This is a genomic window from Streptococcus cristatus, from assembly GCF_003943815.1.
GTDB classification, from domain to species: Bacteria; Bacillota; Bacilli; order Lactobacillales; family Streptococcaceae; genus Streptococcus; species Streptococcus cristatus_F.
Genome location: NZ_RJNA01000015.1, coordinates 1 through 56,097, shown reverse-complemented (window position 1 = coordinate 56,097; position 56,097 = coordinate 1). Strand labels below are relative to the sequence as shown.

Annotated in this window: 54 protein-coding genes, 2 pseudogenes and 1 riboswitch; of the genes and pseudogenes, 11 read left to right on the top strand and 45 right to left on the bottom strand. The window is 42.9% G+C overall.

Annotated features, from left to right (window positions below; translation table 11 throughout):
- Positions 1-44 precede the first annotated feature (44 nt).
- The 20 genes and pseudogenes from D8872_RS09275 to D8872_RS09175 all read right to left on the bottom strand — a co-directional run bounded on the left by D8872_RS09275 (position 45) and on the right by D8872_RS09175 (position 17,218).
- The gene (locus tag D8872_RS09275) at positions 45-371 is read right to left on the bottom strand and encodes a hypothetical protein (protein WP_037617959.1); all 327 of its coding nucleotides are present in this window, start codon (positions 369-371) and stop codon (positions 45-47) included.
- Positions 372-379: 8 nt separating this feature from the next.
- Positions 380-676 (bottom strand): hypothetical protein, encoded by a 297-nt coding sequence (locus D8872_RS09270; RefSeq protein WP_037617957.1) that lies wholly within the window; start codon positions 674-676, stop codon positions 380-382.
- 10 nt (positions 677-686) lie between these two features.
- Complete coding sequence (locus D8872_RS09265) at positions 687-2,027, bottom strand: hypothetical protein (protein WP_125390726.1); 1,341 nt, start codon at positions 2,025-2,027, stop codon at positions 687-689.
- On the bottom strand, positions 2,018-2,647 hold the full coding sequence (locus tag D8872_RS09260; protein WP_125390725.1) for a hypothetical protein: 630 nt from the start codon (positions 2,645-2,647) through the stop codon (positions 2,018-2,020). Before D8872_RS09260 ends, D8872_RS09265 begins: the two co-directional genes overlap by 10 nt.
- A 268-nt stretch (positions 2,648-2,915) precedes the next feature.
- Positions 2,916-3,545, bottom strand: a complete 630-nt coding sequence (locus tag D8872_RS09250; protein ID WP_185761412.1) for a hypothetical protein — start codon at positions 3,543-3,545, stop codon at positions 2,916-2,918.
- Between the two features lie 297 nt (positions 3,546-3,842).
- Positions 3,843-4,496, bottom strand: coding sequence for a phosphate signaling complex protein PhoU (gene phoU, locus D8872_RS09245; RefSeq protein ID WP_005591940.1), 654 nt, complete (start codon positions 4,494-4,496; stop codon positions 3,843-3,845).
- Between the two features lie 11 nt (positions 4,497-4,507).
- Positions 4,508-5,266 (bottom strand): phosphate ABC transporter ATP-binding protein PstB, encoded by a 759-nt coding sequence (pstB, locus tag D8872_RS09240; protein ID WP_125390724.1) that lies wholly within the window; start codon positions 5,264-5,266, stop codon positions 4,508-4,510.
- Between the two features lie 27 nt (positions 5,267-5,293).
- Positions 5,294-6,097, bottom strand: coding sequence for a phosphate ABC transporter ATP-binding protein PstB (pstB, locus tag D8872_RS09235; RefSeq protein ID WP_045497247.1), 804 nt, complete (start codon positions 6,095-6,097; stop codon positions 5,294-5,296).
- A gap of 10 nt (positions 6,098-6,107) precedes the next feature.
- Complete coding sequence (gene pstA, locus D8872_RS09230; RefSeq protein ID WP_125390723.1) at positions 6,108-6,992, bottom strand: phosphate ABC transporter permease PstA; 885 nt, start codon at positions 6,990-6,992, stop codon at positions 6,108-6,110.
- Complete coding sequence (gene pstC, locus D8872_RS09225) at positions 6,982-7,899, bottom strand: phosphate ABC transporter permease subunit PstC (RefSeq protein ID WP_125390722.1); 918 nt, start codon at positions 7,897-7,899, stop codon at positions 6,982-6,984. The genes pstA and pstC overlap by 11 nt, the downstream gene beginning before the upstream one ends.
- Positions 7,896-8,780, bottom strand: coding sequence for a phosphate ABC transporter substrate-binding protein PstS family protein (locus D8872_RS09220; protein WP_125390721.1), 885 nt, complete (start codon positions 8,778-8,780; stop codon positions 7,896-7,898). Before D8872_RS09220 ends, pstC begins: the two co-directional genes overlap by 4 nt.
- A gap of 97 nt (positions 8,781-8,877) precedes the next feature.
- Entirely contained in the window at positions 8,878-10,191 is a 1,314-nt protein-coding gene (locus D8872_RS09215; protein ID WP_125390720.1) for an RsmF rRNA methyltransferase first C-terminal domain-containing protein, read from the bottom strand.
- Between the two features lies 1 nt (position 10,192).
- Positions 10,193-10,963: an inositol monophosphatase family protein gene (locus D8872_RS09210; protein ID WP_125390719.1), complete on the bottom strand. Its 771-nt coding sequence runs from the start codon at positions 10,961-10,963 to the stop codon at positions 10,193-10,195.
- Entirely contained in the window at positions 10,953-11,231 is a 279-nt protein-coding gene (locus D8872_RS09205) for a UPF0223 family protein (RefSeq protein ID WP_005590249.1), read from the bottom strand. Before D8872_RS09205 ends, D8872_RS09210 begins: the two co-directional genes overlap by 11 nt.
- A 3-nt stretch (positions 11,232-11,234) precedes the next feature.
- Entirely contained in the window at positions 11,235-11,633 is a 399-nt protein-coding gene (locus D8872_RS09200; protein WP_005590248.1) for a Spx/MgsR family RNA polymerase-binding regulatory protein, read from the bottom strand.
- Between the two features lie 119 nt (positions 11,634-11,752).
- Entirely contained in the window at positions 11,753-12,676 is a 924-nt protein-coding gene (locus D8872_RS09195) for a bifunctional riboflavin kinase/FAD synthetase (RefSeq protein ID WP_311164830.1), read from the bottom strand.
- Positions 12,677-12,809: 133 nt separating this feature from the next.
- The gene (gene galE, locus D8872_RS09190) at positions 12,810-13,811 is read right to left on the bottom strand and encodes a UDP-glucose 4-epimerase GalE (RefSeq protein WP_125390717.1); all 1,002 of its coding nucleotides are present in this window, start codon (positions 13,809-13,811) and stop codon (positions 12,810-12,812) included.
- A gap of 76 nt (positions 13,812-13,887) precedes the next feature.
- Entirely contained in the window at positions 13,888-15,372 is a 1,485-nt protein-coding gene (galT, locus tag D8872_RS09185; protein WP_125390716.1) for a UDP-glucose--hexose-1-phosphate uridylyltransferase, read from the bottom strand.
- Positions 15,369-16,028 (bottom strand): annotated as a pseudogene (locus D8872_RS09180) (HAD family hydrolase). Before D8872_RS09180 ends, galT begins: the two are co-directional and overlap by 4 nt.
- A gap of 11 nt (positions 16,029-16,039) precedes the next feature.
- Entirely contained in the window at positions 16,040-17,218 is a 1,179-nt protein-coding gene (locus D8872_RS09175) for a galactokinase (RefSeq protein WP_125390715.1), read from the bottom strand.
- Positions 17,219-17,415: 197 nt separating this feature from the next.
- Between D8872_RS09175 and D8872_RS09170 the strand changes: the two genes are divergently transcribed.
- Positions 17,416-18,417 (top strand): LacI family DNA-binding transcriptional regulator, encoded by a 1,002-nt coding sequence (locus D8872_RS09170; protein ID WP_125390714.1) that lies wholly within the window; start codon positions 17,416-17,418, stop codon positions 18,415-18,417.
- A 14-nt stretch (positions 18,418-18,431) separates the two neighbouring features.
- On the top strand, positions 18,432-19,367 hold the full coding sequence (gene birA / locus D8872_RS09165; protein WP_125381819.1) for a bifunctional biotin--[acetyl-CoA-carboxylase] ligase/biotin operon repressor BirA: 936 nt from the start codon (positions 18,432-18,434) through the stop codon (positions 19,365-19,367).
- 82 nt (positions 19,368-19,449) lie between these two features.
- Here the strand turns inward: birA and D8872_RS09160 are convergent, their stop codons facing one another.
- The 3 genes from D8872_RS09160 to dnaG form a co-directional block, all read right to left on the bottom strand.
- Positions 19,450-19,788, bottom strand: a complete 339-nt coding sequence (locus tag D8872_RS09160; RefSeq protein ID WP_125381817.1) for a metal-sulfur cluster assembly factor — start codon at positions 19,786-19,788, stop codon at positions 19,450-19,452.
- A 125-nt stretch (positions 19,789-19,913) separates the two neighbouring features.
- Positions 19,914-21,026, bottom strand: coding sequence for an RNA polymerase sigma factor RpoD (gene rpoD / locus D8872_RS09155; RefSeq protein ID WP_005590235.1), 1,113 nt, complete (start codon positions 21,024-21,026; stop codon positions 19,914-19,916).
- Between the two features lie 2 nt (positions 21,027-21,028).
- Positions 21,029-22,831, bottom strand: coding sequence for a DNA primase (dnaG, locus tag D8872_RS09150; RefSeq protein WP_312023925.1), 1,803 nt, complete (start codon positions 22,829-22,831; stop codon positions 21,029-21,031).
- A 137-nt stretch (positions 22,832-22,968) separates the two neighbouring features.
- Between dnaG and mscL the strand changes: the two genes are divergently transcribed.
- A complete protein-coding gene (gene mscL / locus D8872_RS09145; RefSeq protein ID WP_125381811.1) occupies positions 22,969-23,355 on the top strand; it encodes a large conductance mechanosensitive channel protein MscL in 387 nt (128 codons plus the stop codon).
- Positions 23,356-23,608: 253 nt separating this feature from the next.
- Here mscL and rpsU read toward each other — a convergent pair whose 3' ends face one another.
- From rpsU to D8872_RS09105, 7 genes and pseudogenes are all read right to left on the bottom strand, one after another.
- Positions 23,609-23,785 (bottom strand): 30S ribosomal protein S21, encoded by a 177-nt coding sequence (gene rpsU / locus D8872_RS09135; protein WP_125390712.1) that lies wholly within the window; start codon positions 23,783-23,785, stop codon positions 23,609-23,611.
- Between the two features lie 159 nt (positions 23,786-23,944).
- Positions 23,945-24,568: a Type 1 glutamine amidotransferase-like domain-containing protein gene (locus D8872_RS09130; RefSeq protein ID WP_125381808.1), complete on the bottom strand. Its 624-nt coding sequence runs from the start codon at positions 24,566-24,568 to the stop codon at positions 23,945-23,947.
- 13 nt (positions 24,569-24,581) lie between these two features.
- Positions 24,582-25,154, bottom strand: coding sequence for a class I SAM-dependent methyltransferase (locus tag D8872_RS09125; protein ID WP_282188046.1), 573 nt, complete (start codon positions 25,152-25,154; stop codon positions 24,582-24,584).
- A 179-nt stretch (positions 25,155-25,333) separates the two neighbouring features.
- Positions 25,334-25,546: pseudogene (locus D8872_RS11050) on the bottom strand (DUF4956 domain-containing protein); the annotation flags it as partial.
- A 100-nt stretch (positions 25,547-25,646) separates the two neighbouring features.
- Positions 25,647-27,152: a M56 family metallopeptidase gene (locus D8872_RS09115; RefSeq protein ID WP_125390711.1), complete on the bottom strand. Its 1,506-nt coding sequence runs from the start codon at positions 27,150-27,152 to the stop codon at positions 25,647-25,649.
- 15 nt (positions 27,153-27,167) lie between these two features.
- Entirely contained in the window at positions 27,168-27,545 is a 378-nt protein-coding gene (locus D8872_RS09110; protein ID WP_005592027.1) for a BlaI/MecI/CopY family transcriptional regulator, read from the bottom strand.
- A 110-nt stretch (positions 27,546-27,655) separates the two neighbouring features.
- The gene (locus tag D8872_RS09105) at positions 27,656-28,012 is read right to left on the bottom strand and encodes a DUF1304 domain-containing protein (RefSeq protein ID WP_061422917.1); all 357 of its coding nucleotides are present in this window, start codon (positions 28,010-28,012) and stop codon (positions 27,656-27,658) included.
- Between the two features lie 193 nt (positions 28,013-28,205).
- On the opposite strand from D8872_RS09105, the gene D8872_RS09100 reads away from it, so the two are divergent.
- A complete protein-coding gene (locus tag D8872_RS09100) occupies positions 28,206-29,522 on the top strand; it encodes an FAD-containing oxidoreductase (protein ID WP_125390710.1) in 1,317 nt (438 codons plus the stop codon).
- Positions 29,523-29,632: 110 nt separating this feature from the next.
- Positions 29,633-30,601 (top strand): NAD(P)/FAD-dependent oxidoreductase, encoded by a 969-nt coding sequence (locus D8872_RS09095; protein WP_125390709.1) that lies wholly within the window; start codon positions 29,633-29,635, stop codon positions 30,599-30,601.
- Positions 30,602-30,632: 31 nt separating this feature from the next.
- Here D8872_RS09095 and whiA read toward each other — a convergent pair whose 3' ends face one another.
- The 4 genes from whiA to D8872_RS09075 form a co-directional block, all read right to left on the bottom strand.
- Positions 30,633-31,544, bottom strand: coding sequence for a DNA-binding protein WhiA (whiA, locus tag D8872_RS09090; protein WP_125390708.1), 912 nt, complete (start codon positions 31,542-31,544; stop codon positions 30,633-30,635).
- Positions 31,541-32,518 (bottom strand): YvcK family protein, encoded by a 978-nt coding sequence (locus tag D8872_RS09085; protein ID WP_125390707.1) that lies wholly within the window; start codon positions 32,516-32,518, stop codon positions 31,541-31,543. The genes whiA and D8872_RS09085 overlap by 4 nt, the downstream gene beginning before the upstream one ends.
- Complete coding sequence (rapZ, locus tag D8872_RS09080) at positions 32,515-33,405, bottom strand: RNase adapter RapZ (protein WP_125390706.1); 891 nt, start codon at positions 33,403-33,405, stop codon at positions 32,515-32,517. The genes D8872_RS09085 and rapZ overlap by 4 nt, the downstream gene beginning before the upstream one ends.
- A 67-nt stretch (positions 33,406-33,472) precedes the next feature.
- Positions 33,473-33,856, bottom strand: coding sequence for a RidA family protein (locus tag D8872_RS09075; RefSeq protein ID WP_048766658.1), 384 nt, complete (start codon positions 33,854-33,856; stop codon positions 33,473-33,475).
- A gap of 133 nt (positions 33,857-33,989) precedes the next feature.
- Positions 33,990-34,034, top strand: a riboswitch (PreQ1 riboswitch).
- 121 nt (positions 34,035-34,155) lie between these two features.
- Between D8872_RS09075 and D8872_RS09070 the strand changes: the two genes are divergently transcribed.
- Together D8872_RS09070 and D8872_RS09065 are read left to right on the top strand one after the other, a co-directional pair.
- Entirely contained in the window at positions 34,156-35,133 is a 978-nt protein-coding gene (locus tag D8872_RS09070) for a nucleoside hydrolase (protein ID WP_125390705.1), read from the top strand.
- Positions 35,134-35,137: 4 nt separating this feature from the next.
- Positions 35,138-35,704 (top strand): LytS/YhcK type 5TM receptor domain-containing protein, encoded by a 567-nt coding sequence (locus tag D8872_RS09065; protein WP_125390704.1) that lies wholly within the window; start codon positions 35,138-35,140, stop codon positions 35,702-35,704.
- 146 nt (positions 35,705-35,850) lie between these two features.
- Here D8872_RS09065 and D8872_RS09060 read toward each other — a convergent pair whose 3' ends face one another.
- From D8872_RS09060 to D8872_RS09040, 5 genes are all read right to left on the bottom strand, one after another.
- Positions 35,851-36,768, bottom strand: coding sequence for an aspartate carbamoyltransferase catalytic subunit (locus D8872_RS09060; protein ID WP_061422925.1), 918 nt, complete (start codon positions 36,766-36,768; stop codon positions 35,851-35,853).
- A 56-nt stretch (positions 36,769-36,824) separates the two neighbouring features.
- Entirely contained in the window at positions 36,825-38,105 is a 1,281-nt protein-coding gene (locus D8872_RS09055; RefSeq protein WP_045497156.1) for a uracil-xanthine permease family protein, read from the bottom strand.
- Positions 38,102-38,629, bottom strand: coding sequence for a bifunctional pyr operon transcriptional regulator/uracil phosphoribosyltransferase PyrR (pyrR, locus tag D8872_RS09050; protein WP_005590199.1), 528 nt, complete (start codon positions 38,627-38,629; stop codon positions 38,102-38,104). Before pyrR ends, D8872_RS09055 begins: the two co-directional genes overlap by 4 nt.
- Before the next feature lie 286 nt (positions 38,630-38,915).
- The gene (locus tag D8872_RS09045; protein WP_125390703.1) at positions 38,916-39,542 is read right to left on the bottom strand and encodes a Pr6Pr family membrane protein; all 627 of its coding nucleotides are present in this window, start codon (positions 39,540-39,542) and stop codon (positions 38,916-38,918) included.
- An 8-nt stretch (positions 39,543-39,550) separates the two neighbouring features.
- Positions 39,551-39,889: a zinc ribbon domain-containing protein YjdM gene (locus tag D8872_RS09040; protein ID WP_061911530.1), complete on the bottom strand. Its 339-nt coding sequence runs from the start codon at positions 39,887-39,889 to the stop codon at positions 39,551-39,553.
- Positions 39,890-40,096: 207 nt separating this feature from the next.
- Between D8872_RS09040 and D8872_RS09035 the strand changes: the two genes are divergently transcribed.
- The 3 genes from D8872_RS09035 to D8872_RS09025 all read left to right on the top strand — a co-directional run bounded on the left by D8872_RS09035 (position 40,097) and on the right by D8872_RS09025 (position 42,594).
- Positions 40,097-40,621, top strand: coding sequence for an ECF transporter S component (locus D8872_RS09035; RefSeq protein WP_125390702.1), 525 nt, complete (start codon positions 40,097-40,099; stop codon positions 40,619-40,621).
- A 38-nt stretch (positions 40,622-40,659) separates the two neighbouring features.
- Complete coding sequence (locus tag D8872_RS09030; RefSeq protein WP_125390701.1) at positions 40,660-41,172, top strand: transcription repressor NadR; 513 nt, start codon at positions 40,660-40,662, stop codon at positions 41,170-41,172.
- 138 nt (positions 41,173-41,310) lie between these two features.
- Entirely contained in the window at positions 41,311-42,594 is a 1,284-nt protein-coding gene (locus D8872_RS09025; protein ID WP_125390700.1) for an aminotransferase-like domain-containing protein, read from the top strand.
- Between the two features lie 39 nt (positions 42,595-42,633).
- Here the strand turns inward: D8872_RS09025 and D8872_RS09020 are convergent, their stop codons facing one another.
- From D8872_RS09020 to D8872_RS09005, 4 genes are all read right to left on the bottom strand, one after another.
- Positions 42,634-44,373, bottom strand: a complete 1,740-nt coding sequence (locus D8872_RS09020; RefSeq protein ID WP_125390699.1) for an ABC transporter ATP-binding protein — start codon at positions 44,371-44,373, stop codon at positions 42,634-42,636.
- Positions 44,370-46,118 carry an ABC transporter ATP-binding protein gene (locus D8872_RS09015; RefSeq protein WP_125390698.1) on the bottom strand — a complete coding sequence of 583 codons (1,749 nt, stop codon included), beginning with the start codon at positions 46,116-46,118 and terminating at the stop codon, positions 44,370-44,372. Before D8872_RS09015 ends, D8872_RS09020 begins: the two co-directional genes overlap by 4 nt.
- A 112-nt stretch (positions 46,119-46,230) precedes the next feature.
- Entirely contained in the window at positions 46,231-46,902 is a 672-nt protein-coding gene (locus D8872_RS09010) for an MmcQ/YjbR family DNA-binding protein (protein ID WP_125390697.1), read from the bottom strand.
- 11 nt (positions 46,903-46,913) lie between these two features.
- Positions 46,914-47,546, bottom strand: coding sequence for a copper homeostasis protein CutC (locus tag D8872_RS09005; RefSeq protein ID WP_125390696.1), 633 nt, complete (start codon positions 47,544-47,546; stop codon positions 46,914-46,916).
- A gap of 281 nt (positions 47,547-47,827) precedes the next feature.
- On the opposite strand from D8872_RS09005, the gene pepT reads away from it, so the two are divergent.
- Positions 47,828-49,051 carry a peptidase T gene (pepT, locus tag D8872_RS09000; protein ID WP_125390695.1) on the top strand — a complete coding sequence of 408 codons (1,224 nt, stop codon included), beginning with the start codon at positions 47,828-47,830 and terminating at the stop codon, positions 49,049-49,051.
- Positions 49,052-49,226: 175 nt separating this feature from the next.
- Here the strand turns inward: pepT and D8872_RS08995 are convergent, their stop codons facing one another.
- Positions 49,227-50,375, bottom strand: a complete 1,149-nt coding sequence (locus tag D8872_RS08995) for a glycosyltransferase (RefSeq protein WP_125390694.1) — start codon at positions 50,373-50,375, stop codon at positions 49,227-49,229.
- Between the two features lie 117 nt (positions 50,376-50,492).
- Positions 50,493-56,097, bottom strand: a 5,605-nt coding sequence (locus D8872_RS10860; protein WP_185761411.1) for a collagen-flanked surface repeat-containing protein, incomplete at its 5' end; no start/stop codon positions are given.

The following is a 56,097-nucleotide window of genomic DNA, read 5'->3' as shown; positions in this document are numbered from 1 at the left end:
AGCTTAGCCTGCCTGATAGATTCGTCTCAAAGGAAAAGTGAAGTTCATCTTTGCTTTGTTTCTTTCTTCAGTGCGTCCAATTTTTTATTGTACAAGCGATTTTCTTCTTGACAGACTTCATTCAGTCGATCTTCGTAACGCCTCATTTTCCGCTCAAAATCTTCTCGATTTTCCTCGATTTGATTTAATATATAAGATGAATCAACAGGCGAACTGTGACGACAAAATGATAGAACCCAATTACTCATTTCCTCCGAAAAATTTCTAGCCTCCCGTTTCATATCGTGATAATCCCATTCCAATTCACTGGCTTTTCTTCGAAATGCTATATGTTCATCGTCTAATTGTGCCATCCGTTTTTTTGTATCCATAACCCCTCCTATAGAATTGGACTCATCAAATGAGGTGTTGAGATTTCAGTTAAAACATTCTTGACCGAATCGGCTGCTAATCCGGAAAAAGCACCTTCCAAATCGGCAGGAACTTGAACTGATGAGAATGATTTCATCGTCTCAGCCTGATTGGTAAGCCATTCTTGCAATAGACGACTTTCTTCAAGGAGAGTGGCTCTTTTGGCTGAGATTAATCCTCGAATAGCCAGACGTTCCTGTATCCTCAGATACTCTTTTTTGATACGCTCTGCTTCTGCTCGATCTTCTATAATTGGTTCAATCATACGCTTCCTCCTATAATTCCCCAAAAATCTGGCTACCTTTTTGGTCAATTTCTACAATTCTATCAGCTGCCTTGTTTAATTTACCTGATATACTTGTCATTTTCGTTTGATATGAGTTGGCCGAGGAAAGAGTTGCTGCTTCTATTCCAACATTCCAAGCTATCTCAAAGCTCAGCTCGGATAGTAAATCCTCTATCTCTCCACCAGAAAGGTTATGAGCCAGCGTATACGCTGCTGATCGTAGTTCTGTTATGTGCTGAGTGACACTTTCCTTGGCATTTGCAAGTTTATCTTTGATCGCCTGCTCATATTCCTCAGCTTGTAGCTGAGCAGTTTGCGCGCTTGTACGAACTAATTCTTCTCTCAAACTAATCGTTTGACTGCCTGAACTAGTCTTCAAGGAAGCGTGCAGTTCACCAATGCGTTGTCTATTTAAAGTGAGTAATTCTTGCTTAGAAGGCTCAGGAGCAAAAGAACCATATTTTTCTAAATATTCTTTAACATAAGATTCTGGATCTGTACTATCAAACCATGTCTCTAGCTTAGACAAGTCAAATTTTTCAGCAGCTTTAGCTTTTCTCTTAGCAATCTCCCTCACTTGCTTTTCAGTCATGCCGGAACAGAAAAGACTATTTTTTACATACCATTTAATATCTAGACTATTACCTTTAATCTTGGGTAAGCCAGCATTATGATGTTTTCCCTCTACAGTAAATACTTTTCCATACGGAATGATCCCTCCATGACCATCCCAACTTGTTAAATCTTTCCCTTGATCACTGTATGAATGTAAGTGTTTATTAAGATATGCTAATTCTTCATCACTAATCCCTCTATAATCGGCTGTATTTTTTGTCAACGAATTCCACGCACCCCAGTCCATGAAATTTGTAATCTTCTGGACTTTCATTTCCGCAGCTACTTTAGCAACAGCTGGTCCCGCTTGACTAAATCCCGACATATTACTGATATCAACTTCTTGTCCCTTGCCAGCCATTTTTTTAGCCTTAGATAATGATTGGTTATAAAACTCCCGAACGTCCTTTGTCTGTTCTGTTAATTGATTTCTTGCCATTACTGCATTAAATCCAGATTCTATAACATGATTATTAATATCTCCGTTAGGTGACTGAGTTCCGGCAACAACAATAGTAGTTTGACTATAATCTGGCTTACCTTCCTTATCAAGAGGCGCAACAGCAATAGCTTGGGTGGTTTCGTTGACTTCGTTGATTAATTGATATTTCTTTCCGCTTCTTTCAAGACCAAATTGTTCATTAACATTTTTTTCTTTTATTATTTTTAACACATCAACTTGTAATTCCTGTACCTGTTCATCATTTAATGCCATTCCCAATGATATCCTTTCTTGATTTCTGTATTATAAATAACCTCTGCACTTGGACTGCCTTCCTCACTTTTAACCACGTCCTTCAGCTGTCCATCTTTAACAAGCGCTTCAATGTTTTCATCCATCTTGGGTTTAGATGATAGTTTGACTTCCTCAGGGAGTTTTTTATTGCCTGCAATATCAATAAAATCATCTCCTACTCTTAGCTCAATTATTTCTTCATCAAATCCATTAAAATCCAATCTGACATCACCATAATCTCCATAACTAGCATAACCGAAATTTTGAACTGTTCGACCTAAATAGACTTTATTACCATGAGTATCATAAATGACAGGAACAACATTGGCATGAAACATATACTGCCCATCTCCACCTTGAACAAAAATTGGTGAAAACTCTATTTTACTAACTCCTGAATAGTGCTCTTTGATGTAAGTCGCTAGTTGTTCTTCCAACAAACGAAATCCGCGTTTGTAAAGTTTTACTCCTTTATCGTCTAAAACATCACTAACATTATACGGCGAGTTTTGATGTTCAATCCATTTTGTCATACAGTATCCCCCTCCTAAAACTAAGGTAATTAATACAGCTATAATTGCAAGTTGTTTTTTCTTCATTAACTGTCACCTCTATATCTAAATGAAAACGAATCCATTTTTTCTGTTTATAGTATATCACAATATTGTATTTTTTGCCGAGTACTTCTGCCATATTATCCATAAACAGAAACCTCCCCATTTAATCAAAGATTATCCCCATTCTGAATAACTCCCTCTTTTAATTTATAAGTTGTAGTCTAATTTCGGCATTCGGACTTCCTACATCTGATTCCTTAACATCTTTTAGCCTTACTAAGTGTTATTTAATATAAACAATGCCATTCTGTCAACGCCAATCCAAATAGTCTCCTTTCTTAATTTCTGTATTATAGACAATTTCCGCTTTTTGACTACCTTTTTCACTTTTAACCACATCTTTTAGTTGACCAGCATTGACAAGCGCTTCTATATTTTCATCCATTTCTTTAACAGAATTAAGTTTTACATTTTCAGGTAAACATTTACTATCAGATATATCAATAAATTCACTATCAACTCTTATTTCAATGATTTCTTCATCCAATCCATCAAAATCGAGTCTGATACTACTAAAATCATCATAATGAGCAAATGTTCGATTTCCAATTTTTTTACCTAAATACGCCTTATCTCCATATTCATCATAAACTATAGGAACAATATTGGCATGAAACATATATCGTCCGTCACCTCCTCGAACTAGTATAGGTGAAAACTCTATTCTACTTATTCCTGAATAGTGCTCCTTAATATAAGTTGCCAGTTGTTCTTCCAACAAACGAAATCCTCGTTTGTAAAGTTTTACTCCTTTATCGTCTAAAACGTCACTAACATTATACGGCGAGTTTTGATATTCAATCCATTTTGTCATACAGTATCCCCCTCCTGAAACTAGAACGAACAAAATTGCCAGAACGACAATAATCTTTTTTCTCATAATTATACCTCCATTACAGTATTCTATAAAACAAGGTTTTCAGCTATCACTTTCCTACATTGTAGCATAATTTTTAGCGTTATCCTCCATTTCTTTTTCAATCACTTCAACCAAAAGGAAAGTACTTGGGTCATATCGATAAATTATCTTTTTGTTTTAGACCTTTTAATCCATTGAAATCCAATTTGTCTGTTATCTACATGAAGTCCAAGTATCTATCTTTTAAATTCGTCTCATATCACCTTTTCTCCTCCTCAAAACAAAAAAGACAAGCTTAGCCTGTCTCTTTAACATATATTATAATTCAATAATTTTACCCGTTTCAAAGTAAACGACCCATTCGCAGATGTTTTTGGCATAATCGCCGATACGTTCCAAGAAAGAAATAACCTGGAAATAATCACGGCCTGTAACGATGGCTTCAGGATTTTTCTTGATTTCTTCCGTAGCCAGATCACGAATGCTATCAAAATAATGGTTGATTTTTTCATCCATGGCTGCTACTTCATAGGCTTGATCTACAGAACCATTCAGGTAGAGATCAAGGGCAGCTTCAACGAAATTTTTCACATCGCGGCCCATCTTTTTAATTTCGTCCTCGACAGCTGGAATACGCTGCTCCCCCTTCATACGAATAGCTGCTTTTGCAATGGATACCGCATGGTCTCCCATACGCTCTAAGTCTGAAACGGCCTTGAGAACGGTTAGGACAGTGCGAAGATCTTGAGAAACGGGTTGTTGGAGGGCAATCATTTCAAATGATTTCTTTTCCAATTTCACTTCATATTCATTTACTTCTGCATCATCTTCGATGACTTCCTTTGCCAAGTCACGGTCATGTGTGACAAAAGCACGCACCGTGCGGTTGATTTGTGAGAGCACTTCTTGTCCCATTGCGTAGAACTGATTGTGCAATTTCTCCAAATCTTCTTCAAATTGAGATCGTAACATCATTCAACTCCTTATCCAAATTTTCCTGTAATATAATCTTCTGTTTCCTTATTTTGTGGGTTGAGGAACATCTCCTTAGTATCATTAAACTCCATCAAATCACCACCCAAGAAGAAGCCTGTTTTATCCGAAAGCCGAGAAGCCTGTTGCATGGAGCGCGTCACCAAGAGCATGGTATAGGTGTCCTTAAGTCCATAGAGAGTTTCCTCAATTTTACCCGCAGAGATTGGATCTAGCGCTGACGTTGGCTCATCCAAGAGGATGATTTTCGGACTAGTAGCCAAAACGCGTGCTACACAAATCCGCTGTTGCTGACCACCCGAGAGTCCGATAGCCGAATCATGTAAACGGTCTTTCACTTCGTCCCAGATAGAAGCCCCAATCAAGGAACGCTCCACCGCTTCATCTAAAACTTGTTTATCCTTGACGCCGTTAATGCGCAGTCCGTAGACAACATTTTCATAAATGGTCATTGGGAAGGGATTAGGCTGCTGGAAAACCATGCCAATCTCCTTGCGCAACTCCACCGTATCTGTCCGAGGACTGTAAATATTGTGTCCGTTATAGATGACCGTGCCTGTCGTTGTTACTTCTGGATTCAAATCACCCATACGGTTGATAGCCTTGAGCAAGGTAGATTTCCCTGAACCTGATGGTCCAATCAAGGCAGTGATTTCATTAGTCATAAAGTCCAAGGAGACACTATTGAGTGCTTTCTTTTTATTATAATAGACCGACAAGTCCTTGACTTGCAAAATAGGTTCTGTCATAAGTTCATTCCTTTAGTTTCTTCACCTTTAACCAAAATGACCAGAAACATAGTCATTGGTCGACTGCAGTTTGGCATTTTGGAAAATATTGGCAGTTTTGTCATACTCAATCAAATCCCCCAGATAAAAGAAGCCGGTGTAGTCACTGGCCCGGGCAGCCTGCTGCATATTGTGAGTCACGATGATGATCGTATAGTCCTTTTTGAGCTCAAACATGGTCTCTTCCAGCTGCATGGTCGCAATCGGATCCAGCGCAGAAGCCGGCTCGTCCATAAGCAAGATATCTGGCTTGACCGAGATAGCTCGGGCAATACAGAGGCGTTGCTGCTGACCGCCTGACAAGGTCAAGGCTGATTTATGAAGATCATCCTTGACTTGGTCCCAAAGCGCAGCTTGCTTGAGCGAAGTTTCAACAAGCTCATCCAAAATCTTTTTATCTTTTACACCAGCACGTTCATGAGCAAAGGTAATGTTGCGATAAATAGACTTGGCGAATGGATTAGGCCGTTGAAAGACCATGCCGATGTGCTTACGCATTTCGTAAACGTTGATATCAGACCGATTGACGTCTATTCCTTGGTAAAGAATTTGCCCTGTTACCTTGGCAATATCAATCGTATCATTCATACGATTGAGACTGCGGAGGTAGGTTGATTTCCCTGAACCTGAAGGTCCAATCAAAGCTGTGATTTTATTCTTTTCAAATTGCATATCAATGCCCTTGATGGATTCTTTTTTACCGTAGTAAACATGCAAATCCTTGGTCGAAAGGGCTACTTTTTCTTCAGGAAAAGTAATGATATGCTTTTCATTCCAATTATATTCTGTCATTGCTTCTCCTTTATGCAGAGGTTAATTTCTTGTGCAAGTAAGAACCGAGTTTGCGGGCTCCAAAGTTGAAAATCAAGATGAAAATCAGAAGCACCGCTGCTGATCCTGCTGACACCACAGTTCCATCAGGAATGGTTCCTTCACTATTGACCTTCCAGATATGGACGGCTAGCGTCTCCGCTTGCCGAAAAATCGAAATCGGGCTGGTAATGCTAAAAATGTTCCAGTTAGACCAATCCAGAGCCGGCGCAGATTGACCTGCAGTATAGATCAAGGCAGCTGCTTCACCGAAAATCCGACCAGAAGCAAGGACAATCCCTGTCACAATCCCTGGCAGAGCTTCAGGAATGACCACATGAAGCACCGTTTCCCAGCGGGATATTCCCAAAGCTAGTCCTGCTTCACGCTGTGTATGGTGAACGTGACGTAAGCTGTCCTCGACATTGCGAGTCATCTGAGGCAGATTGAAGACAGTCAGCGCCAAAGCACCAGAAATGATTGAGAAGCCATACTCAAACTGGACAACGAAAATCAAATAGCCAAAGAGTCCGACTACCACGGATGGCAGCGAGGACAGGATTTCAATACAGGTACGGACAAAGTTGGTCACCGGACCTTTTTTAGCATACTCAGCTAGATAGACTCCCGCTCCCATCGAAAGGGGAACAGAGATAATCAGAGTAATCACCAGCAGGAAGAAGGAATTATAAAGCTGAATCCCAATACCACCGCCAGCTTGGTAAGAAGAGGATTTCCCTGTCAAGAAAGACCAGGAAACATGTGGCAGACCTCTAACTAAGATATAGAGGATGAGAGAGGCAAGGATGGCAACAATGATACTCGCTATTGTGTAGAGAACACCAGTCGCCAATTTATCTAATTTCTTAGCGTGCATAGTTTTTCTTACCTCTTTCTTTTGTAATTAGTTTAATCACACTGTTAAAGGCTAAGCTCATCATCAAGAGCACCAGAGCCAGAGACCAGAGAACGTTATTGTCCACCGTTCCCATAACGGTATTTCCGATTCCCATGGTCAAGACAGAGGTCAGTGTGGCTGCTGGTGTTGTCAAAGAGGTTGGAATCACCGCAGAGTTACCAACAACCATCTGGATAGCTAGGGCTTCACCGAAAGCACGCGCCATTCCAAAGACCACCGCTGTAAAAATACCTGAGCGAGCAGCCTTGAGTGTTACCCGCCAAATAGTCTGCCAGCGCGTTGCGCCCATAGCCAGACTTGCTTCACGGTAGTGACGCGGCACAGCACGCAGACTGTCCGTCGTCATAAAGGTTACTGTCGGCAAAATCATAACAAAGAGCACAAAAATACCAGACAAAATCCCAAAACCAGTACCGCCAAAGACTGTACGGACAAAAGGCACCACGATTTGCAGACCGATAAATCCATAAACAACAGACGGAATACCAACTAAAAGTTCAATAGCCGGTTGCAGTATCTTTGCTCCTTTTGGAGAAACTTCTGTCATAAAGACAGCTGCACCAATCGCAAAGGGAGTTGCTATCAGAGCAGACAGAATGGTAACGATAAAGGAGCCTAAAATCATTGGCAGGGCACCGAATTCCTTACCTGACGGATTCCAAGTGGAGCCAAATAAAAATTCAAATACATTAACTCCGTTGACAAAGAAGGTCGACAGCCCTTTTTGTGCTACGAAGATTAAAATCATGGCTACAATCAAAACGATTAAAGCCAGACAAGCAAAGGTGATATATTTCCCAAATTTTTCCAGACGAGAGTTTTTCGAAGGGGATAGTAATTTTTTCGCTAATTCTTCATTTCTCATTTGCTATCTCCTTTTAAGCTTGTAACGTTTCCATCAGCATCCTTGCTGACCTGCATTTCCTTGATGGAAATATAGCCCATTCCTGAGACGATTCCATCCTGAACTTCATCGGACAACATGTAATCCAGAAACTCTGCTGCCAGACCAGTCGGCTTGCCTAATGTATACATATGCTCATAAGACCATAGTGGCCAAGCATTGGTTGCAACATTCTTGGCAGTTGGCTCGTAGCCATTGAGCTTCAAAGTCTTGACAGAATCATCCACATAAGCAAAGGCCAAATAAGAAATGGCTCCCGGTGTTTGAGAAACAATGGACTTAACCATCCCATTTGAATCCTGCTCCTGACTTTGAACGGCTGATTTACCGTCCATGATGACACTGTCAAACGTAGCCCGGGAACCAGAGCTTGCCGCACGGTTGATGATAGAAATCTCTAGATTTTTCCCGCCCAGCTGCTTCCAGTTGGTCACTTCACCAGTAAAAATCTTCTGCAGCTGCTCCGCTGTTAAATTATCGACGGATACTTCTTTATTGACAATCACCGCAATCCCGGCAACTGCTACTTTGTGGTCAACAAGGGCTGAAGCATCAATCCCTTCTTTTTCCTCAGCAAAGACATCTGAGTTGCCAATTTCAACCGCACCAGACTGAACCTGAGACAAGCCCGTACCTGATCCACCACCTTGAACATTGACCGTTTTTCCAATATTGGCCGAACCAAACTCATCCGCTGCTGCTTCAACGAGCGGCTGAAGGGCTGTCGAACCAACGGCAGTCATGGACTCGCCTCGGTCAATCCAGCTGGAGCAAGCAGAGAGGCTAACCGCAACTAGAACTAGAATCGCTGACAAAATCAGCTTATATTTTTTCTTTACCATTTTTCTCCTCGAAATCTTGAGAATGATAGTGGAATGTCTATTTGAAAGAAACTGAAAATCCCACTATATCCACTATAACATAGAAAGAGGGCTTTGCCTAGTCTTTTGAACGAAAGCGAAGCCCCTTGGGGAAATAATTTTTCAAGGTATTTCCAGTAATTTTTGAAAAACCCAAACCGTTGCCTTGGGCAAGCACTTGATACCAGCCATTTGGATAGTTTTGTGAGAGTTGAACCGTCTCGCCTGCTACATATTTGCTAAAGGCCTCATCATCAATCTCAAGGACTGAGACGACTTCACTAGGCCTCAAAGCTAGGCCTAAAGCAAAGCTCGGTTCAAAGCGATTTTTCTTAAATACACCCAGATGCAGGCCATTGCGAGCAATTTTCAGCTTGGAGACATCTGGCAGTCCAGCTGGCAGCAGATAAAGATTGTCCCCAAAAGTATCTAAATGTCCTTCTAGCTCAATTTTCAGATGCTTTTTCTGGAAATCTTGCCAGAGTTTTCTCTGCTCGGCCGTTAATTTATTTTTGGCTGCCTTGATTTTTTTAGCAGACTGACTGCCTGTAAAACGAAATTTGGCTACAAATTGCCCTTCACCTTTGAAATGGTGAGGATACATACGAGCTGTTTCTGGGAAATCAATCCCTGCCATCATGCCATTGATTTTTGGTATTTCCAGCAATTCCAAAGAAAAATTCTCTAAAAGCCAAGCGACAATTTCTTCATTTTCTTCTGGTGCCCAAGTGCAAGTCGAATAGACTAGCTGCCCGCCTGTCGCCAACATCTTGACAGCGTCCTCTAGAATTTCTCGCTGGAGACGCGCACACTGGGCAGGATATTCCGGACTCCAATACTGGGTGGCATCCGGCTGCTTGCGAAACATTCCTTCGCCAGAGCAAGGAGCATCCAGAACAATGAGGTCGAAATAACCCTGAAAAACCTTAGCCAATCGATCCGAAGATTCGTTGGTGACAAGGACATTTCGCGCTCCAAACCGCTCAATGTTTTCTACCAAAATTTTACTGCGTTTGGCATTGATTTCGTTAGAAACCAGCAAGCCTGTATTTCCCAGATAAGAGAGTAAATGAGTAGATTTTCCACCTGGTGCAGCCGCTAAATCCAAAACTTTCATGCCCTTTTGTGGTGCTGCAACCTGAGCGACCATTTGCGCAGCTGGCTCCTGAGAATAAACTAGTCCCGTGACATGTTCTACCGACTTCCCAGACGCTTTTCCGTAATGTCCCCAGTCTGTGTTCGGGATAGCATTCACAAAATCTTTCTGATTTTCTTTTAAAGGATTGCTGCGAAAGGCTGAAATCGGATCTTGTTCAAAAGTCGCAAAAAAAGCCTCTGCTTCCTTCCCCAAGAGCTCCTCATACTTTTCCTTAAAACCTACTGGAAAGTCCATACTAGCCTTTTCCCTTTCGTAAATACTCTTGTAATTCGTCTAACTTGCACTTTGGTGCAATCATAATCGGCTCCTGAGTCTGAAAATTCGGCTGTTCGCCATCAAGAGTCTGAATGACGAAGCCTAGTTTGTCAGCCATCACATAGACCGCAGCATAGTCCCAAGGCCAATTATAAGAGAAATAGGCGGCTAATCCACCAGCCAAGGTCTTAGCAAAACTAATCCCAGCACTGCCATAGACACGCACCCCCAAGCAATCACGAGCCAAGTCAGCTAGTCCCCAGTGATTATGCTCCAGCATACTAGCATTTGAAGCCATAAGATATTTCTGCAAGGGCTTATCGATAAAAGCAGATAATTTTCGTTCATTACAGTAAACATCAAAAGCCCCACCTCCATGAAAAAGCTGGTCTCTTGTCACATCGTAAATTAAGCCGAATTTGCCCTGCCCATTTTCAAAATACGCCAACATAATAGCAAAATCAGCCCGCTGGGTGATGAAATTATTGGTACCATCAATGGGATCAATCACCCAGACATTACCATCCGCGATGTCGTGTCGCAGGTCATTTTCCTCTGCCAAAATCGCGTCGTTCGGATACTGAGCTAAAATTTTCTCAACCAAATCATCTTGGATGAAGCGGTCCATTTGAGTCACCAAGTCAGTCGGGCTGCTCTTTTGTAGGACATCTAAGTCATCATAGAGATGGTCTCTTAAAAAAGCCCCTGCCTGATAAACTATTTCTTTCGCAAAATGAAATTTATTTTCCAAGAGAAATCATTCCTTTCCCTTTCCTTTTTGCCTCCTGAACAGCGCGATAAAGAGAATAGCCACTGACCGTCTCAAACTCACGGCCGAGTCGCTTCTCTTCTCCCTTACTGGGAACAACTTTTTTGAAGACTGCATAGGACTGGAGCAGTTTCTCCGCTTGAATCTTCTGTTCATAGGCTTGCTCTACATCATTAAAAAAAGAAAGCACTGAAGCAAGCTCTTCAGTGCTCCACGATAAGTCTAGTGGGTAACTATAATTTTTTTCCATATTTTAAATATCAGCACGCATAGTTGCGGCTCTGAGTTCTTCTTTCCGATAGCCTCTAGGCAAGAAAGCACGAATTTCATCTTCATTGAAGCCGATTTGCATTCGTTTACCATCAAGGATAATTGGGCGACGCAAAAGACTAGGATTTTCCTCAATCAGCTTAATGAGCGTTGAAATCGATAAATCCTCTACATCTAAATCTAGTTTTTGAAAAATTTTTGAGCGGGTTGAGATGATGTCATCAGTGCCATTTTCTGTCAATGAAAGAATGTGTTGCAATTCTGGAGCAGACAGAGGGCTCGTCATGATATTATGCTCCGTAAATGGAACTTCATGACCAATCAACCAAGCACGCGCCTTGCGACAGGAAGTGCAGCTAGGCGATAAAAATAATGTAATCATGCTGTTCTCTTCTTATTTTTATATAGTAACTAACTCTATTATACTAAATTTTATCTCTCTTGACTAGATATTTTTAAGAATCAGCTTGAAATACTAAGAAAAATATCAAGAACTGATATTTATTCCGAACATTCCCAATTTCTTGCCACTTCTTCATCACTCTTTAATTGAGCAACCAGTTCTTCAATACCATCAAATTTAACCATATCACGAATCTTATCCAGCCAGATAATCCGAATCGTATCGCCATAGATTTCCTCCGCAAAGTCAAATAGATTGGCTTCAAAACGAAGCTCATCTCCTTCAAAGGTCACATTTTTGCCAACGCTAGCCATGCCACGAAAAATCTTGCCATTGTGCTCAACATCTACCACATAGACACCATCTGCTGGTAAAATCACGCGATCCAAAGGGGCTAGATTGGCCGTTGGATAGCCAATGGTGCGCCCTCTAGCATTGCCATGAACCACAATGCCCCGAGTAGAGAGAGGATAGCCTAATAGCTGATGCGCCTTGGCAACATCACCATTTTGAATGGTCTCTCTAATCCGAGTAGAGGAGATTTTTTCCTCATCTTGATTGACTGATGAGACGATGACAATCTGACCATCAAAATAGTCTGCAAGCTCCTCTGCCTTTCTCTTGTCAGATCCAAAATGGTAATCAAAACCTGCCACAACTGCTTTCGCTTTAAGTGCAGCAACGTATTTATCAAAAAATTCTCGGGCTGTATTTTTAGAAAAATGACTAGTAAAGTCAATCAAGTAAAGGTAGTCCACACCCAAATTTTCTAAGTGAGCAGCTCGTTCCTCCGGATGATTCAAATGCAACATCAACTCTGGCTGATAACGGACAAAAGCTAATTTTGGTGACTCAGGAAAAGTCAGTACCGCAATCTTCAGTCCTTGCTCATCCGCTATCTTCCTAGCTTCCTTAAAAAGTGTCTGATGTCCCTTATGCAGGCCGTCAAAATAGCCCAGAACCAAGACTGTATCTTCTTCCTGATTTATCTCTAATTCATTATTTATTCGTCTTATTTTCATCATTTTTCTATTTTACTATGTATCCGCTTTTTTTACAACAAATTAAATCCCATGAAAAGAACTTCTATCACTCCAAGAAAACACCTTGCTATCTCTAACAAAGTGTCTCTGTAAATATTTGAAACTACACTGGTTACTGGCGATCATCATAGCCGTTTGGATGACTGGAATGCCATTTCCAAGCAGTTTCGATAATGGTTTCGATATTGTCAAATTTTGGCTTCCAGCCCAAAACTTCTCTTGCTTTCTCAGAGGAAGCAATCAGCGTATCTGGATCCCCTGGGCGTCGCTCTGCTATTTCCAAAGGAATAGGATGTCCGGTCACTTTGCGTGCTGCTTCTACAATCTGCAGGTTGGAAAAACCAGTCGAAGAGCCAAGGTTAAAGGCATCCGAAGGTTGACCAGCTCGCAGGTGTTCAACAGCCAGAATATGGGCATCAGCCAAGTCGAAAGGATGGACATAATCGCGGACATTGGTTCCGTCTGGAGTATCGTAATCGTCTCCAAAAACGGCAATCTTCTCACGTTTGCCCTGAGCCACCTGGAGCACAATGGGTAGGAGATGGGTTTCTGGTCCATGGTCCTCGCCAATCGATCCGTCGGGCTTGGCACCGGCTACATTGAAATAACGCAGGGCCACAAACTTGATGCCATAGGCCTGGTCTGCCCAGCGCATAATGGTCTCCATCATAAGCTTGCTCTCACCATAAGGATTAATCGGCTTTTGCGGAGTTGTTTCCAGAATCGGAACTTCCTCAGGAATGCCATAAGTCGCTGCTGTCGAAGAAAAGACAATGTTTTTAACGCCGCATTCCTGCATGACCTCCAAAAGAGAAACCATGCCGGCTGTGTTATTATCAAAATACTTGAGCGGGTCCACCATGGACTCTGCGACCAGTGAAAAGGCAGCAAAGTGAATGACTGCATCGATAGATGGATGATTGGCAAATACACTACGCATAAAGTCCTTGTCCGCCAAATCCCCCTCATAAAAGACTGCCTGAGGATGAACCGCTGCGCGATGACCAGTCACCAAATTATCAACGACGACTACCTCTTCCTTACCTGCCTCTACCAAACGGTCTACCATGTGCGAGCCGATATAACCAGCTCCACCTAATACTAAAATTGCCATGTTTCTCTCTTTCTTGTTTTGATTTTTATTTAACTATTTTATCAAAAATAGGGACAAATGAAAACTCTCACTGCAATTATTCCTCTTTCAAACCAACAGATTGGACAAAGCGCATGAAAGCTTCCTTGCCCTCCTCTGTTCGCTTGTAAACTCCTGCATCTTCCAGCACACGGCTGAAAATTTGTCCAACCGAAGCCTGAACTACTCCTTCCACCGTCTCAGCGGTAACATCTGGATTCTGGTCTTTGAGTTGCTTGGCCCACTCCTGATGATAGGCAGCGACCAGACAGTCTTCTCCTAGCAGAAACAGCTCCACCTGCTTGAGCTCTTCCTTGAGCCGAGGCGGCAGAATAGCCAGTCCCATAACCTCAATCAGACCAATATTTTCCTTCTTAATATGCTGCACATCCCTATGAGGATGGTAAATGCCATCTGGATATTCTGAGGAAGTTTGATTGTCCCGCAAGACCAAGTCTAGCTCAAAACGTCCATCTTTCCTGCGGGCAATCGGTGTGATGGTATGGTGAGGCTCACCCTCAGACTCTGCCAAAATCTGCACACTAGGATCAGAATAAGTCCGCCAAACTTGCAAGATCTTGTCAGCCAACTCAATCAACTGTTCCTTCTTATCAGACTTCAGACGAATGACGGACATGGGCCACTTGATAATTCCTGCTTCCACCTCTTCAAATCCGCTAAAAGTAAAGCTGCAATCCAGCTCTGCTATTACCATAGGGAAGGTATGACGTCCACCTTGATAGTGGTCGTGGGTCAGGATGGAGCCACCGACAATAGGCAGGTCGGCGTTAGATCCTGCAAAATAGCCTGGAAAAGTCTCGACGATGTCCAGCAGACGCTCAAAGGTCAGACGGCTGATAGCCATAGGAAGGTGCTGGCTGTGCAGAAAGATGCAATGCTCATTAAAGTAGGCATAGGGCGAATACTGGAAGCCCCATTCCTGTCCGGCCAAATCGAATCGAATAATCCGATGGTTAGCTCGGGCTGGGTGATCCAAGCGGCCTTGGTAGCCTTCATTTTCCATGCAGAGCTGGCAGGCTGGATAGTGGCTGGTCTTAGCCTTTTTAGCTGCCGCAATTTCCTTGGGATCCTTTTCTGGCTTAGAGAGATTGATGGTGATTTCCAAATCTCCGTATTCAGTTGGCGCTTTGAAAGCAATGTTTTTAGCAATGGCCTTGAGTTTGATGTAGTCGTTCTTTTTACTAAGCTGGTAAAAATCAGCCACAGCTTGCTCAGGATTGGAGCCATAAGTTGTCCAGAAGTCCCGATTGAGCTGACTAGGGGCTGGTGTGATGAAGTTCATAAGCTCAGCACCAAGGATTTCACGCGCAGTCTGACTATCCTCAATCGTCTCTAATCTAACTGCCTCCTCAACCAGCTGGTCCTTGAGGTCAATCAAGTCATCCAACTCAGTCTCAACTTCTAAAACACCATCTCCCACTCGTGCCAAAACACGATTGGTCAGGTAGATTCGATCCATTTCCTCAAATGAACTTTCAGAAATGACTTCTGTGATAAATGCATCTAGAACTCCCTGACTCATTGATTCTCCTTCTTACATTCTAAATAGTCTCTGACAGCGTCTAAATCCTGAAAAACTTGTTCTGTTTTATTTAAGAAAGACTGTGCTGGTATTTTTTAGTCTGGAATACAAATGACTGGTATCCCAGCTCTATACGCTGCCTCAATCCCTGCTTCACTATCCTCTAGTACTAAGCAATTCTCTGGTAAAACATTCAAATCACTACAGGCCTTTAAAAATATATCAGGGTAAGGTTTGCTTCGCTTTACATCTTTTGCAAAAACTAGATGGTCAAATAGAGACAGTATACCATTACTATCCAAAATCATTCTAGCTCTAGATTCAACACTTGAAGTTGCTAGGGCGATTGGGATGCCCTCTGTTTTCAAAAAAGTAAGCAAATTTTTAGCACCTTTTTTTAAATGAACACCTTGGGCTAAGATTTTAGCTTCCAGTTCATAAACTTTTTCCAAGGTTTGGTCAAAGTTCCAAGGTAAATCATAGGTATCCAAAAATCGTTGAACATTCTCCTCTTCCCTATGTCCACTGTATTCTCTAGAATATGTTTCTTTTGTGAAAGGAATTCCAAAGTCTGCAAGCAATTCTTGATAAACTTTTAGAGAAATGATCTCAGTATCAGCTAATAAGCCGTCTAAATCAAATATTACAGCGTCCATTTACTTCTCTCCTAGTCTACAGCGCGAGTGCCACCTGCAACTTCAGCGATATAGAAGCTTGGAGCATATCCAACGACTTCTTCGTAGTACTTACCAACAGCTTCCTTAAAGGCCTCAACGGCATCTTTTCGCACCAAGGCAATGGCACAGCCACCAAAACCTGCTCCTGTCATACGAGCACCCAGAACACCTTCCTGAGCCCAAGCAGTATGAACGAGGGTATCCAATTCCAAGCCAGTTACTTCATAGTCATGTTCTAGAGAAACGTGAGAAGCATTCATGAGGCGGCCAAACTTGTCAAGATCGCCTGCCTGCAAAGCTGCCCGCGCTTGCAAAGTGCGTTGATTTTCCAAAACGGCATGGCGAGCCCGTTTGAGACGATTTTCGTCCTCTATCAGATAGCTATACTCATCAAAGGACCACTCGTCCAACTCACCCAAGGTTGCGATAGATAGCTTGCGGTTAAGTTCTTCAACAGCTTTTTCGCACTCCGCCCGACGCTCATTGTACTTAGAGTCAGCTAACTCACGCCGCTTGTTGGTATTCATAATCACTACGACATTGTCCTTGAGATCAAGCGGCACCAAATCATACTCAAGAGTATTGGTATCTAAGTAAATGGCACGTTGGTCAGCTCCCATACCGATGGCAAACTGGTCCATAATACCAGAATTAACCCCGATAAATTCATTCTCAGTTAATTTACCAATTTTCACTAGATTCAAACGTTCCAACTGCAAATCAAAGAGTTTCTCAGCAATGACACCCGTCAAAAGCTCTAGTGACGCAGAAGAAGACAAGCCAGCACCATTTGGAATATTTCCATAAACATAGACATCCATGCCTCGGTCAATCTTATGACCCGCCTCCTGCAGAAAATGCAGAACTCCTTTTGGATAGTTGGTCCAGTTGTGCTCAGGCTCAAAGTGCAGGTTTTCCAGTGGCACTTCAATAATCCCTTTTTCTTCAAAATTCCCTGAGAAGAATCGCAAGAGCTGGTCGTCTCGCTTGCGAGCCGCTCCATAAGTTCCTAGAGAAATGGCTGCAGGAAAGACATGACCGCCGTTATAGTCCGTATGCTCGCCGATCAGATTGATCCGACCGGGTGAAAAGAAAGTGTGATCCGCTTCTACTCCAAAAACCTTGGCAAAATCTGCGCGGATTTGCTCTACTGAAATGACATTTGACATAAACTAAACTCCTTTAAAATGATGATCGATATTGTAATCGTTTTCTTAATTTCATTATAACTGTTTCCGAGTAAAACTTCAATAATTTTAGTAAATTTTTACTTAATAAAATTATTAGATGTTATTTACTAAATTCCTCTTTGTTATTTACTTGTTTTTGAGGTATAATAGCCCATATAAGACAATAGGAGAAAAAAATGGCTACGATTAAGGATATTGCCCAAGCTGCTGGAGTCTCTCCCGCTACAGTTTCTCGCGTACTCAACTACGACCCAGCCATGTCGGTCAGTGATGGCACTCGTAAAAAGATTTTTGATATCGCCGAGCAGCTGAACTATAAAAAATCAAGAAAAAGTAAGCCAAGCAAGACTCAGGCCTACCGTATCGGGCTCATTGAATGGTACACTGAGCATGAAGAGCTCGATGACCTTTACTACTACTCCATTCGTTTGGGTATTGAAAAAAAAGCCCAAGAATTGGGCTATGAGATTCTCAGAGTCTTTCAAAATGATTCTCTTGAGCAATTGAAAGACATTGATGGCTTGATTGCCATCGGTAAATTCAGCCCAGCTCAAATCCAGCAGCTGGAGCAGTACAGCAACCACTTAGTTTTTGTCGACAGTGATACGCTTAATGCAGGCCACAGCTGTGTGACGGTTGATTTTGAGAATGCTGTACAGAAGGTTCTTGAGCACTTCATGAACGCTGGTTTTGACCAGATTGGCATGATTACTGGCCAAGAAAGAACTTCTGACCAGGCTAGCCTCATCAGCGATCCTCGCCTAGCAAGCTTTCAGCAATATCTATCTGCCAAAGGAATCTTTCAAGCTGACTTGGTTAAGGTAGGCAGCTTTTCTTCGGAATCAGGCTATCAAATGATGTCAGAAATTATCAATAAACACAAAGACCAGCTCCCGCCCGCCTTCTTCATCTCTAGCGATGCTTTGGCTATCGGTGCCTTGCGGGCTCTGCAAGAACACGGAATCCAAGTTCCCCAAGATGTCAGCATTATTTCATTTAATGATACGTCTATTGCTAAGTACATCTATCCCAGTCTCAGTACGGTCACCGTTTTTACAGAAGAAATGGGCAAGCAGGCTCTGCACATTCTGAATCAAATTTTAACATCCGAAGAGGACTCCATTCCCTATATGGTCAAACTTTCTACCAAGCTGACCATTCGAGAAAGCAGTATTTAACAGAGAAAGAACGAATGAAAACCTACGAACAATTATTTACCATTCTCAGCCAAGCTGACGATTATGCCAATGGAGAAAGTCTGGCCCAGACATTGGGTATTTCCAGAACTTCCATTTGGAAGGCCATTCAGCGCTTGGAAAGAGAAGGAATCCAGATTGATTCCGTTAAAAATCGGGGCTATAAGCTCAAAGCGGGGGATTTACTAATCCCAGAAATCATTGAAAAAGAGGCACCCATCAAAGTTTCCTTCAACCCCAACTGTCAATCTACTCAAATAGATGCCAAAGCAGGTCTGGAAGCGAGCGGCGAAGCAAATACCCTTTATCTAGCTGCCGCTCAATCCGCTGGTCGCGGTCGCTTCGGCCGAAACTTTTTCTCTCCAAAACAAGGCGGCTTTTACATGTCCCTCCATCTCAAGCCCAACCTATCTTTTGATCAAATCCCTGCCTATACCCTCCTGACAGCTGGAGCCATCTATCAGGCTGTAAAAAATCTAACCCTGATAGACATAGATATCAAGTGGGTCAACGATATTTACTACAAGGATAAAAAAATCGCAGGCATTTTAACCGAGGCCATTACTTCAGTCGAGACAGACTTAGTCACAGATATTATTATCGGGGTCGGGTTTAATTTTTGCGTTAATGATTTTCCAGAAGAATTGCAATCTAAGGCTGGATCACTCTTTACAGAGCGAGCTCCTATCAGCAGAAATGAGCTGATTGCTGAAATCTGGAGATGTTTCTACGAAAGCGATCCCCAAGACCTGCTCTATCTTTACAAAAAGCACTCTCTAGTCCTCGGTCGCCAAGTGAGCTTCCAGCAAAATAATCAAACCTATAAGGGAATTGCTAGCGATATCTCGGACAGTGGCCAACTTCTAGTCCAGTTGGAGAACGGCCAAAATATCTGGCTCAACAGCGGGGAAATTTCACTAACTAGCTGGTAGTTTGTACAAAATTACATTCAAAAAGCACTTGATGTTCCATTCAAGCGCTTTTCTGTATAGTCTTTCTTCCAGTGTGATGTCGCTATTTAATCCCTAATGCAATTCGAGCATAACGACTCATCTTTTCCACTGTCCAAGCGGGATACCAAACCAATTTGACTTCTGTCTTAGTAACCTCTGGAACATCTGACATGGCGTCATAAATCTGGTCAGTCAGAAGATCCGCCAGAGGGCATCCCATAGTGGTCAAGGTCATATCGATTTCCGTTTCCCCATTGGTCTCGTCAAAACGGATTTCATAGATTAAACCTAGATTGACAATATCAATCCCCAGCTCTGGGTCAATGACCTGCTCCAAGCTCTCCAAAATACGCGTTTTAATCTTTTCAACTTCTTCAGGGCTGTATTTTTTTTCTGACATGCATATCCTCCTTATAGATATAGCAGAAATTTCAAGTTAGCTCGAGGGGACCTTTGTTTTCAGCAAGGATCGCCGACTTGACACTTCCTACTGAAAGATTTCTGCCCCTTCTTGCTTTTCAGTTCTTAATCTTCGATAAAGTCTCTGAGTGGTTTACTGCGGCTTGGGTGGCGAAGTTTACGCAGTGCCTTGGCTTCAATCTGGCGAATCCGCTCACGGGTGACATTGAAAACCTTGCCGACATCTTCCAGCGTCCGCATTTTTCCATCGTCCAGACCAAAGCGCAGACGCAAGACGTTTTCCTCACGATCTGTCAAAGTATCCAAGACCTCATCCAACTGCTCACGAAGAACGACACGAGTTGTGTAATCAACTGGATTTTCAATCACTTCGTCTTCGATAAAGTCTCCCAGATGGCTGTCATCTTCCTCACCGATTGGCGTCTCTAGAGAAACCGGCTCTTGAGCAATCTTGAGAATCTCACGAACCTTGTCAGGTGTCATATCCATCCGCTCAGCGATTTGCTCAGGCGTAGGATCTTGACCTAATTCCTGCAATAGATTACGTTGCTCACGGACTAGCTTGTTAATGGTTTCCACCATATGGACCGGAATCCGAATAGTCCGAGCTTGGTCAGCAATCGCACGGGTAATAGCCTGACGAATCCACCAAGTCGCATAAGTTGAAAACTTAAATCCTTTGGTGTAGTCAAACTTATCAACAGCCTTCATCAGTCCCATGTTTCCTTCTTGAATCAAGTCAAGGAACTGCATACCACGGCCGACATAGCGCTTGGCAATGGAAACAACCAGACGAAGATTGGCCTCAGCCAGACGCTGCTTGGCTTCCAAGTCTCCCTGCTCTACCAAAATCGCCAGCTCTTGTTCTTCTTCATTGCTAAGAAGCGGCACAACCCCGATTTCTTTCAGATACATGCGGACTGGGTCATTGACCTTGGCTGAATTGCTACCCAAGAGCTCTTCATCGGTCAGTTCTACTTCTTCCTCTTCAGTATTCAAGACACGCGCGCTGGGATTTCCTTCCTTATCCGTGATAGAAATGCCCGCATCCTGAATGCGTTGCAGCAAATCCTCAATCCCATCAGCGTCCAAAGTGAAAGGAATGACCAGCTGGTCATTGATTTCATCGTCTGTCGCTACACCTGTCTGCTTGTGATTGCGGATGAATTCTGCAATTTGAACGTCTAATGTTGTTACTTCTTTTTGTTTTGTAGCCATACCTACTCCATTCTTCTTTTTTGTGCGATTAAGCGCTCCACTTCTAATATAGCGGCATTCTCATCTCCAGTATGCAAAGCTTCTCGAATCTTTTTGCTAATCAGCTGATTATTCTTACGAAGCAATTCACGTTCCCTAGTCAACTCAACTTCTGCTAACTCTCCGTCTTCCATCTCCTCTGGCAAATCTTCCTCCAACATCCGATACCAAAGTTGCTGGACTCTTTCCGGTAAGCTGGATAAATCCTGCGAAGTCACTTCACCATTGGCCAGTAAAAGCTCGTATAACTCCTGCAGTTCCGCCGTATCAAAGGCAAAATCTGTACGAAGCCGATAGCTATTTAAAACCAGCGGATTGTGTACCATACGATAAAGGATATGGATTTCTGCTTTTATCAACCGTGAAAGCTGTTTAGACAGTGGAAGATCTACCAGTACAGGTCTTCTTAGAGATTCCGACTGCTGTCCGCTTCGGCTACTTCGCTCAGCCAAACGACTGTTGTTAACCGTATTCTCTACCTGCTGGTAATCAAAATCTGGCAGCAACTCAGCCAACATATAAATATAGGAATTCTGAGCTGTAATAGACTGCGTTTGAGCAATGATTGGCGCCATTCGCTCCACGAATTCAATCTGAGCCTGCAAATTTTCAATATTATCCGGCTTGAGATAGCGTAAAAGGAACTCTACATCACTAATTCGCGTTTTAGTCAGAAATTGTCGCAATTCCTCGGCAGAATTTTTAGCAATAAATTCGTCTGGATCCATATTGTCAGGAAAGGACACAATCTCTACCGACATATCCCGCAGCTCTTCTAAAGCCTTGGCTATCGCAGCCTGACCAGCCCTGTCTCCATCATAAGTCAGAATGATTTTCTTGCAATACTTACGCAGGTGCTGGACATGCTCAGGCGTCAGAGCTGTTCCCATAGATGCGACTGCATTTTCAACTCCAGCCCGATAAGCCGCGATCACGTCCATAAAGCCTTCCATCAGATAAACTTCATGGCTCTTCTTGATAACCGGCTTGGCCTTATCCAGATGATAAAGCTCATAGCTTTTATTAAAAATAGGGGTGCTGCGACTATTCTTATACTTGGCAGTCTGTGAAACAGCCTCCGAATCTTGCCAGATTCGACCAGAAAAGGCGACAACCTGCCCCTTGTCATTGGTCAAGGGAAACATAATCCGGTTCTGAAAAGCATCATAGACCAGATTATTCTCTGCCAGATTAAAAAGACCCGAGTTCATGATAGTGAACTCATCAAACTTACCAGCCATACTCTTATGAAGATAGTTGCCTTCATTAGGAGCCAAGCCGATTTGAAAATGCTTAATGACCTCATCTGTCAGCCCACGATTGTAGAGATAAGCGCGTGCTTCTTCTCCTATTTTGGTCGTCATCAGAACCGCATGGTAAAACTTCGCTGCCTCTGTATGAATATCGTAGAGCGCCTGATGCGGATGAGCCTGTCTCGGTCGATCTGCGCCAGCTCTCTCCATCCCTAAGGAAATGCCCGCTCTGTCTGCGACAATCTGAACAGCATCCATGAAGGATACGCCTCGGTAGTCCTCAATAAACTTGAAAACATCCCCCGACTTGCCACAGCCAAAACAGTGATAAAACTGCTTGTTCTCTACAACGTTGAAAGAGGGCGTCTTTTCGCCATGAAAGGGACAAAGTCCCAGAAAGTTTCTGCCAGCCTTGGTTAAGGCTACCGTTTCTCCTATGACATCGACGATATTGACACTATTTTTTATTTCAGAAATCATTTCTTTATCCAATAGACAATACCTCCAATTCATCACAGAATATCACTCTATATTTTATAATAATTTGACGCAAATGTAAAACATTTGATAGGCAAATGACTTGAAATAATTGCTTCTTTAAGCTATAATATAATATCAAATATTAAATTATTTTTTGAAAGGAAAAGAAAATGTTAAAGGATCTTAAAGAATTTTTGCTACGCGGTAACGTGATTGACTTAGCAGTCGGGGTTATCATTGCGAATGCTTTCGGAGCAATCGTTAACTCATTGATTACTGACGTTATCACTCCCCTCTTCCTCAACCCAATTTTGAAAGCTGCACAATTAGAGCAAATTTCTCAATTGAAATGGAACGGAGTAGCTTATGGTAACTTCTTGAGCGCTGTGATCAACTTCTTGGTAGTCGGTACTGTTCTCTTCTTCATCGTTAAGTCTGCTGAAAAAGCACAAAGCCTTGCTAAAAAGAACGAAGAAGCTGCTGAAGAAACACCAGCTGGACCAACAGAACTTGAAGTTCTACAAGAAATCAAGAGCTTGCTTGAAAAACAAAACTAATATCAAAACAGAGGCTGGGACAAAAGTCCTAGCCTCTCAATTGTCTTTGGATTGTCGAGCAAGACGCAGTGGTTGAGTGGGCTCTACTACGCTGATTTCATCAGCTTTTACAGCCCTACTCAACTGTGCGGAGGTGGGACGACGAAATCGAATTCTAACGAATTACCGATTTCTGTCCCACTCTCTGTTTTATTATACGCTTTCCATCCAAAAGAAAAAAACAGCCAAATCGACTGTTTTCTCATTCTAGTTATTAGAATTTTTTACGTTTACGAGCTGCTTCTGATTTGNGTTTGCGTTTTACAGAAGGTTTTTCATAGAATTCACGTTTGCGTGTTTCTTGAAGAGTACCAGCTTTAGTAACCGCACGTTTGAAACGACGAAGAGCATCGTCAAGAGATTCATTCTTACGTACTACTGTTTTTGACATTTTTTTCACTCCCTTCAAGTCCAAGATCTATTCTATTCTACACGCAAAATGGATAAATGTCAAGAAAAAAACTGCCATAAACTTATATTATCTTCACTTTCTTTTTTAAAAGCAACAAATTGTTAGAATGAACATCATAATAGCAAAAAGAAATTTATTTTAAGTCTGTTCAGAAACGACTTCTCTTTCTTCACCATTTACAATTACGGCTTGGGAATTGTTTATTAGCATTAAACTGAACTGATTTTTATAGGTTTCAAAGGTCTTTTTGCTACTATCAGTAAAAGGCTCCTCACCATAATGTGGAAGGATGTAAAAATCCACTTCATCCAATCCTGCTGTATCAGATAACTCTGTCGCTACGGTCTTATCGTCCATGAGTTTATTGTAGTCAATATCCTTAGCTGTAATGATAGCCCCTGCTGATTCTCCCACATAGACCAACCCATCTCTTATTTGTTCTTTGATAAGAGATAGGAGTTGTTTTTTCTTTAATTCTTGTAATAAATAAAATGTATTCCCGCCAGAGATATAAAGAATTTTGCTTTGGAAAATCTTTGCCTGTGCAGTTTCTCGATCACAAGAAGCAATATCTAGAACCTCTATCTCAAATCCTAAATCTCTGAATGTTTGCTGAGCCTCATCAATATAGGCAGTATAGTCCTCTTTGTTCCCAGCGGTAGGAATAAATAAAACCTTATTTTCTAGATTCTTTTCCTTTGCATAATCTCTAAAAAGCTTTTTGACACCAGCAAAGTATGAACATAAAAATAATTGTTTCATGATTGTGCCTCCATTAATGTTTGACAATTTTATAAAGGATCCACGATCCCTTTCTTTGACTAGTTACGAGCTCAAAGCCTACTGATAACAAAAATCGTCTAAATGCTTCTTCGCTTTGGACCTCTGGTAAAAAGTAAGACAACTTGTTATATTCACAAGCCAGTAAGAGCATCCCATCTGATTTGAGTATCCTTCGAAGCTCTATAAAAGAAGCATCTAGGTCTTGCCAATGAAAATGCGTTTGAAAAGCTGTAATCAAATCAAAACTTTCATCAGAAAATCCTGTCTCCCTAACGTCTCTTCGTTCAAAATTTAGATTGACCATCCCTATCTGTTTGGCTTGAGCTATTGCAATGTCTGAAATATCGATTCCAGTTATAGTACTTTGCGGAAAGGTTTCTTTCAGTAGGATGGTTGAACGGCCGTTCCCAACTCCTACATCTAAGATTACAGGGTAAAATGTCCTATCCAGATGACGAATTGCCCATACAAACATGGGGATATAGGCTCGATTCCACAATTTCATCATTCGTTTTCCTAGAAAGCCCGAAGGATTCTTTGATTGCTGAATCAAAGAATGAAACATGAGTAATAAAAGTATGATAGAAATGATGATTATTATATGAAGCACTCTTCAATCCTCCACTTCTGGATAACTACATTATAGCATTTTAGAGAGATTACAGCTATATTGATCAACAAAACACTTGCATCCCAAAAGATAACTTTTGGGATGCAAGTCATTCAAAACGACTGTCTTTTACCTTACAAGGTTTTTCGTTTTTTGGCTTCTTTCGAGAAGGAAATATTCTTAATCTTCTCATAGCGTAAGAAGCGTTGAATGAGGTGCTGGTCGCTTACATCTGGTTTCAAATCAACCACGTAGTCCAACTTGATAAACTTATTGTCAACTGACTGGACCGAGGTCAACTCAAAACTTTTGCAGGCTGTTTCAAAGATTGCTTCAAAATTGACCTCAATTTATGAGTTAAAGACTAGATTATACCAAAAATAAAGATAAAAAAATTCTACCAATCGCTGCTTCTATCAAGAAATCTTGATTGGTAGAATCTTTTATCTAATCGTCATCATCGTCGTCGTCATCGTCTTTTTCATCATCACGATCTTTATCCTTACTCTTTGAGGAGCTAGTTTGAGCAGGAGGTTGGACAGGTGCTGTACTAGTGTTTGTATTTGAATTTGTCACAGTATTGGTCGCAGGAGGCGGCGCGCTAACACTTCCCGTATGACCTGCATTCCCATTCCCACTTCCACTATCAGCTGGAGTCGCTGCAGAAGACGAAGATGGCGGAACTTCTTTTTCAACTGTCACTGTCTTTTCGACAATTGTATGCTGCTTGGATTGGACGACTTTTCCAGTCTTGGCATTGACAAGCATCTCATGCGCCGTCTGTCCATGTGAAAAGAGAATCTTATAATTGCCTTTCTCACGTGAAATCTTCACATCCTTAACGTCCTTTTCAGCCAAAGATAGTTCTTTCAAAACTGTTTCTAAAGCCTGACGCTGACTAAGTCCTTCCGCTTTTTTAGACTCTAAGACAAGTTTACTATCTTGTGCGACTGGATTTTCTAAGGCAAAGACCGAGCTAGTCAAGAGCAAAAGTAGAGGAACTGCTACTACGAAGGAAGCAGACAGAAACTTTTTCGGCAGGCGGCTGTCCATGATACCAATAATCCGTCGCTTAAGATTAAACTTATCCGAGTAAAAACAAGTTGTCAAAGCAATCGGAGTCTTCTTACTACGGTCAATCATCGTCAGAATGATCTCACCATAAAAAGTGCGATATGCTGTGTCTTTTCTACTCAAAACATCGTAGTCGCAGTACATTTCTCCTGCTTCCTGAGTTTCCCGACAAGCAAAACGAACCACTGGATTAAACCAATGCAGGCTCTTGGCAAGAATCGCGAAAAGATTAATCAAGACATCATAGTGCTGATAATGGGTCAACTCATGCTGGAAAATCAGCTGCAGCTCCTCCTCCGTATAGTCCAGCTCCGGTAGCACAATCAAAACATCCCTGAAACCGAGCAACATTGGACTCTGTGTCATAGGATAGTGGAGCAGACGAATCTTGCTTTTAACGCCCATCCTTTCTTTGATCAAATGCAACTGGAACAAAGTCTCTTCATCCTCAACATCTGTCCCCCAACGTTGCAACATCTTTTTGAAACGGATATAAGAATAGGCATATTTGCCTAGATTAAATGCACAACCAAGCAGCCAAATGGTAAAGAATATTTCAAACCAAGGTAGACCTAGAAAAGTCTCCCAGAGATTTACCTGGCTAGCTTTTTCAGCTACTTGAGAAACAGCCTGCCCTCCACTTGTCTGGCCAGCTCTAACAGCTGTCTGAACAGTCGCCCCAGTACTCAGCCGAATCAAACCAGAGCCAAATTGAGGACGGATTGGGAATAGAAAGCTCAGCAAAATTAAAAACCAGATAAAATACTTGACCTTGACTGAAATCTTGCTCTTAAGGATTGCAAAAAGAAGGCTCAAAAACAGAACCAAGATCGAGGTTGAGAAACTGGTTAAGAGGAAAGACAAAAGGAACTGTTTCATGGATACTACCTCATCTTACTCTTTCTGATTCAGTAAATTACGCAACTCATCCAGTTCATTTTCTGAAAAGGAATTGGATGAAAAGAGAGTCTTGACAAAGCCTCCCATGGAATGTCCGCTGTAGCGCTTCAAAAAGTCTGACGTCTCTACTTCTAAATATTCCTCTTCCGAAATTAAGGCCGTATACTGCCTTTCACGTCCCTTGCGAACACTTTCTAAAAAGCCCTTTTCCGTCAAGCGAGCTAAGACTGTCAATAAGGTTTGAGGCTTCCAATGGTTATCTTCACCCAGCTTTTCCATGATTTGGGCAGAGGTCGTTGGATTTGGCAGGTGCCAAATAATCTTTAAGATGGCAAATTCACCATCTGGTAAACGTTTAATTGAATGATTCATTGTATTTCCATACTTTCTAAAGTTTTCTTCTAGTTTTATTCTACACATGTCTAATAAAAAAGTCAATCATTATGTAAAAAAGAGCTGGAAATCGCTATTTCCGCTCCTTTTTAGAAAAATAAACTCAGCAAAGTCAACATTGCCAAACCACCCTGCTTGAACAAAATTTTCGGATCGCTAGTCACTGCACCGTAAGCAGCTACCAAGATGATATAAACCATAAAAATCCCCAGCCAAACTGGACTAGGCTGCACAAAAGCCGCAATCAAGACCAAAACAGCTATCAGCCCGTTGTAAACTCCTTGGTTTTTGAAAAGTGTATTGACCGACTGCTGCTCCAACTCCTCTTGAGGCATACCAAAGACCCGTGCTGTCGTAGCTGAGGTCGTTGCGATGGTCTCTAGGTACATAATATAGAAAAATTCCAAGGCAACCAAGCTTGCCAAAATCAGTGTAAAAACAGACATTTTCTTCTCCTTATAGTAATTTATGATGAAAAAAAGTATAACATATAGCAAGAAAAAGCGCTAAAATTTAGTTCCAATAAAATGGACAAAGTGTATTAAAATGTTTTATGATACTTTTTTAAAATAGGCGTAGCAAAACTCAGCATTTTCTGATTAGATGTGATACAATCTTTTTGAAAAATGGAGGTAAATTATGTTAACCTATGATTTAATTGTCATCGGCTTTGGTAAGGCCGGTAAAACATTGGCGGCCAAAATGGCGGCCCAAGGAAAAAAAGTTGCTTTGATTGAGCGAAGCAAGGCTATGTACGGGGGAACCTGTATCAATATCGCCTGCATCCCAACCAAGACCCTGCTTGTTGCAGCTGAAAAAGGTCTGGCTTTTGACCAAGTTATGGCTGAAAAGAATGCTGTGACCAGCCGTCTCAACGGGAAGAACTACGCAGCAGTCAGTGGCGCTGGTGTCGACATCATTGATGCGGAAGCTCATTTCCTTTCCAATAAGGTCATCGAAATCACAGCTGGCGATGAGAAAGAGGAACTGACTGCTGAGACTATTGTCATCAATACTGGTGCTGTTTCCAATGTCCTGCCGATTCCAGGACTGACTGAGACCGAGCATGTCTATGACTCAACTGGCATCCAAAATCTGAAAGAACTTCCTAAACGCTTGGGAGTTCTGGGTGGCGGTAACATCGGCCTAGAGTTTGCTGGGCTCTACAACAAATTGGGCAGCCAGGTGACTGTGCTAGATGCTGCTCCTGTCTTTCTCCCTCGAGTAGAGCCTTCTATCGCTGCTCTAGCTAAGCAATACATGGAAGAAGACGGAATCCAACTCCTGCAAAATGTACGTACCACACAGGTTAAAAATGATGGTGCTGAAGTTGTCGTTGTGACAGAGGATGGAGAATTCCGCTTTGATGCCCTGCTCTATGCTACTGGCCGCAAGCCTAATGTTGAAGCACTACAGTTGGAAAATACTGACATTGAGCTGACAGAGCGCGGAGCTATCAAGGTTGATAAACACTTGGAAACATCTGTACCCGGCGTTTTTGCAGCGGGCGATGTCAATGGCGGTCTGCAGTTCACTTATATCTCACTGGATGACTTCCGCATCCTTTATAGCTATCTGGCTGGCGACGGCAGCTACACACTGGAAGACCGTAAGAACGTACCTACCAGCATGTTCATCACACCGCCTTTAGCTCAAATCGGATTGACTGAAAAGGAAGCCCTAGAGCAAGGACTGCCGATTGCAGTTAAGGAGATTCCAGTCGCAGCAATGCCTCGTGGTCATGTCAATGCTGACTTGCGTGGTGCTTTCAAGGCTGTTGTCAACACTGAGACCAAGGAAATCGTCGGAGCGACTATCTTCGCAGCTGGGGCTCAGGAAATTATCAATATCCTGACTGTAGTCATGGATAATAAGATTCCTTACACCTACTTGAGCAAGCAAATCTTCACTCACCCGACTTTGGCTGAAAACCTCAATGATTTATTTGCTATTTAATGTTAAGCCCCTGATGGGGCTTTTACAATCCCTACAAAAATTCAACTACATTTCAACCTCTTTTTGTGGTACAATAATGCTAGTTTATTTTAAAAAGATTGAGGAAAATTATGTCTGAACTGTATGATATTACGATTGTCGGCGGCGGTCCAGTTGGCCTATTCGCTGCATTTTACGCTCACTTGCGCCAAGCCAAGGTTAAAATCATTGATTCCCTGCCTCAGCTGGGTGGTCAGCCAGCCATTCTCTATCCAGAGAAGAAGATTCTGGATGTGCCGGGCTTTACTAATTTGACTGGCGAAGAGTTGACTCAGCGTCTGATTGAGCAGCTGGAGACTTTCCAGACTGAAATCTGCCTCAACGAAACGGTTCTGGATATCGTTAAATCTGATGATGGCTTCATCATCACGACTTCTCAAGCCCAGCATCAGACCAAAACCATTATCATCGCCATGGGAGGTGGCGCCTTCAAACCGAGAGCTTTGGAGCTAGATGATGCTGAAAGCTACAGCAACCTTCACTATCATGTTTCAAACATCAGTCAGTATGCTGGCAAAAAGGTTGTTATTCTGGGAGGTGGTGACTCGGCTGTTGACTGGGCACTAGCTTTTGAAAAAATCGCAGAAACCAGCCTGGTTCACCGTCGGGACAACTTCCGGGCTTTAGAGCATAGTGTAGAAGAACTCAAGACTTCTAGTGTTGAGATTAAGACACCATTTGTACCCAGTCGATTGGTCGGCGATAATGGCAAGATTACCCACTTGGAAATCAGCCAAGTCAAGGGAGAGGATAATCAGCTTTTGCCTCTGGATCATCTCTTTGTCAACTACGGTTTTAAATCCTCTGTCGGCAATCTCAAAGATTGGGGCTTGGAGCTTAACCGTCACAAAATTTTGGTCAACAGCAAGCAAGAAACTTCCGTGCCAGGTATCTATGCAGCTGGAGACTGCTGCAGCTACGAGGGGAAAATTGACCTGATTGCGACTGGGCTAGGTGAGGCACCTACTGCTGTCAACAATGCCATTAACCATATCTATCCTGAACAAAAAGTCCAACCTAAACATTCTACAAGCCTATAGAAAAAGCTGCCGAGCTCAAGCTCAGCAGCTTTTATAATTCATCTGCGATTTTATTGATTTTTCTCAAGCGATGATTGACACCACTCTTAGTTAGAGGTCGGCTCAGACTATCAGCTAGCTGCTGGATAGAGTAGTCCGGATGCTGGATACGAAGCTGAGCTACCTCCTGCAGGTCTACAGGTAAACTCTCTATGCCAATATTATCGCTGATTTTGGCAATATTATTGATCGTTTTCATACTGGCTGTGACCGTGCGGGCGATGTTCGCTGTCTCCGCATTATTAGCGCGATTGAGGTCATTGCGCGCTTCCCGCATGAGCTTAAGAGACTCAAACTCAGCCATGGCTTCCATAGCCCCGATGACAATGAGAAAATCCATGATATCCTCAGCCCGCTGCAGATAAGTGACAGCCCCCTTCTTGCGCTCGATGGTCTTGGCATCCAGCAGAAAACGCCGCATCAAGTCAGCCAAGTCCTCAGCATGATCCAGATAAACGGACAGGATTTCTAGCTGGTACTTGCCTGAGTCTGGCTCCCGCATGCTGCCATTTGAGAGAAAGGCCCCCCTCAGATAGGCTCGGCTGGCTTCGTCATCTGACAAAATGGCCTGGTCAATCCCTGCCTCAATACCAAAAAAGGAGTCAGCCAAGTGCAGGTCAGATAAGATTTCTTCTACTTTCTGATCTAGAAATACTGTATAAACACGATTCTTGCGCAGATTAGTCTTCTGATGGTGGCGAATTTCCGACTTGACCTGATAAAGGTCCGACAGCAGCTCATAGAGATGGCGAGCAATCTTGGCATTTTCTGTTGAAATGGATAAGGTGAGGCCGGCCGAAGAAATTCCTAAACTACCAGCCATCTTGATCATGGCAGCCAACTCATTTTTGTCTTTTACAGATAAGCTTAAAAGCTCTTCTTTTACTTTTACTGTAAAGCTCATTTGCGCACCTGTATAATCTGCATCAATTCATCCACAAGTAACTCTCCGTCATGGAAAGCTCCGCCATTTTCCAACCGAAGGAAATTCGATGAAATGACACGCGGAACTTGCTCTTGCAGCCCTCGAAAATTATGCTCAACCTGAACCAGATATTCATCAAATTTATTGCTATTCATATACTCGCGCGGAACTGGCTCGATATTGACCAAGACAGTATCAATGAACTTTTTGCCCAGATGACGATGCAATACTTGAACGTGGTCGCTATCTGAAAAGTGCTCTGTTTCGCCGCGCTGGGTCATAATGTTGCAGACATAGGCTACTTCTGCCTTAGTATCTAAAATAGCTTGGCCGATTTCTTCGATTACGATGTTTGGCAAAATGGAGGTAAAGAGAGAACCCGGTCCCAGCACCACCATATCGCTATCCAAAATGCTCTGGACCACCTTTCTACTAGCAACAGGCTTTTCATCATCATAGGTATTGGTCACATAGACCCGCTCTATCATGCCAGTCTTACTGGCCAGATTACTCTCACCGACAACTTCCGTTCCATCAGTAAACACAGCGTGCAGAGTCAGCGGAGTGTCGCTTGAAGGGTAGATTTTACCTGTCGTATGGAAAAACTTAGTCAGAAGCTGCATGGCATTATAGGTCGAACCCTGCATTTCGGAAATGCCAGCAATAATCAGATTACCCAAGGGATGACCTGCTAGAACGCCGTCTCCTTTGGCAAAGCGATACTGGAAGACCTTCTCATAAAACTTTGGCATGTCAGACATGGCCACCAAAACATTTCGAAGGTCACCCGGCGGCGTCAGCTGCTGGATGTTTTTCCGCAGCTCACCAGAACTGCCGCCATCATCTGCTACTGTGACAATGGCTGTGATCTCCACATCCTTTTTCCGCAGGCTGTTTAAAATAACTGAAATTCCTGTACCGCCGCCGATGACTGTAATTCTCGGTTTTCTCATGAGCGGTTCACCGTTTCCTTCCGACGATTTTTGTCGCGATGACTGGCATTGACTGGCCAGTTTTTTGCCAAATCATCTGCCAAACGCTGTGCAAAGGCTACGCTACGGTGCTGTCCGCCCGTGCAGCCGACTGCGATGGTCAGTACAGACTTTCCTTCCTTTTGATAGCCCGGCAAAATCGGCTCAATCAGACCCAGCAAATGCTGGTAAAACTCTTCTGACTCCGTATGGTTCATGACATAGTCAAAGACATCCTTATCCAAGCCTGTCTGATTACGCAGCTCAGGTTTATAGTAGGGATTAGGCAGAAAACGCACATCAAAAACCAAGTCCGCATCCAGAGGCAAACCGTATTTAAAACCGAAACTCATAACCTCAATGCGGAAACTGTGCAGATCAGCCTGATTTGAAAATTGTTCAGAGATGGTCTTTCTTAGCTCCCGTGGTGTCAGTTCCGTCGTATCTACAACATTTTGACTGAGATTTTTCAGAGGGGCTAAGAGTTCGCGCTCCAGTTTGATTCCATCTAAAATTCGCCCGTCAGCTGCCAAAGGGTGACTGCGTCTCGTTTCCTTATAGCGAGCCACCAACTCCTTGTCGGCCGCATCCAAAAATAGAATTTTAAAATCAATTTCTGTGCTTCTTTCTAGCTCATCCAGAATATCCTGAATCTCCAAAAAGAAGGAGCGACTCCGCATATCAACAACCAGAGCCAGTTTATCATTGTCAGTGGTTCCTTCGACCAGCTGCAAAAATTTTGGCACTAAGGTCGGTGGCATATTATCAATGGTAAAATAGCCCAAATCCTCAAAAGACTGGATAGCAACGGTCTTTCCGGCACCGCTCATTCCTGTCACAATCACTAATTGAATCTTGTGTTCAGCCATTCTTTCTCCCTTCGTCTAACATTTTATTTCTAAAAAAGGACGGGAAACTTCTCCCGGTCCCAATCATTTATTCTACAATCTCAGCAATGACTTCAATTTCGATTTTTACATCACGAGGCAAGCGAGCCACTTCTACTGCCGAACGAGCTGGAAACTCACTCTTAAAAGCCGTTTTGTAGACCTCATTAAATGGCACAAAATCATTGATATCACTTAGGAAGCAGGTCGCCTTGACCACATGGTCAAAATCTGTTCCAGCCGCTTCCAAAATAGCTCCTACATTTTTTAAAACTTGCTGAGTCTGCTCTTCAATCGTTGCACCTACAATTTCTCCTGTCTCTGGTGACAAAGGAATCTGACCACTTGCAAATAAAAGGTTACCAACGATTTTTCCTTGAACATATGGGCCGATTGCTGCTGGTGCTTTATCTGTTTGTACTATTTTTGCCATTGTATTCTCCTCATTTCTTTTATCTTACTTATTATATCATAAAGTCAAAAGACTGACTATTCTTGTCCCCCTTCCCATTGACTTTTAGGAAATTTTTCTTTATGATAGTAAATGCATAATTCAAAACACTTGTTTTGGACTGGTTCGCAAACTTCCCAGTATAAAAAACTAAGTACCCTTATATTCTAAAGTAATGTAATTGCGCATAGTTTTTTCTGGTGTCCTGCCACTTTGGCAGAACTAACTGAGAGGTTGAGACGGAAGTTTCAGCCTTATTTTATTTCTCAAAAGGAGGACCTATGAAAAGAAAAGTTATTATTGACTGCGATCCTGGCATAGACGACAGCATAGCCCTGCTCTATGCCTTGCAACACCATGACTTAGAGGTCGTAGCTTTGACCATAGTCGCTGGAAATGTCCCAGTGGAACTTGGTCTTGAAAATGCCTTTAAAATCTTAGAAAGGCTGAATAGGCTGGATATTCCAGTTTATGCAGGAGCCGACAAGCCCTTAGTTCGTGACTTTGTCTCCGCCCAGGATACCCACGGTATGGATGGACTAGGGGAAAGTGGGATAACAAGAAATAGTTCCACCCAAGCCCAGCCACAAGCGGCATATGATTTTCTAGCTGACTATTTCCAGAAAAATAGTGATACTTCCATCATTGCACTAGGACCTTTGACCAATATTGCCTTGGCTCTTAGGAAAAATCCTACACTTGGGCAACATCTAGACCGATTTGTCAGCATGGGCGGCAATTACAAATCGCACGGCAACTGTTCGCCCGTAGCGGAGTACAACTACTGGTGCGATCCGCATGCAGCCCAAGAAACCTACGAAAAATTTGGAAAAAAGATTGAAATGGTCGGTCTAGATGTCACTCGAAAGATTGTCTTGACACCCAATCTCTTGGAATATATGCGTTTTATCAATCCTGAAGTCGCTGACTTTGTCGGAAAAATCACTCGTTTTTACTGGGATTTTCATTGGGAGTATGAACATATCATCGGTTGTGTCATCAACGATCCATTGGCCGTTGCCCATTTCCTGCATGAGGACCTTTGCCAAGGCTTTGACTCCTTCGTCGATCTTGCAACGGAAGGCATTGCTGTGGGACAAACGCTGGTTGATGCCTATCATTTTTATGGTAAGCAAGCCAATGCTAAGGTGCTGACTCAAGTAAACCCCCGCCTCTTCTTTCAGGATTTTCTCTCCGTGATACTCAGCACGTCAAAGGAAATCATCTGCCAAGATCTAGAAACTTTAAATTTAGGATAAGATTATGAAAAAAACAACACCATTTACCATTACATTTACAGCTATCTGCATCGCTCTAAACTATATCGGGGCCAACATCGCATTTTTTCTAAAACTTCCTGTTTATTTGGATACTTTTGGAACGATATTGGCCAGCCTCATTTTAGGACCTATTTGGGGAGTAGGAACAGCGGTTGCTAGTGCTCTTATTAGCGCTTTTACAACAGACATTTCTGCTATTTATTTCTCTCCAGTAGCCATTCTTTTGGCTCTGCTTGTCTCGGTCTTTTTCACTGCTGATTCAAAACCAAGACTAAACCTCCTCTGGAAAACGGTTCTAGTCTCTCTACCAGCTACTGCTTTAGCCTCTCTGATCACTGTGATAGTCTTCAAAGGAATTACCCCAAGCGGCTCTAGTATTATCGTTCAAGGTTTACACGGTTTAGGCTTAGATTTGGTCACCAGCACCATCATCGTCCAAGCGCTAACCGACTATGCAGACCGCCTCATCGTTATTGGGGTCAGCCTCGTCTTCATCCCACAACTCAAAAAAGTCATCCCAAGAATCTTTGCAAAATCCAGCAATGCATAAATCAAAAGAACTACTCAAAAAACATAATTTCGAGTAGTTCTTTTGATTTTAACATTTGTTTTTTTATAAGTCTTTAAGATTAATTTTAAAAAAGGAGTAGGAAGACTCTTCTTGAGTCCAATCCTACTCCTAAGCTACATTTGAGATTAATTTCGTCCTTTGAGAACAGCCTCAATGATAGCCATTCTGACAAAGACGCCATTTGTCATTTGTTCTACAATTCGAGATTTTGGAGCTTCAACCAAATGGTCTGCAATTTCTACATCGCGATTGACAGGCGCTGGGTGCATCAGGATCGCAGTGTCCTTCATACGATCATAGCGCTCTTGCGTCAAACCATGGAGTTTATGATAATTTTCCTTAGAGAAAATGGAGTTGTAGTCATGGCGTTCGTGCTGTACGCGGAGGAACATCATGACATCCACTTGGTCAATCACTTCGTCAATCGTTACGAATTTACCATAGTCAGCAAATTCCTCACTTCTCCACTCATCTGGACCAGCAAAGAAGAGCTCCGCACCAAGACGTTTCAAGATTTGCATATTAGATTTGGCTACACGAGAGTGATCAAGGTCACCAGCGATAGCTACCTTCAAACCATCAAAATGACCGAATTCTTGGTAAATGGTCATCAAGTCAAGCAAGCTTTGACTCGGATGCTGACCAGAACCATCACCACCATTTACGATAGAAGTTGTAATTGTTGGGCTTTCGATCAATTCTTTATAGTAATCCACCTCAGGGTGACGGATGACACAGACATCTACACCGAGAGCTGACATAGTCAAAATCGTGTCATACAAGGTTTCTCCCTTGTTGACTGAGCTTGTCTTGACATCAAAGTCAAGCAGGTCGCATCCAAGTTTTAATTCTGCTACTTCAAAAGCCTTGTGAGTCCGAGTTGAAGATTCAAAGAAGAGGTTTGCAACGATATGCTGCTCATCATAATGAACCTTTGCGCCGTTTTTAAATTCAATCCCGCGCTTGATCAAAGCCATTACTTCTTCGTTCGTAAGGTGTTCCATAGATACAAGATTTTTAAGTGCGATTTGATTTGATGACATGATGTTATACTCCTTTTTTATTAAAAACTTTGGACAAATGTAGCAATCTCGTCAGCCTAATTTTTAGGTTCTGGCAGGATGAGGTAGAGGGCAATTCCCAGAACAGTTGACAAGGCAACTCCTGAAACTTGCAGACCTGATAGTTGCAGGGTCAGACCACCGATACCAGATACCAGAACGACACTAGCAATCAGCAGGTTCTTTTTGTTGTCAAAATTGGTTTGCGCTTCAATCAGAATTTTCAAACCGCTGGAAGCAATTACCCCGAAGAGGGCGATGGAAATACCTCCCAAGACTGGACTTGGAATTGATTGGAGCAGGGCGGATACTTTCCCGACAAAACTCATGACAATAGCCAATACAGCAGCACCAGCAATTACATAAACACTGTAGATTTTATTGAGCGCCATAACTCCGATATTTTCACCGTAGCTAGTCACTGGTGGAGCACCAAAGATACCCGCGATGACCTGAGCCAGACCATCCCCAGCCAAAGTCTTATCCAAGCCAGGCTCTTTAAAGAAATCTTTGCCTGTCAAGCTATTCAGAACCATAACATGCCCAAAGTGCTCTGTCATCGTTACAAAGGCAATCGGTGCCATTGTTAGGATTGCACTTGGATACAATTTAAAATCATAATCTATAAACGGAAGATTCATTGGCGGAACGTGGAACCAAGAAGCTTTTGTCACGTTGGCAAAAGAGATAATCTCCTGACCTGTCACCGCTCCAACAATCAGGGCAAAGATATAGCCAACAATCAAGCCCAGCAGTACCGGAATAATACCAACGATTTTCTTACCGTAGATATTAAAGAGAATGACACAGAGGAGGGTTACCATACCGATAGCAAAGTAGGTAATGTCGTAGACCTTCTGGTCCCCAACTGTCTTATACATGACATCGCCAACGGCTGTGCCCGCTAGACTCAGACCAATCACCATAATAATAGGCCCTACCACTACTGGCGGCAAAATCTTATCAATCCAAGCGTTACCTGCGAATTTCACGATGAGGGCTACGATGAAGTAGACCAGACCGCCTGTGATGGCACCTTGTGCAACCGCAGCGATCCCATCTGTCTTCATTAGAATTTGCATGGCAGCGATATAAGCAAAGCTGGAACCCATATAAGCAGGGATTTTGTACTTGGTCACTGTCAAGTGAGCCAGCGTTCCCAAACCACTTGAAAATAGAGCTACCGCTGGGTCAATTCCCACCAGAATCGGAACCAACACTGTCGCCCCAAACATAGCAAATAAATGCTGGAATGAAAGTCCTAAGAGTAAGCCAGGTTTTGGCATATCATGGACATCGTATTTAACTTCTTGACTCATCTTGTCTCCTCCTCTACAATCAGAACTCGGTCCTGACCATCTTTTTCAGTCATTTCAACAATAATCTCTTCAAGGTGGCTCGTTGGAATATTTTTGCCAACATAGTCTGCCCGAATCGGCAACTCACGGTGCCCGCGGTCCACTAGAACAGCGAGGCTGACACGTGATGGTCGCCCATTGCTGACAAGATTATCAATGGCTGCGCGGATCGTCCGACCTGTATAGAGCACATCGTCAACAATAATCACTTCACGGTCAGTAATGTCAACTGGAATCACTGTCGTGTCTTCCTTAACCTTGATATCGTCTCGGAAGGGCTTTGTATCCACTTCGCAAACTGGAATCTCAATTTTCTCTAGCTGAGCTAGTCGTTGCTGGATGCGTTTGGCAATGAAGACACCTCTGGTCTTAATGCCTGCCAAAACGATTTGGCTTAAATCCTTGTTGCGCTCGATGATTTCATAGGTGATTCGCGTGATGGCACGATTCATGGTGATCTCATCGACAACTTCCTTTGTCTTCATCTAAACCTCCTAAAAACATTAAAAAAGCCTCCTTTTGCAAGGAGACCTCAGAAAATAGAGACAGGCTGAAACAAGACGCACTTGTCACACTCCACCCATCATTTTTACTTTGCTCCTTGCCTATCTCTCTGGATAGAATTAAAGGACTATTTAATTGTTTATAACTATACCACAATTTCAATTCCATTTCAAGAAAAAAATGAATTTTTTTCAAGATAAATTATTAATCCTTTTCAACAAAATAAAAAACAGAGAACATCTGTTTTCTATTTCCTATTACAAGACTCTAAGCTTTCTTCTTTGAAAATGAGATAGATTTGATTCCGTAAAAAATATAACCAAAGACCAGATAAGCCACAAAGATAATCAAGCACATCTTGATGACATAAGGCCAACCATGCTTATAGACATTCAGGAAAAAGTAGGGAAAGGGTTTATCCTTAGCATTCGGAATATCAATTTTCAAGAAAAAACCGTTAATAAGAGCAAAAATCATGTAAATCAGCGGAACACTCGTCCAAGAAATGGGATCAAACCAACGATACTGCCGACTTTTATCAAATACAAGAGTATCAAAGAAAAACATGAGAGGCACAATGTAATGGCAAAGGAAATTTTCCAGCCGATAAAAATCTGTCGCAATCGGAGCTAGGAGCAAGTGATAGACCACGCAGGTAATCATGATACACATGGTTACACCGCCCTTCACGCGCAACAGCTTGGAACTCTCCCAGTTATTGCCCGTCCACATTCTAAAAATGAGATAGGCGGTGAATAATAGAACCAGAAGATTAGACAAGACCGTGTAGTACATCAGCATTCCCACGCCAAGTTTAGCAATTTCCAGATAGACCCCTACAAAAGCTAAAACCAAAAGAAGAAGGCGATAAGAAAGAATTACTTTTTTATTCATAGCGCTTCTCAGATTTTCTTGACAAATTCTGACTTGAGCTTCATAGCACCAAATCCGTCAATTTTACAGTCAATATTGTGGTCTCCTTCGACGATGCGAATATTTTTCACACGCGTTCCTTGTTTAAGATCCTTAGGAGCACCTTTGACTTTCAAGTCCTTGATTAAGGTAACTGTATCCCCATCGGCCAACTGGTTTCCATTTGCATCAATAGCCACTGGACCAGCTTCTCCTGCTACAACTTCTGCTGGATCCCATTCATAGGCACATTCTGGACAAACCAAGAGGACACCATCTTCATAAACGTATTCTGAGTTACATTTTGGGCAATTTGGCAAATTATTCATTAATTCATTTCTCCTTATAAGTGGGCAGACATTCAGAAAAAAATAAGAACCGAATGACAGCCATATTTTACCGTCTTATTATACGATATTTTATCTTAATTGACAAATGGACAAAGAAAATCACTTGTTTTTAAAAAACTTTCTTGACTTTTATGACAAAACAATGTACTATTCTAGTGTATATACAGTAGATAAAAGGAGTTTATTATGAAACCAACATCCAAAAATCAGTTTATGACACTGACCGCTTTCTTGACTGCCCTAGCCATCGTTATTCCGCTGGTTATGCCGATTAAGATTGTCATTCCGCCTGCTTCCTTCACTCTAGCCAGCCACGTTGCAATCTTTCTGGCCATGTTCATCTCACCACTCATGACAGTGATTGTCGTCCTCGGCTCTACCATCGGGTTTTTCATGTCCGGCCTTCCTTTCATCATCACCCTGAGAGCTCTGTCTCACCTGCTCTTCGGGACTATCGGCGCTCTTTACCTGCAAAAGCATCCTGAAACACTGGACAGTCAGAAAAAGACTTGGATCTTTAATTTTGTGCTGGCCCTGATTCATGCTTTTGGTGAGGTAGTGGTCTGCATTCTCTTTTATACGACAACAACCTATCCGGCAAATGCCTTCTATATCCTCTTCGGTTTAGTTGGATTTGGTACAATCGTCCATAGCATGGTGGACTTTGTCATTGCAAAATTTGTCTATCAGGCTCTGAAAAAGATTCGCTAAACCTTGAATCTTCTAGAGATTTGATTTACAATGAAGATATGACAAAAAAACGAAGAAATGATGTATTAGACCTTTTGAAAGAAGCTCGGCAACCTTTAAACGGACAATTTTTGGCGGAACAATTTCATGTTACTCGCCAAATCATCGTTCAGGATATTGCTCTGCTACGGGCTGATGGTGCTCCTATTATCAGTACCAATAGGGGCTATCTCTATAAAGAAAGCAATGAACCCGCTCATTTTCATAGGCTATTTAAACTCAAACACAAGGCGGACGATATCGAAGCCGAACTTTTGGCCATCGTTGATAATGGCGGACGGGTGCAAAATATCATGATTGAGCATCCTGTCTATGGGGAAATCCAGACCTATCTGAAATTGACCTGCCGTCGCGATGTGCAGCAATTTTTAGATCAAGTCTCAGAGAGCGATTTTCGTGCCTTATCTGAGCTAACAAATGGAGTCCACTACCATCTAATCGAGGCAGATTCTCAGCAGGACCTAGACTATATCGAGGAAGCCTTAGCTACACTGGGCTTTCTGCAAGAATAAGCACGAGGCAAATATTCTAGATTGAACTAGTTTTGAAGGAAAGTCAAGGCTGGTTTTTATATTTTGAATGAACAAGAAACTTTGTCAGCTTCCTAGAAATAAGGTAAAATAAGAGAAAGGAATCTGTAGGGAGACAGAATGGCAGCAAAGACAAAATACCAAGTTATCATGGATAAAATTATTAGGGACATTGAAAAGGGAAGACTTAGTACGGGGCAAAAGATACCCTCCGTCCGCAAGCTGGCAGACCGCTACAGTTGCAGCAAGGACACTGCCCAGAAGGCTCTGATTGAACTTCGTTATCAGAAGTACATCTATGCTGTGCCTAAGAGCGGCTACTATGTCTTGGAAAATGACCAAAATAAAAAGGAAGATATCGAGCTGGCTGTGACAGATGACCGCCACCAAGCCTACGAAGACTTTCGTATTTGTGTCAATGAAACGCTGATCGGTCGAGAAAACTATCTTTTTAACTACTACTCCCAGCAAGAAGGACTGGAAGATCTGCGACAGTCGGTCCAGCGCTTACTCTTGGACTCGGCGGTCTACACTTCTGCAGACAATCTGATTCTGACTTCCGGTACCCAACAAGCCCTTTATATTCTCTCTCAGATTGACTTCCCTAATAGCAAAGAGACCATTCTGGTTGAGCAGCCCACCTACCATAGAATTAACGACTTACTGCTAAATCAAAAACTGACTTATGAGACTATTGAGCGTAAGCCGTCTGGGATTGACCTGAAAGAGTTAGAAAGGATTTTTCAAACAGGGCAAATCAAGTTTTTCTATACGATTCCCCGTTTCCACTATCCACTAGGACATTCCTACAGCCGTCAGGAAAAGGAAGAAATCCTTTCCCTCGCTGAACGTTATGATGTCTATATCGTTGAAGACGACTATCTGGCCGACTTTGATAGTAAGCGAGAACTGCCTTTTTACTATCTAGATGACAGCCAGCATGTTCTCTATATCAAGTCTTTTTCCACCAGCCTTTTTCCCGCCCTGCGCATCACTGCTTTGACTCTGCCACCTCAGATTCGAGAGACCTTTCTGTCCTATAAAAAAGCGGTTGACTACGACAGTAACCTCATCATGCAAAAAGCTCTCTCCCTCTATATTGACAATCTAATGTTTGAAAAGAATCGTCTGGCATTATTGAACCAACTGGAAGTTGAAAAAAATAAGGCACAATTCCTCTTGGACGACCTTCATTTACCTCTACCCCACCAGTTGACAACCGATGGCGTGATTTTTGACCTTCAATCCCTCGCATCAGTCAGCTCCCTCAAACATAGCAAGCTGCCGCTGGACTTTTTTGAAAGCAGCTACATTCAGACTTGCCCCTACCACTATGCTAAGATACGGTTTGATGATTTGAAAGAAAATCTGGAAAAATTGAAAGACTATCTAAAAAAGTTGTAGACTTATTGTCCTACAACTTTTTGAATTTCTCTTACTCTATCAAGCATCCATCATCCCTGCCTGTAACTGATACATTTTCTTATAGGTCCCATTTTGTGCTAGAAGCTCTTCATGGCTACCAGACTCAATGATGCGCCCTTTATCTAAAACGTAGATGCAATTGGCATCCTGAATCGTGGACAGGCGATGGGCGATGGCAATAGTGGTTCGACCTTGCCGCATTTTCCGGAGAGAATGCTGGATCAGCTCCTCAGTTTCCGAATCGATATTGGCAGTGGCCTCGTCTAAAATCAAGATTTTAGGCTTGGTTGCGATGGTTCTGGCAAAAGCCAAAAGCTGTCGTTGGCCACTAGAGAAGGTGGACCCGCGTTCAGTAACCGGACTATCATAGCCCTGAGCTAGATGGCTGATAAAGTCATGGGCATCGACAAAGCGAGCTGCTTCTTCGACCTCTGCTTGCGATAGATTTTCCTGATACATGCGGATATTGGAGGCAATGGTGCCGTGGTAGAGAAAGGGATCCTGCAAGACAAGACCGATATTGCGGCGTAACTCTGCTTGACTATAGTCTCTGATGTCTCTGCCATCGATAAGAATCTTCCCTATCTCAAATTCATAAAAACGCAGGAAAAGGTTAATAATGGAGGATTTGCCCGAACCCGTTGACCCGACAAAAGCAATCGTCTCGCCTTGCTTAACGCTAAAGGAAATGTCCTTTAGAATCTCTCTCTTTCCGTCATAGGAAAAGCTCACGTGCTGAAAGTCAATATTTCCTGCCTGAATCTCAGGTCCTTCTTCTGCTTGTTCAGGCTCAAAGTCTCGACGATCCATGAGTTCAAAAACGCGCTCCGCAGCCACCATCGATGTCTGAAGAACAGAGTAATTTTGCATGACATCAATCAAGGGATTGAAAAGCTGGTTGACATACTGGATAAAGGCATACATGACACCTGCAGTTACTCCAGCTACTTGCCAACTCAAGCCAAAATAAGTCAGAATAAGGGCATATGCCAAGATTTTCAGCAAAGACATGGCAGGACGCAGAAAGAGACTGTTCACATTCAGATAGCGGTTGCTAAAGTCTAGGTGTTCCCCATTGATTGCTTCAAATTCTTCTAACAACCGTTTTTCCTGACCAAAAGCTTGGATGATCCGCATTCCTTCAATGCTCTCAGAAAGTTTGACATTGAGGTCGCTTAGTCTGGCTCGAACTTGCTTGAGCAAGCGATTGGACAGCCGCTGATACAGGATAATCGAACTAAGCATGACAGGCAAAAAGAGGACAATCAGCAGAGTCAGCCGCCAATTCAGAGCCAGCATGGTTGCAATTGTCACTACCAAGATAAGCATGGAGCTGAGGAAGTTTGAAAAAATACTGCTAAACATATCAGCCACTGACTGGGTATCATTGGTCAAGCGGGAAACAATAGCTCCTCCTGCAGTCTGATCAAAATACGCCATCCCTAATTGCTGCATATTCGCAAAAGTCTCCTGACGGAGATCGCGGACAATGCTATAAGCCACTCGTGCAAAAGCATACTGCCCCAGAAAAGTAAGGAGCACCCGCAAAAGAAAGAGACCATAGTAAATTCCCAGAAGATAGAGCCCATTTGTGGCTGCCTCTCGGCTAACAAACTGGTCAATATAAAACCGAGCCAAGAGCGGCAAGGCCGTTGTCACCAGAGTCGTTGCGAAAATAAAGGCTAGAGCCAGGAGGCTAATCCATTTGTAGCGCCACATATAACCTAGGAGGCGTCTAAAAGTTGATTGTTTTGTCATTTTGCAGACTCCTCCTTGAAACGTTCATATAGTTGTTGATTTTGATAGGTTTGAGCATACCAGCCCTCTGCTGCCAGAAGTTCTTGGTGGCTACCTCGTTCCTTAATACGGCCATTCTCCAGCACTAGGATCAAATCCGCATGGACAATGGCTGACAGACGATGGGCAGTGATAATGGTCGTCTTACCAGCTCGTTCCTGCTTTAGATTTTCTAAAATCACATGCTCGGTCTTGGCATCCACTGCTGACAAGGAATCATCCAAAATCAAAATTTCTGGATTAGTGATGAGGGCTCTGCTCATAGCCAAACGCTGCTTCTGACCACCAGAAAGCGAGACGCCCCGCTCGCCAAGTAGCGTATCCAAACCATCCGGCATAGCCTTAATATCCTCATAAACACCACACAGCTGGGCTGCTCGGATGACCTGCTCTTCTGACAGTTCTGGATTGGCAAAGCGAATATTGTCCCGAATGGACAGGGCAAAGAGTATCTGATCCTGGGGCACATAACCAATCAGACCGCGCAGATCCTTAAGAGCATACTCTCGGATATCGTGGCCATTCAGATAAATTGCTCCTTCTTGAATATCCTGCTCCCGAAGCAAAAGGCGTAGCAAGGTGGTCTTCCCAGATCCAGTCGGCCCGACGATCCCCAAGGTCTGCCCTTTTTCTAATGTAAAGTGAATATCCTTCAAAGTCACTTCGTTCTCATAAGCAAAGTAATCTATCTCATAGTCCAGTCGGCCATTTTGAATACTGGCAAGTGGCTGCTTGGCTTCCTCGACATCTGACTCCTCAGCCAGCAAGCTCTCAATCCGTTCATAGGAAACGGATCCCCGCTGACTGATATTCACTAGATAACCCATCGCCTGCAGTGGCCAAACCAGCATATCCAGATAAGTCATAAAAGTAACCAGCTCACCGACTGTAAATTGACCTTGGGAGATAAATATTCCTCCGAAAATCAGGGTCAGAACATAGGACAAGCCGACAAAAATTAGCACCATCGGGTCAAACAGGGAATTGTACTTGGCAGCCAAGATGTTCTTTTGGTAGACTTCTTGGTTGATAGCTGCAAAAGACTGAATCTCCGCATTCTGATAGCCAAAGGACTTGGTCACTTTAATCCCTGCTACGCTTTCCTGAACTTTATTGTTGAGATCAGAAAAAGCCTCCTGAGCCGCTTTAAAGCTCTCGTGATTCTTCCGACCAATCAAGCTGGTTCCCCAAGACAGAAAGGGCAGAGGGAGAATGGCAATCAGAGTCAACCGCCAGTCCAAGACCAAAAACATGGTGATGAGGGTCACCAAGGCCGTAATAGAAGCATCTACCGCTGACATAACACCACCGCCAGCCACGCTGACTACTGCATTGATATCATTGGTCGCATGGGCCATGAGGTCACCCGTTCGGTATTTTTGATAAAAACTTCGTGACATTTTCGTAAAATGTTCAAAAAGGCGAAAGCGTAAGATGCGCCCCAGATCATTTGCTGTGCCAAAGATATAGAGCCGCCAGACATACCGCAGACCATACATGATGAAAGCGGACAAAATCAAAAGAAGAAGATTATAAGCAAATTCTTCAGTAGTCAGATCCTGCCTAGCAATTCTATCTATGACCTGCCCAATGACTCGTGGCGGAATCAGATTAAAAACACTGACCAAAGACAAGGCCAAAATGCCGATCATATAGCGCCGTTTCTCCAGTTTAAAAAACCAGTCCAGTTTTCTGATAAGATTCATTCCGTTTCCTCATTCCAAACAAAGGACGGACAGCCCTTAATCCGACTGTCCGTTTCTCACTATCTCTATTATACGCTATTTCATCTAAAAATGAAACTCAGGCAAACTATCCTCATCTTTTCTTAGTCAGGACAAAGCTGGTGTCCAGCAAATCAAAAAGTTGCTGATCGAGCAAAGTTCCATCCAAGGGCAGGCTGAGCCAGTATTTTTTATTCATATGAAAGGCGGGATAAATTCCCTTTTTTTGAATAAGTTCCGCAACTCGGTCACTCTTGACATTTAGGACCTCGACCGCACCACTGCGCTCCTTTTCAAACTTAGACCAATCGGTTGTCAAAAAAGCTCCGTACCATTTCTTACTATCCTGATGGCGAAAAACAGCGGCTCTATTAGCGCTTTTACGAGAAGAATTTTCCCAAAGATACTCCAACTGCCCCTGATAAGTATCCGCCACATAGCTACTCAGTCGCTGACTTTGCTCATAAAGAAAACCTACTTCCTCAAAGCAATGCTGCCGAATATCCAGCAAAATCTCCTGACAGGCCGCTCTGACTAGTCCGACAAACTCTCCAGCCATACTTTCCATCTTGACTGGTCGATATTCATCACCTGTATCCAAGTCAAGCACCTGAAAATCCAGTTTTCCATCAGAAATCAGCACATCTATCTGGAAGTCGCCAGTCATAATCTTAGTCGAATATCTGTATTCTGCACTAGACCTGACAAAGCCATAATCCAGCAAACTTTCTTCCTTCAGCCTATATTTTTCAAATAAATCCAGCATGAACTTTCCTGCTAAAATACTACTTTGGTGCCGTGCAATTGATCAACACCCAAAGTGTCAGCAATCTCGGCACGATTTTCTAGATTAATCCCACCACCAGGTAAAATTTCTATCCGCCCTGCCGCATGCTCAATCAATTCATCCAGCCAAGCCAAATGCTCTAGAATGGACTCTGACGCTGGCCCGCCATGAGTCAAAATCCGCTTAACTCCATGTTCAACCAGCCAGTCTAGCTCTCCGAACTGATATTCAGCAGGAATAGCGTCAAAAGCCATATGGAAGACCACATCCAGCCCCTGAGCTGCCTCAAGCAGCCGCTTCATCTTAGGATAATCAATCTCATTATTTTCCGTTAAAACACCAAAAACGAGGCCATGACTCCCTGCTTCACGTGCCTTCTGAATGTCCGAAAGCATTATCTCGATTTCCAAATCTGAATAGACAAAATTCCCACCACGAGGACGAATCATGGTCATCACAGTCGCATCATAAGGCTTGACCATTCGTACTGCAGCCTCGATGACACCGTAGCTAGGCGTTGTTCCACCAACTGTTAGATTATCACACAGCTCAACCCGCTTCGCTCCAGCCTCTAAAGCCTTGTCTAGTAAGGTGACATTCTCAGCACAAAATTCATAAATCATGGTACTACCTCTTATTTACTATATTGATTTTCTACTTTTTATTATATCACAAAATTTCCTTTAACATGAACCTCTAGCATTTTTGCCACTGCTTTTCTCAATCATTTTATATTAATAGGCTTGCCAAAATTTTCTATTGTCTACTCTTACAAATCTTATTTGCAGCTATTTCCACTACGAGCATCTTCCAAGACCTTCAACTAGAGAAATGTTGACTTTCGGGTGTCTTTTGTTCAAGATTGTGCTAAAATAGACTTAAATGAAATGAAAAAGGAGCTTTTATGAAATACCCTAATCTTTTAGATCGTTTCCTGACCTATGTCAAAGTTAACACACGCTCAGACGAAACATCTACTACTACACCCAGCACCCAGAGTCAGGTGGACTTTGCTAACAATGTCCTCATTCCTGAGATGAAGCGAGTTGGCTTGGAAAATGTCTACTACCTGCCCAACGGATTTGCAATTGGGACTCTGCCAGCCAACGATCCTAGCTTTACCCGCAAGATTGGCTTTATTTCCCACATGGATACGGCGGATTTCAACGCAGAAAACATCCAGCCACAGGTCATTGAAAATTATGACGGCGGTGTGATTCCGCTTGGGCAATCTGGCTTCAACTTAGATCCTGCAGACTTTGCAAGTCTCCATAAATACAAGGGCCAAACTCTGATTACGACTGACGGAACAACCCTTTTGGGAGCAGACGACAAGTCAGGTATTGCTGAAATCATGACTGCTATCGAATACCTGTCTGCCCATCCAGAGATCAAGCATGGAGAAATCCGAGTGGGCTTTGGTCCAGACGAGGAAATCGGTATCGGAGCTGATAAGTTTGACGCTGAAGACTTTAATGTAGACTTTGCTTACACGGTAGATGGCGGACCTCTAGGCGAGCTCCAGTACGAAACCTTTAGTGCTGCTGGAGCAGAACTAACCTTCCAAGGCCGCAATGTCCATCCAGGAACTGCTAAAGACCAGATGGTTAACGCTCTTCAGCTGGCTATTGACTTCCACAACCAGCTGCCAGAATCCGACCGACCAGAGAAGACTGAGGGCTACCAAGGCTTCTACCACCTGATGAACCTGACTGGTACTGTCGAAGAAGCTCAAGCAAGCTACATTATCCGCGATTTTGAGACAGAGACTTTTAAAAATCGCAAAGCTGCTATGAAGGTCATTGCTGATAAGATGAACCAAGAGCTGAGTAGCGAGCGCGTCATCTTGACCCTCAAAGACCAGTATTACAACATGAAGCAGGTCATTGAAAAGGACATGACACCAATCCATATCGCTAAAGCAGTCATGGAAAGTTTGGACATCCAGCCGGTTATCGAGCCTATTCGTGGCGGAACTGATGGCTCAAAAATTTCCTTTATGGGCATCCCAACACCGAACCTCTTCGCCGGTGGTGAAAATATGCACGGACGATTTGAGTATGTCAGCTTAGAAACCATGGAACGCGCTGTCGATACTATCATTGGCATCGTCTCTTATCAAGAATAAATAAAAAAACAGAAATTCATAAGGAATTTCTGTTTTTTTTTGACTTTTAAAACTGAAAGTTAAGCTAATACCAACTGCTCCAAGAGCAAAAAAGGAGAAGACCAATTGGTCCTCTCCAAAGTTTGGCATGTATCAGGCCGTTATAGTCGACAAAAAAACGTATTGACAGATTCAATTAAGCTTCTGTACCGTTAATGACTTCTATAATCTTCTCAATAATCTCATTATCTAGATACTGTTCGAACTGAGGTAAGTATTCATAATAGTTCTTATAAGTATCGGCCTGTCCTGCCATAATCAAAGCTCTGAAGCCTTGGTAGGCAACTTCAAAATTCCCTATTTTGACACCATTTTCTAACAATTCAAATGGAATCCAATAGTCATAAACCCTGTTCCAGCTGAAAAGACTATCCGGATTCAATTCTAAATCCTTAGCCATATAAGCATAAGCAAAAGCAATGTGATGCTGCCCTGCCTCTCTATATAATTTAGCTAATTGAGACCATGCTTCAGCGCGATTAGGGTTAATCTGGATAGCTTTTTCCAAATACTCCCGTCCTTCAAAAGCTTTCCCTTCATTTTCATAAATTTGCGCTATTTCTAGACAAGAATAATAAGCTTCCTCTGACCATCCATCCGTCATAACTGCACGTTTTTTGAACCAAGACAAGGCCTCCTGGTATAAACCTGCATCACGATAAGATCTCGCACAATAAAAGGTATATCTAGGCTCTAAATCAGGGTCTTGATTATTATAAACGGCATTTGCAAGTACAGTTGCATCATGATAATATTTATCATCGTCTAGACTTCGTGCGCCTCTTGTTCTTGCAATGACTGAATAAGGTCCTACAAGATTTCCATAACTGGCACCTTCAGGCAATTCAATAAATTCATGCACAACTCCTCGCCAATAAATTTCTGGATTATTTTTAACAAGAGCTACACGACGAAATGAAAGAACTCCACTCTCATCTGAAAAATTGAGATAATAGGCATCTGCTTCAAGATCAGTAGAAATTTTTAAACTACCTTCAACGAAATCATCTGCATCAAAGATTAGAATATAGTCTCCCTTTCCTCTTGCATAATTTAGGGCTAAATTTCTATTATAGGCAAAGTTTTGCCATTCATCTTTGTGCAATTCTCCTGGAATCCCCACCTCACTAAAAAAGTTCAAGATGAGGTTTTCCGTTCCATCTGTGGAGCCAGTGTCAGAAATGACCCAGTAGTCAAATGTGATTGAATTGACCAAATTTTGGAGTGTTTCCAAAATTATATGGGCTTCATTTTTTACAATCATATTCAATACAATTGATGACATTCAATTCCTCCAAAACATTAATACAACAAAACTAGAGGCTAGTAGAATTTTAATAATCCTAATAGCCTCTGTTTTACTCTAAACTTGATATTGCTTAAATTTTATAAAGAGAATATCTTAGAGTTCTTCTTCTTTTCGCTTAGAAACACCTAAGGCAGCTAGAAGTGCAGCTGATAGAAGTCCTGCGCCTACCACACCTACTTCATGGTTGCTATTGTCACCAGTCTTAGGAAGGGTTCCTGACTTAGCTACTACTTTGGTTGTTCCTGCAGGTTTTGTTGGCTTAGCTGGAACTGTTGGAGCTGTTGGAACTACTGGTTTTATTGGATTAGTAGGGCCAGTTGGGCCTGTAGGACCGGTTGGACCAGTTGGACCTGTAGGACCAGTTGGACCTGTAGGACCGGTTGGACCTGTAGGACCAGTTGGACCTGTAGGGCCGGTTGGACCTGTAGGGCCGGTTGGGCCGGTTGGACCGGTTGGACCTGTAGGGCCGGTTGGACCGGTTGGACCGGTTGGACCAGTTGAACCTGTAGGGCCGGTTGGACCTGTAGGGCCGGTTGGACCGGTTGGACCGGTTGGACCGGTTACACCCTTGCCATCTTTACCGTCCTTACCATCTTTTCCATCTTTACCATCTTTTCCGTCCTTACCATCTTTACCATTTCTGATAATTGTAGAAGATGTTACTTCATCAGAATCAACCTTACCATTGTTATTCTTATCAATTCCAACAAGAATAGTAACACTACCATCTTCATTTTCAACGAGAGTTACAAGTGAGCTTTGACCATCTTTTCCGTCTTTGCCATCCTTGCCATCTTTACCGTCTTTTCCATCTTTAACGATTGTAGCAGAGGTTACTTCATCTGGATCAAGCTTACCATTACCATTTGTATCAAAACCAATCTTAATGGTGTGTGTTCCATTTTGGTTATCAACTACTTCTGCTAATGGTGTCTTACCATCTTTTCCGTCTTTAACGATAGTTGTTGACGTCACTTCACTTGAATCAAGTTTACCATCGCCATTCTTATCAAGACCGACCTTAACAGTGTGCGTACCGTCGTTGTTGTTAACTACTTCAGTTAATGATGATTTACCATCTTCACCCTTAGCTCCGGTCGCTCCTGTAGCACCAGTTGCGCCATCTTTCACGATAGTCGTTGAAGTTACTTCGCTTGGATCAAGCTTACCATCACCATTCTTATCAAGACCAACTTTAACAGTATGAGTACCGTCGTTGTTGTTAACTACTTCAGCTAATGGAGATTTACCATCCTTACCGTCTTTAACGATGGTAGATGAGGTTACTTCGTCTGAATCCAACTGACCGTTGACGTTCTTATCAAGTCCGACTTGAACAGTATGAGTGCCATCGTTGTTGTCTACAACCTTAGCCAATGATGGCTTGCCATCTTCACCCTTAGCTCCAGTTGCGCCTGTAGCACCGGTAGCACCAGTTACGCCGTCTTTCACGATAGTTGTTGAAGTTACTTCGCTTGGATCAAGCTTACCATCACCATTCTTATCGATTCCAACTTTAACAGTATGAGTACCATCGTGGTTATCAACTACTTCAGTTAATGATGATTTACCATCTTTACCGTCTTTAACGATGGTAGATGAGGTTACTTCGTCTGAATCCAACTGACCGTTGCCGTTCTTATCAAGTCCGACTTGAACAGTGTGAGTGCCATCGTTATTGTCTACAACCTTGGCCAATGATGGCTTGCCATCCGCTCCGGTTGCGCCTGTAGCACCAGTTGCGCCATCTTTCACGATAGTCGTTGACATTACTTCACTTGGATCAATTTTACCGTCGCCATTCTTATCGATTCCAACTTTAACAGTATGAGTACCATCGTGGTTATCAACTACTTCAGTTAATGATGATTTTCCATCTTCACCTTTAGCTCCTGTTGCTCCGGTCGCTCCTGTTGCACCGTCTTTAACGATAGTTGTTGAAGTCACTTCGCTTGGATCAAGTTTACCGTCGCCGTTCTTATCGAGTCCAACTTTAACAGTATGAGTACCGTCGTTGTTATCAACTACTTCAGTTAATGATGATTTACCATCCTTACCATCTTTAACAATGGTAGATGAGGTTACTTCGTCTGGATCCAACTGACCATTGCCGTTCTTATCAAGTCCAACTTTAACAGTATGTGTGCCGTCGTTGTTGTCTACAACTTGAGCCAATGATGGCTTACCATCTTCTCCTTTAGCTCCAGTCGCGCCGGTTGCACCAGTTACGCCGTCTTTCACGATAGTTGTTGAAGTTACTTCGCTTGGATCAAGCTTACCATCACCATTCTTATCGATTCCAACTTTAACAGTATGAGTACCATCGTGGTTATCAACTACTTCAGTTAATGATGATTTACCATCTTCACCCTTAGCTCCGGTTGCGCCTGTAGCACCAGTTGCGCCATCCTTCACGATAGTCGTTGACGTTACTTCACTTGGATCAAGCTTACCGTCGCCATTCTTATCGATACCAACCTTAACAGTATGCGTACCGTCGTTGTTGTTAACTACTTCAGTTAATGATGATTTACCATCTTCACCCTTAGCTCCGGTCGCACCAGTGGCACCGGTTGCGCCAGCTTTTCCATCCTTACCGTCTTTGATGATTGTTGAAGAGGTTACTTCGTCTGAATCCAACTGACCGTTGCCGTTCTTATCAAGTCCGACTTGAACAGTATGAGTGCCATCGTTGTTGTCTACAACCTTAGCCAATGATGGCTTGCCATCTTCACCCTTAGCTCCAGTTGCGCCGTCTTTCACGATAGTTGTTGAAGTTACTTCGCTTGGATCAAGCTTACCATCACCATTCTTATCAAGACCAACTTTAACAGTATGCGTACCATCGTTGTTGTTAACTACTTCAGTTAATGATGATTTACCATCTTCACCCTTAGCTCCGGTGGCGCCAGTTGCTCCTGCTTTGCCATCCTTACCATCTTTGACGATGGTTGAAGATGTTACTTCATCTGAATCCAACTGACCGTTGCCATTCTTATCAAGACCAACTTTAACAGTATGAGTACCGTCGTTGTTGTTAACTACTTCAGTTAATGATGATTTACCATCTTCACCCTTAGCTCCGGTTGCGCCTGTAGCACCAGTTGCGCCAGCTTTTCCATCCTTACCGTCTTTGACGATTGTTGAAGATGTCACTTCGTCTGGGTCAAGCTGATCGTTGTTGTTCTTATCGAGGCCGACTTGAACAGTATGGGTACCATTGTTGTTGTCTACAACCTTAGCTAATGGAGACTTACCATCCTTACCGTCTTTGACGATTGTTGAAGATGTTACTTCATCTGGATCGAGCTGGCCATTGCCATTCTTATCCAGACCGACTTGAACAGTATGTGTGCCGTCGTTGTTGTCTACGACTTGAGCCAATGATGGCTTACCATCTTCTCCTTTAGCTCCGGTCGCGCCTGTAGCACCTGTGGCGCCAGCTTTTCCATCCTTACCATCTTTGACGATAGTTGAAGATGTTACTTCATCTGGATCCAACTGACCGTTGTTGTTCTTATCGAGGCCGACTTGAACAGTATGGGTGCCGTTGTTGTTGTCAACAACCTTAGCTAGTGGAGATTTGCCATCCTTTCCGTCTTTGACGATTGTTGAAGATGTTACTTCGTCTGGATCCAACTGACCATTGCCATTCTTATCAAGACCAACTTTAACAGTATGCGTACCGTCGTTGTTGTCTACGACTTGCGCCAATGATGGCTTACCATCTTCACCTTTTGCTCCTGTAGCTCCAGTTTCACCTTTATCGCCTTTAGCTCCAGTTGCGCCAGCTTTTCCATCTTTGACGATAGTTGAAGATGTTACTTCATCTGGATCCAACTGGCCGTTGCCGTTCTTATCAAGACCAACTTTAACAGTGTGTGTACCGTCGTTGTTGTCTACGACTTGAGCCAATGATGGCTTGCCATCTTCACCTTTGGCACCAGTTGCGCCGGTTGCTCCAGTTTCACCTTTATCGCCTTTAGCTCCGGTCGCACCTGTAGCACCAGTGGCACCAGTGGCACCGGTTACGCCAGCTTTTCCATCCTTACCATCTTTGATGATTGTAGATGATGTTACTTCGTCTGGATCAAGCTCACCATTACCGTTCTTATCGAGTCCGACTTGAACTGTGTGTGTGCCATTGTTATTATCGACAACCTTAGCTAGTGGAGACTTACCATCCTTACCGTCTTTAACGATGGTAGATGAAGTTACTTCATCTGGATCCAACTGGCCGTTGCCGTTCTTATCAAGACCAACTTTAACAGTGTGTGTACCGTCGTTATTATCGACAACTTGGGCTAATGATGGCTTGCCATCTTCTCCTTTAGCGCCAGTTGCACCGGTTGCGCCTGTTTCACCTTTATCACCCTTAGCTCCTGTTGCACCAGCTTTTCCATCTTTAATGACTGTAGAAGATGTCACTTCATCTGGATCCAATTGGCCATTGCCATTCTTATCCAAACCGACTTGAACAGTATGGGTGCCATTGTTGTTATCAACAACCTTAGCTAGTGGAGATTTTCCATCCTTACCATCTTTAACAATGGTAGATGAGGTTACTTCGTCTGGATCCAACTGACCGTTGCCATTCTTATCAAGTCCAACTTTTACAGTGTGCGTGCCGTTGTTATTATCCACGACTTGGGCTAATGATGGCTTACCATCTTCTCCTTTAGCGCCAGTCGCGCCTGTGGCACCAGTCTCACCTTTATCGCCTTTAGCTCCGGTCGCGCCTGTAGCTCCGGTTGCACCTGTGGCGCCAGCTTTGCCATCCTTACCATCTTTGATGATTGTAGATGAAGTTACTTCGTCTGGATCAAGCCCACCATTTCCGTTCTTATCCAGACCGACTTGAACTGTGTGTGTGCCATTGTTGTTATCAACAACCTTAGCTAGTGGAGATTTTCCATCCTTACCATCTTTAACAATGGTAGATGAGGTTACTTCGTCTGGATCCAATTGGCCGTTGCCGTTCTTATCCAGGCCAACTTTAACAGTGTGCGTGCCGTTGTTATTATCGACAACTTGGGCTAATGATGGCTTACCATCTTCTCCTTTAGCGCCAGTCGCACCTGTTGCGCCTGTTTCACCTTTATCGCCTTTAGCTCCAGTGGCTCCAGTGGCTCCAGTGGCTCCAGTTGCACCTTTATCACCCTTAGCTCCAGTTGCACCGGTAGCACCTGTTTCACCTTTATCACCTTTAGCTCCGGTCGCGCCTGTAGCTCCAGTTGCGCCAGCTTTTCCATCCTTACCGTCTTTGACGATGGTTGATGAGGTTACTTCATCCGGATCCAATTGGCCATTGCCATTCTTATCAAGTCCAACTTTAACTGTGTGTGTACCGTCGTTGTTGTCTACGACTTGCGCCAATGATGGCTTGCCATCTTCACCTTTATCGCCTTTAGCTCCGGTCGCTCCTGTAGCTCCAGTTGCGCCAGCTTTTCCATCTTTGACGATAGTTGAAGATGTTACTTCATCTGGATCAAGCTGACCATTGTTGTTCTTATCGAGGCCGACTTGAACAGTATGGGTGCCGTTGTTGTTGTCAACAACCTTAGCTAGTGGAGATTTGCCATCCTTACCGTCTTTGACGATTGTTGAAGATGTTACTTCGTCTGGATCCAACTGACCATTGCCATTCTTATCAAGACCAACTTTAACAGTATGAGTACCGTCGTTGTTGTCTACGACT

Coding starts and splice junctions, on each gene's coding strand:
- D8872_RS09275 (WP_037617959.1), bottom strand. CDS start 371: ATGGATACAAAAAAACGGATGGCACAATTAGACGATGAACATATAGCA.
- D8872_RS09270 (WP_037617957.1), bottom strand. CDS start 676: ATGATTGAACCAATTATAGAAGATCGAGCAGAAGCAGAGCGTATCAAA.
- D8872_RS09265 (WP_125390726.1), bottom strand. CDS start 2,027: ATGGCATTAAATGATGAACAGGTACAGGAATTACAAGTTGATGTGTTA.
- D8872_RS09260 (WP_125390725.1), bottom strand. CDS start 2,647: ATGAAGAAAAAACAACTTGCAATTATAGCTGTATTAATTACCTTAGTT.
- D8872_RS09250 (WP_185761412.1), bottom strand. CDS start 3,545: ATGAGAAAAAAGATTATTGTCGTTCTGGCAATTTTGTTCGTTCTAGTT.
- phoU (WP_005591940.1), bottom strand. CDS start 4,496: ATGTTACGATCTCAATTTGAAGAAGATTTGGAGAAATTGCACAATCAG.
- pstB (WP_125390724.1), bottom strand. CDS start 5,266: ATGACAGAACCTATTTTGCAAGTCAAGGACTTGTCGGTCTATTATAAT.
- pstB (WP_045497247.1), bottom strand. CDS start 6,097: ATGACAGAATATAATTGGAATGAAAAGCATATCATTACTTTTCCTGAA.
- pstA (WP_125390723.1), bottom strand. CDS start 6,992: ATGCACGCTAAGAAATTAGATAAATTGGCGACTGGTGTTCTCTACACA.
- pstC (WP_125390722.1), bottom strand. CDS start 7,899: ATGAGAAATGAAGAATTAGCGAAAAAATTACTATCCCCTTCGAAAAAC.
- D8872_RS09220 (WP_125390721.1), bottom strand. CDS start 8,780: ATGGTAAAGAAAAAATATAAGCTGATTTTGTCAGCGATTCTAGTTCTA.
- D8872_RS09215 (WP_125390720.1), bottom strand. CDS start 10,191: ATGGACTTTCCAGTAGGTTTTAAGGAAAAGTATGAGGAGCTCTTGGGG.
- D8872_RS09205 (WP_005590249.1), bottom strand. CDS start 11,231: ATGGAAAAAAATTATAGTTACCCACTAGACTTATCGTGGAGCACTGAA.
- D8872_RS09200 (WP_005590248.1), bottom strand. CDS start 11,633: ATGATTACATTATTTTTATCGCCTAGCTGCACTTCCTGTCGCAAGGCG.
- D8872_RS09195 (WP_311164830.1), bottom strand. CDS start 12,676: ATGAAAATAAGACGAATAAATAATGAATTAGAGATAAATCAGGAAGAA.
- galE (WP_125390717.1), bottom strand. CDS start 13,811: ATGGCAATTTTAGTATTAGGTGGAGCTGGTTATATCGGCTCGCACATG.
- galT (WP_125390716.1), bottom strand. CDS start 15,372: ATGAGTCAGGGAGTTCTAGATGCATTTATCACAGAAGTCATTTCTGAA.
- D8872_RS09175 (WP_125390715.1), bottom strand. CDS start 17,218: ATGTCAAATGTCATTTCAGTAGAGCAAATCCGCGCAGATTTTGCCAAG.
- D8872_RS09170 (WP_125390714.1), top strand. CDS start 17,416: ATGGCTACGATTAAGGATATTGCCCAAGCTGCTGGAGTCTCTCCCGCT.
- birA (WP_125381819.1), top strand. CDS start 18,432: ATGAAAACCTACGAACAATTATTTACCATTCTCAGCCAAGCTGACGAT.
- D8872_RS09160 (WP_125381817.1), bottom strand. CDS start 19,788: ATGTCAGAAAAAAAATACAGCCCTGAAGAAGTTGAAAAGATTAAAACG.
- rpoD (WP_005590235.1), bottom strand. CDS start 21,026: ATGGCTACAAAACAAAAAGAAGTAACAACATTAGACGTTCAAATTGCA.
- dnaG (WP_312023925.1), bottom strand. CDS start 22,831: ATGAATTGGAGGTATTGTCTATTGGATAAAGAAATGATTTCTGAAATA.
- mscL (WP_125381811.1), top strand. CDS start 22,969: ATGTTAAAGGATCTTAAAGAATTTTTGCTACGCGGTAACGTGATTGAC.
- D8872_RS09130 (WP_125381808.1), bottom strand. CDS start 24,568: ATGAAACAATTATTTTTATGTTCATACTTTGCTGGTGTCAAAAAGCTT.
- D8872_RS09125 (WP_282188046.1), bottom strand. CDS start 25,154: ATGTTTCATTCTTTGATTCAGCAATCAAAGAATCCTTCGGGCTTTCTA.
- D8872_RS09115 (WP_125390711.1), bottom strand. CDS start 27,152: ATGAAACAGTTCCTTTTGTCTTTCCTCTTAACCAGTTTCTCAACCTCG.
- D8872_RS09110 (WP_005592027.1), bottom strand. CDS start 27,545: ATGAATCATTCAATTAAACGTTTACCAGATGGTGAATTTGCCATCTTA.
- D8872_RS09105 (WP_061422917.1), bottom strand. CDS start 28,012: ATGTCTGTTTTTACACTGATTTTGGCAAGCTTGGTTGCCTTGGAATTT.
- D8872_RS09100 (WP_125390710.1), top strand. CDS start 28,206: ATGTTAACCTATGATTTAATTGTCATCGGCTTTGGTAAGGCCGGTAAA.
- D8872_RS09095 (WP_125390709.1), top strand. CDS start 29,633: ATGTCTGAACTGTATGATATTACGATTGTCGGCGGCGGTCCAGTTGGC.
- whiA (WP_125390708.1), bottom strand. CDS start 31,544: ATGAGCTTTACAGTAAAAGTAAAAGAAGAGCTTTTAAGCTTATCTGTA.
- D8872_RS09085 (WP_125390707.1), bottom strand. CDS start 32,518: ATGAGAAAACCGAGAATTACAGTCATCGGCGGCGGTACAGGAATTTCA.
- rapZ (WP_125390706.1), bottom strand. CDS start 33,405: ATGGCTGAACACAAGATTCAATTAGTGATTGTGACAGGAATGAGCGGT.
- D8872_RS09075 (WP_048766658.1), bottom strand. CDS start 33,856: ATGGCAAAAATAGTACAAACAGATAAAGCACCAGCAGCAATCGGCCCA.
- D8872_RS09070 (WP_125390705.1), top strand. CDS start 34,156: ATGAAAAGAAAAGTTATTATTGACTGCGATCCTGGCATAGACGACAGC.
- D8872_RS09065 (WP_125390704.1), top strand. CDS start 35,138: ATGAAAAAAACAACACCATTTACCATTACATTTACAGCTATCTGCATC.
- D8872_RS09060 (WP_061422925.1), bottom strand. CDS start 36,768: ATGTCATCAAATCAAATCGCACTTAAAAATCTTGTATCTATGGAACAC.
- D8872_RS09055 (WP_045497156.1), bottom strand. CDS start 38,105: ATGAGTCAAGAAGTTAAATACGATGTCCATGATATGCCAAAACCTGGC.
- pyrR (WP_005590199.1), bottom strand. CDS start 38,629: ATGAAGACAAAGGAAGTTGTCGATGAGATCACCATGAATCGTGCCATC.
- D8872_RS09045 (WP_125390703.1), bottom strand. CDS start 39,542: ATGAATAAAAAAGTAATTCTTTCTTATCGCCTTCTTCTTTTGGTTTTA.
- D8872_RS09040 (WP_061911530.1), bottom strand. CDS start 39,889: ATGAATAATTTGCCAAATTGCCCAAAATGTAACTCAGAATACGTTTAT.
- D8872_RS09035 (WP_125390702.1), top strand. CDS start 40,097: ATGAAACCAACATCCAAAAATCAGTTTATGACACTGACCGCTTTCTTG.
- D8872_RS09030 (WP_125390701.1), top strand. CDS start 40,660: ATGACAAAAAAACGAAGAAATGATGTATTAGACCTTTTGAAAGAAGCT.
- D8872_RS09025 (WP_125390700.1), top strand. CDS start 41,311: ATGGCAGCAAAGACAAAATACCAAGTTATCATGGATAAAATTATTAGG.
- D8872_RS09020 (WP_125390699.1), bottom strand. CDS start 44,373: ATGACAAAACAATCAACTTTTAGACGCCTCCTAGGTTATATGTGGCGC.
- D8872_RS09015 (WP_125390698.1), bottom strand. CDS start 46,118: ATGAATCTTATCAGAAAACTGGACTGGTTTTTTAAACTGGAGAAACGG.
- D8872_RS09010 (WP_125390697.1), bottom strand. CDS start 46,902: ATGCTGGATTTATTTGAAAAATATAGGCTGAAGGAAGAAAGTTTGCTG.
- D8872_RS09005 (WP_125390696.1), bottom strand. CDS start 47,546: ATGATTTATGAATTTTGTGCTGAGAATGTCACCTTACTAGACAAGGCT.
- pepT (WP_125390695.1), top strand. CDS start 47,828: ATGAAATACCCTAATCTTTTAGATCGTTTCCTGACCTATGTCAAAGTT.
- D8872_RS08995 (WP_125390694.1), bottom strand. CDS start 50,375: ATGTCATCAATTGTATTGAATATGATTGTAAAAAATGAAGCCCATATA.